The sequence below is a fragment of the Rhizobium sp. LCM 4573 genome (assembly GCF_001854865.1).
Lineage (GTDB): Bacteria > Pseudomonadota > Alphaproteobacteria > Rhizobiales > Rhizobiaceae > Neorhizobium.
The window spans coordinates 1-57,671 of the sequence record NZ_MDDW01000024.1; the positions used below are offsets into that span (position 1 = coordinate 1).

General features: G+C 62.8%; 54 protein-coding genes, 1 tRNA gene and 1 other RNA gene. 35 read left to right on the forward strand and 21 right to left on the reverse strand.

The window, feature by feature from the left end:
- Nucleotides 1–218: 218 nt before the first annotated feature.
- The 3 genes from LCM4573_RS18450 to LCM4573_RS18460 all read left to right on the forward strand — a co-directional run bounded on the left by LCM4573_RS18450 (nt 219) and on the right by LCM4573_RS18460 (nt 2,905).
- A complete protein-coding gene (locus LCM4573_RS18450; RefSeq protein ID WP_071007630.1) occupies nt 219–605 on the forward strand; it encodes a hypothetical protein in 387 nt (128 codons plus the stop codon).
- A gap of 367 nt (nt 606–972) precedes the next feature.
- Nucleotides 973–2,097, forward strand: a complete 1,125-nt coding sequence (recF, locus tag LCM4573_RS18455) for a DNA replication/repair protein RecF (RefSeq protein ID WP_071007852.1) — start codon at nt 973–975, stop codon at nt 2,095–2,097.
- 37 nt (nt 2,098–2,134) lie between these two features.
- Nucleotides 2,135–2,905, forward strand: coding sequence for a molybdopterin-synthase adenylyltransferase MoeB (locus LCM4573_RS18460; protein ID WP_071007966.1), 771 nt, complete (start codon nt 2,135–2,137; stop codon nt 2,903–2,905).
- Nucleotides 2,906–2,907: 2 nt separating this feature from the next.
- On the opposite strand, the gene LCM4573_RS18465 is transcribed toward LCM4573_RS18460, so the two are convergent.
- The gene (locus LCM4573_RS18465; protein WP_071007967.1) at nt 2,908–3,912 is read right to left on the reverse strand and encodes a D-glycerate dehydrogenase; all 1,005 of its coding nucleotides are present in this window, start codon (nt 3,910–3,912) and stop codon (nt 2,908–2,910) included.
- A 201-nt stretch (nt 3,913–4,113) separates the two neighbouring features.
- On the opposite strand from LCM4573_RS18465, the gene LCM4573_RS18470 reads away from it, so the two are divergent.
- Nucleotides 4,114–4,668, forward strand: coding sequence for an SH3 domain-containing protein (locus tag LCM4573_RS18470; RefSeq protein WP_071007853.1), 555 nt, complete (start codon nt 4,114–4,116; stop codon nt 4,666–4,668).
- Here the strand turns inward: LCM4573_RS18470 and LCM4573_RS18475 are convergent.
- Nucleotides 4,661–5,653: an adenosine kinase gene (locus LCM4573_RS18475; RefSeq protein WP_071007854.1), complete on the reverse strand. Its 993-nt coding sequence runs from the start codon at nt 5,651–5,653 to the stop codon at nt 4,661–4,663. The genes LCM4573_RS18470 and LCM4573_RS18475 overlap by 8 nt on opposite strands.
- A gap of 360 nt (nt 5,654–6,013) precedes the next feature.
- Here LCM4573_RS18475 and LCM4573_RS18480 point away from each other — a divergent pair, with 360 nt between their 5' ends.
- Nucleotides 6,014–6,958, forward strand: a complete 945-nt coding sequence (locus tag LCM4573_RS18480) for an AEC family transporter (RefSeq protein WP_071007855.1) — start codon at nt 6,014–6,016, stop codon at nt 6,956–6,958.
- A gap of 66 nt (nt 6,959–7,024) precedes the next feature.
- Here the strand turns inward: LCM4573_RS18480 and LCM4573_RS18485 are convergent, their stop codons facing one another.
- Nucleotides 7,025–7,615, reverse strand: coding sequence for a cytochrome c family protein (locus tag LCM4573_RS18485; RefSeq protein ID WP_071007856.1), 591 nt, complete (start codon nt 7,613–7,615; stop codon nt 7,025–7,027).
- Between the two features lie 151 nt (nt 7,616–7,766).
- Between LCM4573_RS18485 and LCM4573_RS18490 the strand changes: the two genes are divergently transcribed.
- Together LCM4573_RS18490 and LCM4573_RS18495 are read left to right on the forward strand one after the other, a co-directional pair.
- Nucleotides 7,767–8,522 carry a 3-deoxy-manno-octulosonate cytidylyltransferase gene (locus tag LCM4573_RS18490; RefSeq protein ID WP_071007857.1) on the forward strand — a complete coding sequence of 252 codons (756 nt, stop codon included), beginning with the start codon at nt 7,767–7,769 and terminating at the stop codon, nt 8,520–8,522.
- 11 nt (nt 8,523–8,533) lie between these two features.
- The gene (locus LCM4573_RS18495; RefSeq protein ID WP_071007858.1) at nt 8,534–9,397 is read left to right on the forward strand and encodes a prephenate dehydratase; all 864 of its coding nucleotides are present in this window, start codon (nt 8,534–8,536) and stop codon (nt 9,395–9,397) included.
- Nucleotides 9,398–9,493: 96 nt separating this feature from the next.
- Here LCM4573_RS18495 and nudC read toward each other — a convergent pair whose 3' ends face one another.
- Complete coding sequence (gene nudC / locus LCM4573_RS18500; protein WP_071007859.1) at nt 9,494–10,471, reverse strand: NAD(+) diphosphatase; 978 nt, start codon at nt 10,469–10,471, stop codon at nt 9,494–9,496.
- A gap of 2 nt (nt 10,472–10,473) precedes the next feature.
- On the reverse strand, nt 10,474–10,935 hold the full coding sequence (locus LCM4573_RS18505; protein WP_071007860.1) for an HIT family protein: 462 nt from the start codon (nt 10,933–10,935) through the stop codon (nt 10,474–10,476).
- Nucleotides 10,936–10,965: 30 nt separating this feature from the next.
- Here LCM4573_RS18505 and ffs point away from each other — a divergent pair.
- The 6 genes from ffs (at nt 10,966) to LCM4573_RS18535 (ending at nt 16,010) form a co-directional block, all read left to right on the forward strand.
- Nucleotides 10,966–11,062, forward strand: an RNA gene (ffs, locus tag LCM4573_RS18510) — signal recognition particle sRNA small type.
- Between the two features lie 90 nt (nt 11,063–11,152).
- A complete protein-coding gene (locus tag LCM4573_RS18515) occupies nt 11,153–13,027 on the forward strand; it encodes a DNA polymerase III subunit gamma/tau (protein ID WP_071007968.1) in 1,875 nt (624 codons plus the stop codon).
- Between the two features lie 15 nt (nt 13,028–13,042).
- Nucleotides 13,043–13,366 (forward strand): YbaB/EbfC family nucleoid-associated protein, encoded by a 324-nt coding sequence (locus LCM4573_RS18520; protein ID WP_071007861.1) that lies wholly within the window; start codon nt 13,043–13,045, stop codon nt 13,364–13,366.
- Between the two features lie 57 nt (nt 13,367–13,423).
- A complete protein-coding gene (locus LCM4573_RS18525) occupies nt 13,424–14,035 on the forward strand; it encodes a LysE family translocator (protein WP_071007969.1) in 612 nt (203 codons plus the stop codon).
- A gap of 87 nt (nt 14,036–14,122) precedes the next feature.
- Nucleotides 14,123–14,728 (forward strand): recombination mediator RecR, encoded by a 606-nt coding sequence (gene recR, locus LCM4573_RS18530; protein WP_071007862.1) that lies wholly within the window; start codon nt 14,123–14,125, stop codon nt 14,726–14,728.
- Between the two features lie 16 nt (nt 14,729–14,744).
- On the forward strand, nt 14,745–16,010 hold the full coding sequence (locus LCM4573_RS18535) for a lytic murein transglycosylase (RefSeq protein WP_083347529.1): 1,266 nt from the start codon (nt 14,745–14,747) through the stop codon (nt 16,008–16,010).
- On the opposite strand, the gene LCM4573_RS18540 is transcribed toward LCM4573_RS18535, so the two are convergent.
- Together LCM4573_RS18540 and LCM4573_RS18545 are read right to left on the reverse strand one after the other, a co-directional pair.
- The gene (locus LCM4573_RS18540; protein ID WP_071007863.1) at nt 16,002–16,460 is read right to left on the reverse strand and encodes a GNAT family N-acetyltransferase; all 459 of its coding nucleotides are present in this window, start codon (nt 16,458–16,460) and stop codon (nt 16,002–16,004) included. The two genes, LCM4573_RS18535 and LCM4573_RS18540, sit on opposite strands and share 9 nt — an antisense overlap.
- Nucleotides 16,461–16,467: 7 nt before the next feature.
- Nucleotides 16,468–18,099 carry an MFS transporter gene (locus LCM4573_RS18545; RefSeq protein ID WP_071007864.1) on the reverse strand — a complete coding sequence of 544 codons (1,632 nt, stop codon included), beginning with the start codon at nt 18,097–18,099 and terminating at the stop codon, nt 16,468–16,470.
- A 255-nt stretch (nt 18,100–18,354) separates the two neighbouring features.
- Between LCM4573_RS18545 and rimP the strand changes: the two genes are divergently transcribed.
- The 11 genes from rimP to LCM4573_RS18600 all read left to right on the forward strand — a co-directional run bounded on the left by rimP (nt 18,355) and on the right by LCM4573_RS18600 (nt 31,681).
- Nucleotides 18,355–18,942 (forward strand): ribosome maturation factor RimP, encoded by a 588-nt coding sequence (rimP, locus tag LCM4573_RS18550; protein ID WP_071007865.1) that lies wholly within the window; start codon nt 18,355–18,357, stop codon nt 18,940–18,942.
- A gap of 63 nt (nt 18,943–19,005) precedes the next feature.
- Nucleotides 19,006–20,628 (forward strand): transcription termination factor NusA, encoded by a 1,623-nt coding sequence (gene nusA / locus LCM4573_RS18555; protein ID WP_071007866.1) that lies wholly within the window; start codon nt 19,006–19,008, stop codon nt 20,626–20,628.
- Nucleotides 20,628–21,314 carry an RNA-binding protein gene (locus LCM4573_RS18560; protein WP_071007971.1) on the forward strand — a complete coding sequence of 229 codons (687 nt, stop codon included), beginning with the start codon at nt 20,628–20,630 and terminating at the stop codon, nt 21,312–21,314. Before nusA ends, LCM4573_RS18560 begins: the two co-directional genes overlap by 1 nt.
- Nucleotides 21,315–21,415: 101 nt before the next feature.
- Nucleotides 21,416–24,112: a translation initiation factor IF-2 gene (gene infB / locus LCM4573_RS18565; protein WP_071007867.1), complete on the forward strand. Its 2,697-nt coding sequence runs from the start codon at nt 21,416–21,418 to the stop codon at nt 24,110–24,112.
- An 83-nt stretch (nt 24,113–24,195) separates the two neighbouring features.
- Nucleotides 24,196–24,957 carry a 2-dehydro-3-deoxy-D-gluconate 5-dehydrogenase KduD gene (gene kduD, locus LCM4573_RS18570; RefSeq protein WP_071007868.1) on the forward strand — a complete coding sequence of 254 codons (762 nt, stop codon included), beginning with the start codon at nt 24,196–24,198 and terminating at the stop codon, nt 24,955–24,957.
- 254 nt (nt 24,958–25,211) lie between these two features.
- Nucleotides 25,212–26,414: a tonB-system energizer ExbB gene (gene exbB / locus LCM4573_RS18575; protein ID WP_407071755.1), complete on the forward strand. Its 1,203-nt coding sequence runs from the start codon at nt 25,212–25,214 to the stop codon at nt 26,412–26,414.
- A gap of 4 nt (nt 26,415–26,418) precedes the next feature.
- Nucleotides 26,419–26,916, forward strand: coding sequence for a TonB system transport protein ExbD (gene exbD, locus LCM4573_RS18580; protein WP_071007870.1), 498 nt, complete (start codon nt 26,419–26,421; stop codon nt 26,914–26,916).
- 161 nt (nt 26,917–27,077) lie between these two features.
- Complete coding sequence (locus LCM4573_RS18585; protein ID WP_244505364.1) at nt 27,078–27,845, forward strand: TonB family protein; 768 nt, start codon at nt 27,078–27,080, stop codon at nt 27,843–27,845.
- A gap of 492 nt (nt 27,846–28,337) precedes the next feature.
- Nucleotides 28,338–28,961, forward strand: coding sequence for a ribonuclease D (locus LCM4573_RS18590; protein WP_071007872.1), 624 nt, complete (start codon nt 28,338–28,340; stop codon nt 28,959–28,961).
- Nucleotides 28,961–29,827: a DUF817 domain-containing protein gene (locus tag LCM4573_RS18595; RefSeq protein ID WP_071007873.1), complete on the forward strand. Its 867-nt coding sequence runs from the start codon at nt 28,961–28,963 to the stop codon at nt 29,825–29,827. Before LCM4573_RS18590 ends, LCM4573_RS18595 begins: the two co-directional genes overlap by 1 nt.
- Before the next feature lie 321 nt (nt 29,828–30,148).
- Nucleotides 30,149–31,681: a hypothetical protein gene (locus tag LCM4573_RS18600; protein WP_071007874.1), complete on the forward strand. Its 1,533-nt coding sequence runs from the start codon at nt 30,149–30,151 to the stop codon at nt 31,679–31,681.
- 114 nt (nt 31,682–31,795) lie between these two features.
- Here LCM4573_RS18600 and rpsA read toward each other — a convergent pair whose 3' ends face one another.
- From rpsA to LCM4573_RS18615, 3 genes are all read right to left on the reverse strand, one after another.
- On the reverse strand, nt 31,796–33,502 hold the full coding sequence (gene rpsA / locus LCM4573_RS18605; protein ID WP_071007875.1) for a 30S ribosomal protein S1: 1,707 nt from the start codon (nt 33,500–33,502) through the stop codon (nt 31,796–31,798).
- A 151-nt stretch (nt 33,503–33,653) separates the two neighbouring features.
- A complete protein-coding gene (gene cmk / locus LCM4573_RS18610; RefSeq protein WP_071007876.1) occupies nt 33,654–34,283 on the reverse strand; it encodes a (d)CMP kinase in 630 nt (209 codons plus the stop codon).
- Nucleotides 34,284–34,305: 22 nt separating this feature from the next.
- Complete coding sequence (locus tag LCM4573_RS18615) at nt 34,306–34,947, reverse strand: FMN-binding negative transcriptional regulator (RefSeq protein WP_071007877.1); 642 nt, start codon at nt 34,945–34,947, stop codon at nt 34,306–34,308.
- 204 nt (nt 34,948–35,151) lie between these two features.
- Between LCM4573_RS18615 and LCM4573_RS18620 the strand changes: the two genes are divergently transcribed.
- A complete protein-coding gene (locus LCM4573_RS18620; RefSeq protein WP_071007878.1) occupies nt 35,152–35,541 on the forward strand; it encodes a TIGR02300 family protein in 390 nt (129 codons plus the stop codon).
- Between the two features lie 153 nt (nt 35,542–35,694).
- Nucleotides 35,695–35,770, forward strand: a tRNA-Ala gene (locus tag LCM4573_RS18625).
- Nucleotides 35,771–35,919: 149 nt separating this feature from the next.
- Here the strand turns inward: LCM4573_RS18625 and LCM4573_RS18630 are convergent.
- From LCM4573_RS18630 to LCM4573_RS18655, 6 genes are all read right to left on the reverse strand, one after another.
- A complete protein-coding gene (locus LCM4573_RS18630) occupies nt 35,920–36,921 on the reverse strand; it encodes an ABC transporter ATP-binding protein (protein ID WP_071007879.1) in 1,002 nt (333 codons plus the stop codon).
- A 12-nt stretch (nt 36,922–36,933) separates the two neighbouring features.
- Entirely contained in the window at nt 36,934–37,998 is a 1,065-nt protein-coding gene (locus LCM4573_RS18635; RefSeq protein WP_071007880.1) for a Gfo/Idh/MocA family protein, read from the reverse strand.
- Nucleotides 37,995–38,834, reverse strand: coding sequence for a carbohydrate ABC transporter permease (locus tag LCM4573_RS18640; RefSeq protein WP_071007881.1), 840 nt, complete (start codon nt 38,832–38,834; stop codon nt 37,995–37,997). The genes LCM4573_RS18635 and LCM4573_RS18640 overlap by 4 nt, the downstream gene beginning before the upstream one ends.
- Nucleotides 38,835–38,844: 10 nt before the next feature.
- A complete protein-coding gene (locus LCM4573_RS18645) occupies nt 38,845–39,795 on the reverse strand; it encodes a carbohydrate ABC transporter permease (protein ID WP_071007882.1) in 951 nt (316 codons plus the stop codon).
- Between the two features lie 174 nt (nt 39,796–39,969).
- Nucleotides 39,970–41,226, reverse strand: a complete 1,257-nt coding sequence (locus LCM4573_RS18650; protein ID WP_071007883.1) for an ABC transporter substrate-binding protein — start codon at nt 41,224–41,226, stop codon at nt 39,970–39,972.
- A 23-nt stretch (nt 41,227–41,249) separates the two neighbouring features.
- Complete coding sequence (locus LCM4573_RS18655; RefSeq protein ID WP_071007884.1) at nt 41,250–42,164, reverse strand: N-acetylmuramic acid 6-phosphate etherase; 915 nt, start codon at nt 42,162–42,164, stop codon at nt 41,250–41,252.
- Nucleotides 42,165–42,372: 208 nt separating this feature from the next.
- Here LCM4573_RS18655 and LCM4573_RS18660 point away from each other — a divergent pair, with 208 nt between their 5' ends.
- Genes LCM4573_RS18660 through nagA form a run of 4 tightly spaced genes read left to right on the forward strand, consistent with a single transcriptional unit; the run spans nt 42,373 to nt 46,216 of the window.
- The gene (locus LCM4573_RS18660) at nt 42,373–43,263 is read left to right on the forward strand and encodes an N-acetylglucosamine kinase (protein WP_071007885.1); all 891 of its coding nucleotides are present in this window, start codon (nt 42,373–42,375) and stop codon (nt 43,261–43,263) included.
- On the forward strand, nt 43,260–44,024 hold the full coding sequence (locus LCM4573_RS18665) for a GntR family transcriptional regulator (RefSeq protein ID WP_071007886.1): 765 nt from the start codon (nt 43,260–43,262) through the stop codon (nt 44,022–44,024). The genes LCM4573_RS18660 and LCM4573_RS18665 overlap by 4 nt, the downstream gene beginning before the upstream one ends.
- A 12-nt stretch (nt 44,025–44,036) precedes the next feature.
- A complete protein-coding gene (locus tag LCM4573_RS18670; protein ID WP_071007887.1) occupies nt 44,037–45,059 on the forward strand; it encodes an SIS domain-containing protein in 1,023 nt (340 codons plus the stop codon).
- Complete coding sequence (gene nagA / locus LCM4573_RS18675; protein WP_071007888.1) at nt 45,056–46,216, forward strand: N-acetylglucosamine-6-phosphate deacetylase; 1,161 nt, start codon at nt 45,056–45,058, stop codon at nt 46,214–46,216. The genes LCM4573_RS18670 and nagA overlap by 4 nt, the downstream gene beginning before the upstream one ends.
- Here nagA and LCM4573_RS18680 read toward each other — a convergent pair whose 3' ends face one another.
- The 3 genes from LCM4573_RS18680 to LCM4573_RS18690 form a co-directional block, all read right to left on the reverse strand.
- Nucleotides 46,217–47,596, reverse strand: coding sequence for a sensor histidine kinase (locus LCM4573_RS18680; protein ID WP_071007889.1), 1,380 nt, complete (start codon nt 47,594–47,596; stop codon nt 46,217–46,219).
- Nucleotides 47,593–48,270: a response regulator transcription factor gene (locus LCM4573_RS18685; protein WP_071007890.1), complete on the reverse strand. Its 678-nt coding sequence runs from the start codon at nt 48,268–48,270 to the stop codon at nt 47,593–47,595. Before LCM4573_RS18685 ends, LCM4573_RS18680 begins: the two co-directional genes overlap by 4 nt.
- Nucleotides 48,271–48,335: 65 nt before the next feature.
- Nucleotides 48,336–48,842 (reverse strand): DUF1993 family protein, encoded by a 507-nt coding sequence (locus tag LCM4573_RS18690; protein WP_071007972.1) that lies wholly within the window; start codon nt 48,840–48,842, stop codon nt 48,336–48,338.
- Between the two features lie 177 nt (nt 48,843–49,019).
- Between LCM4573_RS18690 and LCM4573_RS18695 the strand changes: the two genes are divergently transcribed.
- The 5 genes from LCM4573_RS18695 (at nt 49,020) to LCM4573_RS18715 (ending at nt 56,113) form a co-directional block, all read left to right on the forward strand.
- Nucleotides 49,020–50,090, forward strand: a complete 1,071-nt coding sequence (locus LCM4573_RS18695) for an ABC transporter substrate-binding protein (RefSeq protein WP_071007891.1) — start codon at nt 49,020–49,022, stop codon at nt 50,088–50,090.
- A 236-nt stretch (nt 50,091–50,326) separates the two neighbouring features.
- On the forward strand, nt 50,327–51,271 hold the full coding sequence (locus tag LCM4573_RS18700; RefSeq protein WP_071007892.1) for a tripartite tricarboxylate transporter substrate binding protein: 945 nt from the start codon (nt 50,327–50,329) through the stop codon (nt 51,269–51,271).
- Nucleotides 51,268–51,762, forward strand: a complete 495-nt coding sequence (locus LCM4573_RS18705) for a tripartite tricarboxylate transporter TctB family protein (protein ID WP_071007893.1) — start codon at nt 51,268–51,270, stop codon at nt 51,760–51,762. Before LCM4573_RS18700 ends, LCM4573_RS18705 begins: the two co-directional genes overlap by 4 nt.
- A 21-nt stretch (nt 51,763–51,783) precedes the next feature.
- The gene (locus LCM4573_RS18710) at nt 51,784–53,301 is read left to right on the forward strand and encodes a tripartite tricarboxylate transporter permease (RefSeq protein WP_071007894.1); all 1,518 of its coding nucleotides are present in this window, start codon (nt 51,784–51,786) and stop codon (nt 53,299–53,301) included.
- Between the two features lie 310 nt (nt 53,302–53,611).
- Nucleotides 53,612–56,113, forward strand: coding sequence for a membrane-bound PQQ-dependent dehydrogenase, glucose/quinate/shikimate family (locus LCM4573_RS18715; RefSeq protein WP_083347530.1), 2,502 nt, complete (start codon nt 53,612–53,614; stop codon nt 56,111–56,113).
- Between the two features lie 66 nt (nt 56,114–56,179).
- Here the strand turns inward: LCM4573_RS18715 and LCM4573_RS18720 are convergent, their stop codons facing one another.
- Together LCM4573_RS18720 and LCM4573_RS18725 are read right to left on the reverse strand one after the other, a co-directional pair.
- Entirely contained in the window at nt 56,180–57,109 is a 930-nt protein-coding gene (locus LCM4573_RS18720) for a glutaminase (RefSeq protein ID WP_071007895.1), read from the reverse strand.
- A gap of 30 nt (nt 57,110–57,139) precedes the next feature.
- Nucleotides 57,140–57,619: a MarR family winged helix-turn-helix transcriptional regulator gene (locus LCM4573_RS18725; protein ID WP_071007974.1), complete on the reverse strand. Its 480-nt coding sequence runs from the start codon at nt 57,617–57,619 to the stop codon at nt 57,140–57,142.
- Between the last annotated feature and the right edge of the window lie 52 nt (nt 57,620–57,671).

The following is a 57,671-nucleotide window of genomic DNA, read 5'->3' on the forward strand; positions in this document are numbered from 1 at the left end:
GGGCCGGAAGCCCCGAGAGAACGCCGAAGGCCACGCGAATGCGGAGCCACTCAACTAAACAATAGCGAGGTTCCGCATTCGTGTGGGCTCTCCGACGAAAAAGGCAGGCCGGTTCGCCGGGAAGGAAATCAGGACGAACACGGGAGCCGGAACCGGCCGCGTGAACGAAACCGCGCGTCATCGAACCGTGCCGCAAAGAAGATCAGGGAGAAGGAACGATGCCGAGAAGCGAAGAGGAATGCCGCCGCATCATAGAGGAAGAAAACAGGCAGCCCTTTCTGCCCTGGATGACTGTGGGCGAATTCAGCGCGCTATCCGAACGTCAGAAATCCCGTGAACTCCAGAAGTACACTCAATACTTCACCACCTATCTCGGCTTCTGGAAGACCTGCGATCTGTCATCCTGCCGTCGGGCCAAAGCCTGCAAGGGCTTTCTCACTGAGGCGCAATATCGCGCCGAGCCGGGTTATCACGATAGCTTTCCGCCCTGTGTCGGCCCTGGCGGCGCACGCCAGCCGGAGGTTCTGGCGTGCATCGGGCAACTCGGTGGCGAGGAGGAGGACGAGCCCAAATACGATGGCAGGCGGGGGATGGATGTGGAGTGATGATAGGCCGTGGGGGATGGGAGCGCGGTTACGCCATTCTGCATGGAGTGTGAAGCGGCGCGTGGAGCCCCCCCCTTGTGGGGAGGGGTTGGGGAGGGGATCTTTTTGCTGGGCTCAAAGACCCCTCCCGCCTGCCGGCCACCCTCCCCACAAGGGGAGGGTTAGACCATGCCGCGCCGCCTCACACTCCATGCGAAATGGCGCAGCCAGCCTTGCCTTCCCGCTCAGTAACCCTTAGCTCCTAATGCATGTCGCGCAAAAGTGTGCAGCGGTTTTGCGATAACGACATGCATAGAAACAAGAGCTTAAAGCGAGAAGCGAATCTGAAGATCGCGACGCGCTTTAAGCCACGACGAACGCGATTCCCATGGCGCAGAAGGTTTCCCTTTCCCGGCTCAAGCTCACCGACTTCCGTAACTACGCGGAAGCCGCGCTTGCGCTCGACGGACGGCATGTGGTGCTGACCGGCGAGAACGGCGCCGGAAAGACCAACCTGCTGGAAGCCGTTTCCTTTCTGTCGCCCGGCCGGGGCTTGCGCCGCGCCGTTCTTGCCGATGTCACGCGTGTCGGCGTTGCCGGCGGCTTTTCGATCTTCGCCGATGTCGACGGCATGGAAGGCGAGGTATCGATCGGCACCGGCATCGAAGCCGGCGAAGGCGAGGCCGTCACCCGCAAGCTCCGTGTAAACGGCACCCCGGCGAAATCCACCGAGGAGCTTTCCGACCATCTGAGCGTGCTCTGGCTGACGCCGGCCATGGATGGCTTGTTCACCGGCCCCTCTTCCGACCGCCGGCGTTTTCTCGACAGGCTGGTGCTCTCGCTCGATCCCGCTCATGGGCGGCGCGCCGCCGATTTCGAGCGCACCATGCGCAGCCGCAACCGGCTGCTTTCGGAAGGCCGGTTCGATCCTGCCTGGCTTTCGGCCATCGAGGCGCAAATGGCGGGGCTCGGCATCGCGATGGCCGCTGCCCGCAACGAGATGCTGGGGCTGCTCAGGACCCTCTCCGCAGCCTCCGGCGAGACAGCTTTCCCCTCCCCGGTCCTTTCCCTTCAGGGCTTCATGGATGGGGCCGGCGACAAGCCCGCCGCCGAACTCGAGGACGACTACCTTTCCATGTTGCGCGACAGCCGCGGCCGGGATGCCGCCGCGGGCCGCACGCTCGAAGGACCGCACCGGTCGGACCTCCTGGTGCGCCACCGAGAAAAGGACATGGAGGCCGAGCGCTGCTCGACGGGCGAGCAGAAGGCCCTGCTGATCGGTCTCGTTCTTGCCCATGCCCGGCTCACCGCGAACATGACCGGCTTTGCACCGGTCCTGCTGCTCGACGAGATCGCCGCGCATCTCGACGAAGGGCGGCGGGCGGCACTTTTCGATCTGGTTCATGACCTCGGGGGGCAGTCCTTCATGACCGGCACTGACAAGGCCATGTTCTCCGCACTTGCGGATCGTGCGCAGTTCTTCACCGTCTCGCACGGCTCCGTCACTTCCTGAGTTACGCGCCCCGCCTGGCGATGATATGATGGCAGACATGGAACACTTGACCCCCGAAGAGATCGAGCGCTACCGCCGCCACATCCTCCTTCCCGAAGTCGGCGGAACCGGACAGCAGAAGCTCAAGAACGCCCGCGTGCTGGTGATCGGCGCCGGCGGGCTCGGCGCTCCAGTGCTCTATTATCTCGCCGCGGCCGGCGTCGGCACCCTCGGCATCATCGACGACGACCGGGTTTCCCTCTCCAACCTGCAGCGGCAGGTGATCCATGATTCGGGCACGATCGGCGAGATGAAGACCGAAAGCGCGCGGCAGTCGATCGCCAAGCTCAATCCGCTCGTCCGGACCTTGAACTTCGAAGAGCGCTTCTCTCTCGAATGGGCGGAGCGGCATCTTTCGCTTTTCGATCTCGTGGTCGACGGCTCGGACAATTTCGACACGCGCTATGCAGCGGCGGACGCGGCGGAGATCGCAAAGGTCCCGCTGGTCACCGGCGCCGTCGGGCGTTTCGACGGATCGGTTACGGTGCTGAAGCCCTATGAGGCCGGTCCGGGGGGGAATCCCCATCCTTCCTACCGCGATCTCTTTCCCGAGCGGCCGCCGGAGGGCCTCATCCCCTCCTGCGCCGAAGCCGGCATTCTCGGCGCGCTCACCGGCGTCATCGGCACACTGATGGCGATGGAGGCGCTGAAGCTCATCACCGGCATCGGCGAGCCCCTGATCGGCCGGCTGATGCTTTATGATGGGCTCTCCGCCCGCTTCGACACTATCCGGTACAAGCGCCGCGCTGGACCGGCAGCAGCCGAATGACTTCAGTTGCGGCCGGGCAGAACCCGGTTCGGCGGACGATGGCCGTCGAAGAAGGTGCGGATGTTGATGATGACCTTGTCGCCCATGTCGATGCGGCCTTCGATCGTCGCCGAACCCATGTGCGGCAGGAGAACGACCCGTCCTTCATTGGCGAGCTTCACCAGCTTCGGGTTCACGGCCGGYTCGTTCTGGTAGACGTCGAGCCCGGCGCCGGCAATCTTGCCGTCACGCAAGAGCTGGATCATCGCCGCTTCGTCGATGATGTCGCCGCGCGCGGTATTGACGATGATCGAGGTCGGCTGCATCAGCGCCAGACGGCGCGCCGAAAGCAGATGGAAGGTTGCGGGCGTCGACGGGCAGTTCACCGAGACGACGTCGACACGGGCGAGCATCTGGTCGAGGCTGTCCCAATAGGTCGCCTCCAGCTCCTCCTCCGTCGCCGGATTGACGCGCTTGCGGTTGTGATAGTGGATCGAAAGGCCGAAGGCCTTGGYGCGGCGGGCGACGGCGGTGCCTATCCGACCCATGCCGACGATGCCGATACGTTTGCCCCAGATGCGGCGTCCCAGCATCCAGGTGGGGCTCCATCCGGCCCATTCGCCCGGATGATCCGTCAATATGCGGGCACCTTCGGTGAGGCGGCGCGAGACCGCGAGGATGAGTGCCATGGTCATGTCGGCCGTGTCTTCGGTCAGCACGTTCGGCGTGTTGGTAACCGTGATGCCCTTCCTGGCGGCGGCATCCACGTCGATATGGTCGATACCGTTGGAGAAGCTCGCGATCAGCTTGAGCTGCGGGCCGGCCGTCTCGATCAGCCCCTCGTCAATGCGATCCGTCACGGTCGGCACCAGGACGTCGGCAGTCCCCATCGCCGCGGCCAGTTCGTCGCGCGTGCGCGGCCGGTCGTCGATATTGAGCTCGGCGTCGAAAAGCYCCCGCATGCGGGTTTCCACCGYGTCCGGCAGCTTGCGGGTGATATAGACCTTGGGCTTCTTCTTCGCTGTCACGGGCTCGCTACCATGAGACATCTTTTTAGGAGGTCCTTAACCAAGTCGCGCGATATTCGGTGCATTCAGGGGCGTTTCTACCAGACCCGTCGGCGAAGACAAACAAAACCTCGCAAGGGGGATGGCCGTCATGATTCCGCCCCGGCAGGAATCGAGCGCGGCCCTGTTCACAAAAAGGCCGCCCAATACGGATCGGAACCCATGCGTCGCGCCATTCTTTCGTCGTGCATCGCCCTCTCCCTCGGCCTCGCGGCGCTTCTGCCGGCGACGCTCGTCGCCACAGCACCGGCTTACGCCCAAGGCGCGGCCAAGGGCGCAAGCGGCCTTCCGCTGCCGCGATTCGTCAGCCTGAAATCCAGGAAGGTCAACATCCGCATCGGCCCGAGCACCGATTATGCGGTTGCCTGGATGTACATGAAATCCGGCACGCCCATGGAGGTCATCCAGGAATACGAGAACTGGCGGCGGGTGCGCGATGCGGACGGCACGGAGGGGTGGGTCAACCAGGCGCTGCTTTCCGGCGAACGCACCGCCGTCGCCGCGCCGTGGATGCGCGGCAAGGGAAAGGACATTTACGTCAACATGCGCCGCGATCCGCAGAATTCGGGCCCGATCGTGGCCAAGCTGCAGCCGGGCGTCGTGCTGCGCATCAGCGAATGCAATGGCGACTGGTGCCGCGGCGAGGCCAACGGCACCGAAGGCTGGGTCAACCAGGGAGAGGTCTGGGGCGCCTATCCGGGCGAGGCCTTCAAATAAGACCTTTCCGCTCGGCAGCCTCCTTCAGGGATTCCATCGGGCGCGGGCCGATCTGCTGAATGCAGATGTGCGCCGCCAGGCAGCCAAGCTTTCCGCAGTCCTCGAGAGAGCGCCCTTGCGTATAGCCGAAAAGGAATCCCGCCGCGAACAGATCTCCCGCTCCCGTGGTGTCGACGAGCTCCTTGACCGCATAGGCGTCGACCTTCACCCGTTCGTCTTTGCGGACGATGATCGCGCCCTCTTCGCTCAGCGTCACCGCCGCGAGCTTGCAATCCTGAGAAATTTTATCAAGCGCCAGATCGAAATCGTCGGTTTCGTAGAGCGATAGAGCTTCCTGCTTGTTGGCGAAAACAATATCCACCGTGCCGGAACGCATGAGATGAAGGAATTCCGCGCGGTAACGATCGACGCAGAAGGGATCGGAAAGCGTCATGGAGACTTCGCGGCCGTTCTCGTGCGCGATGCGGGCGCTTTCCAGGATCGCCTCCTTGGCGCGCGGCGGGTCCCAGAGATAGCCCTCGAAATAGGTGACGCGGGATGCGGCCACCACCGCAGGCTCGACATCCTCCGGGCCGAGATCGACGCAGGCRCCGAGWTAGGTGTTCATCGAGCGCTCGCCATCAGGCGTCACGAAGATCATAGAGCGGGCGGTCGGGGGATGAGTCCCCTCAGGCCTCGTCTCGTAGTAAACACCCTGAGCGCGGATATCGTGCTGGAAGATCTCCCCGAGCTGGTCCTTCGCGACCTTGCCGAAATAGGCTGCCTTGCCGCCAAACCCCGCGACGCCTGCCGCCGTATTGCCCGCGCTGCCGCCAGAAGCTTCGACAGCCGGCCCCATCCGCGAATAGAGAAGTTCCGCACGCTCCGCATCGATCAGGTTCATCGCTCCCTTGATGATGCCGTTGTCGTCGAGAAACTGATCGTCGCAACGGGCAAGAATATCCACGATGGCATTGCCGATGGCGAGCACGTCGAATTCTGGCATACGGTGTCGGTCCCTTGATGGCTGGTGGTGGAGAACGGGTATTCGGCTTTCTCGGAGAATGGAAGAGGAAAGAACCGGATACCGCAGAAGTCCCGGATGTCATACCCCTGTCATCACGCATTGCTAGAAGAATTCAAGCCTGATCGGCGGCCGACCATGGATGTAATGGCGGCGGCGATCGGCGGCCGGCAAAGCCGGTACGGAAAGCGGGGAGAAGTGCCCCGCTTTTTGTTTGACCGCTTAACCGCCTCGCGAACACAAGAATCGGAAGAAGAACGGCACTTCTGCGCCAAACGCATTTGTCGCGGTTGGCGACATGCGTTAGACGCATAAGGGTCAACTCTCCCGAAAGCCTCCCCCGTGTCCTCCGTTCTCGTCAATGTCGCTCCCGTCTTCCTCCTCATCCTGATCGGCTGGCTCGTGGCAAGGGCCGGAATCCTGAAGGAGGAAACCGGTGACGCGCTGGGCGAATTCGTGTTCAAGATCGCGGTGCCGATGCTGATCTTCCGCACTTTGGCGGAGGCGCATTTCGAAGGCACGTCTCCCTTCCGGCTCTGGACCGCCTATTTTTCCGGCRTCGCCGTCACCTGGGCCGTTTCGCATCTCCTTGCGACGCGGCTCTTCGGACGGGATGCCAAAATCGGTGTCGTCGCCGGCCTTTCGAGCGCCTTCGCCAACAACGTTTTCATCGGTCTGCCGCTCGTGGGACGCAGCGTCGGAGAGGATGGGCTGGTGGCGATCTCTATCCTGCTCGCCATTCACCTGCCGCTGATGATGATCGCCGGAACGATCCTGATGGAGCACGCCGTCGCCAAGGTGGATGGCGGGGGCAGACGCAGCCTGTCCACGGTGCTGAAACAAGTGGCGACCAATCTCGTTCGCAACCCGCTGGTGATCGCGCTGGCCGTGGGACTGGCCTTCAATCTCTCCGGCCTGACCTTCAGCGCTCCCTTGAAGACGGTGGTCGACCAGCTCGCGGGTGCAGCCGCCCCGGCCGCGCTGATTTCCATCGGCATGGCGCTTACCAAATATCCGGTTCGCGGCCATCTCGACCTCACCGGCGCTACATCCGCGCTCAAACTCCTGCTGATGCCGGCCGTCGTCTTCGCGATGAGCCGGATGCTCGGCCTTTCGCCGGCATGGACTTCGGCGCTTGTGCTGACCTCTTCGGTACCGACCGGCATCAATGCCTGGCTGATCGCCCAACGCTTCCACGCCGGCCAAAGCCTCGCTGCCTCGACGATCAGCATCACGACGGCGCTCGGCGTCGTTTCGGTCAGCTTCTGGGCCTGGCTGCTCGGCTGACCCGGAAGCCAGCACAACGAAAAAACCCGGCGCGAGGCCGGGCTTTCCGATAGGATTTTCGAAGGATCAGTTCGTGGCCGGGGGTGCCGCCTCGGCGGGCGCGGCGTTCGGGTCCGGCAGCGGCGCGGGAGAATCGGCCTGCTCGCGGATATAGGCGATCAGGTTGGCGCGCTCGTCGTCCTTCTTCAGGCCAGCAAAGCCCATTGCGGTGCCCTTGATGTAGGCCTTCGGTGCAGCGAGGAAGTGGTTCAGGTGCTCGAAATCCCAGACCACGCTGCCGCCCTGAGAGAAATCCTTCATGGCAGCCGAGTAGCTGAAGCCTTCATGCGAAGCGATCGGGCGGTTGACGACACCCCAGAGATCCGGGCCGACCTTGTTCGGTCCGCCCTTCTCGATGGAGTGACAGCTCTGACACTTCTTGAAGACGGTTGCGCCGGCAGCGGCATCCGCGGAGGTCAGAAGCTGAGCGATCGGCACCGCAGCGGGCGCTTCGGCACCACCACCCTGGCCTTCCGTGGGCTCAGCGGCGACGATGGCAAAACCTTCCTTCTCCGGAGCTTCGGAATGGAAAAGGCCTTCCGACGCAATGGACACCGACATCATGACGAAAACCGAGGCAAGCAGGGCGCCAGTCGCCATGTTCACATAGGGGCTCATCAGCAAATGCTCCTTCCCAACCGCCGGCACAGGGCGGGCCATCTTGAAATTGCGCGGAACCTATGTCTTTTGCATTGCCGTTGCAACACGAATTGTAATCCCCGCGTGAGACCTTTTGACACTATTGCACGGGGATTTGAAGGGCCATCCGATGAAGAATTCCGCTTTCGAACGGACGCTCGTGCTGATCCCCGCACGAATGGCTTCCATCCGCCTGCCGGGCAAGCCGCTGGCGGACATCAACGGGCTGCCGATGATCGTCCAAGTGGCGCGCCGCGCCCAGGAAGCACAGGTGGGGCGAATCATCGTCGCGGTCGATCATCAGGACGTGTTCGACGCGGTCACCAATGCCGGCTTCGAAGCAACGATGACCCGCGCGGACCATCAGGTGGGCTCCGACCGAATCTTCGAGGCGCTGCAGAAAGCCGATCCGGAAGGGAAAGTCGACATAGTCATCAACGTGCAGGGGGATCTGCCGACCGTCGAGCCCGAAGTGGTGCGGGCTTCGCTTCGGCCCCTGGAGAACCCGACGACCGATATAGCGACGCTGACGACCGAGATCACCGACGAACACGAAAAGACCAATCCCAACATCGTGAAGATCGTCGGTTCGCCGATTTCGGACACCCGCCTGCGGGCACTCTATTTCACCCGCGCGACAGCCCCTTACGGACCGGGCCCGCTCTATCACCATATCGGCCTCTATACATTCCGCCGCGCGGCACTGGAAAGATACGTGTCGCTCGAGCGCTCGACGCTTGAAAAGCGCGAATCGCTCGAGCAGCTCCGCGCGCTCGAGGCGGGAATGCGGATCGATGCCGAAATCGTTGACTCGGTCCCGCTCGGGGTCGATACTCCCGCCGACCTCGAAAAAGCCCGAGCGATCCTCGCCGGCCGCATCTCCTGACGGATTTTCCCATGAGCCAGACCACAAATCGGATCGCCTTTCAGGGCGAATTCGGCGCGAACTCCGACATGGCCTGCCGCGACATGTTCCCGTCGATGGAGCCCCTGCCCTGCCCGACCTTCGAGGATGCCTTCCAGGCGCTCGAAAACGGCGACGCCGATCTCGCGATGATCCCGATCGAAAACACCATTGCCGGACGCGTGGCGGATATCCACCACCTGCTGCCGGAATCGCGTCTGCATATCATCGGTGAATATTTCATGCCGATCCACTTCCAGCTCATGACCCTGCCGGGCGTGATGCGGGAGGAAATCCGCACCGTCCACAGCCATATCCATGCGCTCGGACAATGCCGGAAGGTCATCCGCTCGAACGGCTGGAAAGCAGTCGTCGCGGGCGACACTGCCGGGTCGGCGAAGCTGGTGGCGGAATCCGGAGACCGGTCGATGGCCGCACTTGCCCCGCGCCTTGCCGCCGATCTCTATGGTCTCGAAATCCTGGCCGAAAACGTCGAGGACCGGGAGGACAACGTCACCCGTTTCGTCATCCTGTCACGCGACGAGAGCTGGGCCGGCCACGAAGAGGCCGACGAGATCATCGTCACCACCTTCGTTTTCAACGTGCGCAACATACCGGCGGCGCTCTACAAGGCACTCGGCGGCTTCGCCACAAACGGCATCAACATGACCAAGCTCGAGAGCTACCAGCTCGGCGGCAAGTTCGTGGCGACCCAGTTCTATGCGGATATCGAAGGCCATCCGGAGGATGCGCCGGTACGCCGTGCGCTGGAAGAACTGCGCTTCTTCTCCGAAAAGGTGCGCATTCTCGGCGTCTACAAAGGCCATCCGATGCGAGGGGCCCTGAACAGGGAGTAAGCTCCTCGGGCTTGCTCAGCCTACGCTGGCTGCTCCGCTCTTCGCGAGGCTCGGGGGCGTTCGTCGCTGCAATCGATGATTCACTGGATCGATAGCTCAAGCGACGCTTGGCCGCTCCTCATCCCACTCGATCCAATCGCGCAGCAGCCGATAGGCGATCGCCCCCTTGGCGGGCGCGAAATAGGGGCTGTCCGGTCCGGCATCCAGCATGGCGGCGGCTTCGGCCCGCTCGAACCAGCGTACGTCCTGCATTTCCTGCGGGTCGATCCTGATCTCGGTGGATTTCGCTTCCGCATAGCAGCCGATCATCAGCGAATGCGGCATCGGCCAGGGCTGGGAGGCGTGATAGCGCACGCGGCCGGTTTCGATGCCGGCTTCCTCGAAGGTCTCGCGGCGTACCGCATTCTCGATCGTTTCTCCCGGCTCCACGAAGCCGGCCAGGCAGGAATACATACCTTCCTGGAAATGATGGCTGCGCCCGAGCAGGCAGCGGTCGCGCTCGATGTCAACGGTCAGCATGATGACGACCGGATCAGTGCGCGGGAACATCAGGTGCTGGCATTTGGTGCAGGTGCGCTTGTAGCCACCCATCCCCATTTCGGTCCGTGACCCGCACTTTCCGCAGAAGAGGTTGGCYGCATTCCAGTTGAGCAGCGACACAGCCTGGGCTACCTCGCCCTGGAGCTCGCCCTCAATGAGGCTGTCGCGGAAGAGAGCGCGGGCCTCGGTCGGCTTGAAATGGCTTGCCAGTTCCTCGGGCGGGACCGTGACCGGCACCGCGATGCGCGGCTCGCCGGTTTCCCTGTAGCCGAGCAGAACGGCATTTTCGAAATCCGGCTTCAGGTCCGGCAGTTCGTAAGGAGAGAAGAGCGGATCGAGGATCTGTCCGTCATGCTTGAGGATGAGCCGGCTGCCGGTGAAGGCGAGAATACGGGCGCCCTCGACTGCAAGGGCCCTTTCCACGCAGTCATCCTGCCGGTACTCGGCCTGGCGGTCCAGCCTGTTACCGGAAAAGGCGGTCAGGCTGCTCGGTTCGGGATGCGGGGCGTTGGTATCGAAAATGCTCGCTGTCATGATCAGAGGTTTTCAACCAGGGCTTTGATGAAATCTTCTTTTTGCGAAGAGGCATAGGAGACCGCCTGACCAAAGCCCCAGATCGGGCCGGGCCAGTTCGGATCGCCCTCGAAACGCGCGATGACATGCACGTGCAATTGGCTGACGACATTGCCGAGCGCGCCGATATTGATCTTCTTCGCGCCAGTGGCCTTCTTGAGCGCCGTCGCGACCGTATTGGTCTCGAAGGTGAGGAGGGCCTGGTCGAGCGGCGTCAGTTCGAAGATCTCGCTGATGCCGGCGCGCTGCGGCACCAGCACCACCCAGGGCCAGCGGCTGTCATTCAACAGCCGAAGCTGGCACAGGCCCAGCTTGGTTATGAGCTCGGAATCCCGGGCGAGCCGCGCATCCAGTTCAAATTCGCCCAAGCTTTCCTCCTGTCGTTTTCTTATTGAATAGCAGTTTTTTACAGGGTTGGCTTGCATTTGCCAGCATTATTGCCGATATGTGCGGCGGGAGGTTGGTGGTGGACGAGCCACTCGCCAACCGGGTCAGGTCCGGAAGGAAGCAGCCCTAACGAGCCAGGCACGGGTCGCCGTGCCAGCCTCCCACCTTCTCATCTTGGTCAAGATCCGGTCCGGTCAAGATCGCCTGGCAGCCGGAATGGCCCGTACAGGCCTCAAGGCCTATAGTCAGGACCTTATGAGCGATACCGGGCCGACATTCCCTACCCCTTCTTCCCCGGCCGGCAGCGGCTATCGGGTGCTCGCYCGCAAATACCGCCCCAAGGATTTCTCGGACCTGATGGTCGGCCAGGAGCCGATGGTCCGCACGCTCACCAATGCTTTCGAGACGGGCCGCATCGCGCAGGCCTACATGCTGACCGGCGTGCGAGGAGTGGGCAAGACGACGACCGCCCGCATCCTTGCCCGCGCGCTCAACTACAAGACGCCCGAAATCGACAAGCCGACGATCGACCTGCGCATTCCCGGCGAACATTGCCAAGCGATCATGGAAGGCCGGCATGTCGACGTGATCGAGATGGATGCCGCCTCCCATACCGGCATCGACGATATCCGCGAGATCATCGAGCAGGTGCGCTACCGGCCCGTTTCGGCACGTTACAAGGTCTATATCATCGACGAAGTGCACATGCTCTCGACACAGGCATTCAACGGCCTGCTGAAGACGCTCGAGGAGCCGCCCGAGCATGTGAAGTTCATCTTCGCGACGACCGAAATCCGCAAGGTTCCGATCACGGTGCTCTCCCGCTGCCAGCGGTTCGACCTGCGCCGCATCAGCGCCGCAGATCTCGTCGGCCTCTTCTCGACCATCGCGGAGAAGGAAGACATCGCCGCCGAGCCGGAAGCGCTCGCCATGATAGCGCGCGCCGCCGAAGGTTCGGCACGCGACGGCCTGTCACTGCTCGATCAGGCGATCGCCCATGGCGGAGGCCGGGTCGAGGCGGAGGCGGTGCGCGGCATGCTGGGGCTTGCCGACCGCGCGCGTATCGTCGATCTCTTCGAGCATATCGTGCGCGGCGACGTGACAGCAGCGCTTTTTGAATTCGGCGCGCAATACGAAGCGGGCGCAAACCCGGTGGTCGTGCTGACCGACCTTGCCGATTTCACCCATCTCGTCACCCGTTTCAAATATATTCCAGATGCGGCGGACGATCCTTCGCTCAGCGAGGTGGAGCGTCTTCGCGGCCGGGAATTCTCCGAAAACGTGGCCGTCAGTGCGCTTTCCCGCATGTGGCAGATGCTCTTGAAGGGTATTCCGGAGGCGGAAAACTCCTCGCGGCCCGCGGGCGCGGCCGAGATGGTGCTGATCCGGCTCGCCCATGCGGCCAACCTTCCCTCGCCGGAAGAGGCTGCGCGGCGGCTTTCCGATTTTTCGGGCGGCGACGGGCAACGTCCGGCCCCGTCCTCGAACGGCAATGGCAGCCGACCGGTTTCGCGCGAAGCACCCATGGAAGCCCGCGGGATGGAAATGCCCGCTACACGCAGCCCGGGCGGCGGGCCGACCGCGATGCTGCGCGCCGTCCCCACGCCTGAAAACGCGAGGGATGCGCTCGAGCGTCCGGTAGTGCAGGCAACGACAGAAACCCAGCCGGAACCGAAAGTCCACATCCGGTCGCTGGAGGACATCGGCGATCTCTGCGCCAAAAACCGCGAGCCGGTCTTGCGCGCCCGCATCCGTCAGTCGGTCCATCTGGTGAGGCTCGAACCCGGCCGGCTTGAAATCAGCCTCGAGCCCGACGCGCCGAAATCCATCGTCAACGACCTGACCTCTAAGCTTCGGGAATGGACCGGGATCACATGGTGGGTAACGCTCTCCAACGAGCCTGGGGCCCCGACACTGGCTCAGGCTGAGGAGCAGGCCAAGGAGCAGCGCAAGACCGATGCGCGCGCCGATCCGGACGTGGCGGCGATCCTTGCCCAGTTCCCCGGCGCGCGAATCACCGATGTGCGCATCCGCGCTGAGGAAGAGAACGAGGACGAAGAGGCRCCGGCGCCGGCAACCGCGGAATCCGCCGAAGGCGACATCCTGCCCGGCGACGATATCGAACTATAAGAGAAGGAAAAGACGATGCGCGACATCATGGGCATGATGAGCAAGGTCAAGGAAATGCAGGCCAAGATGGAGAAGATGCAGGCGGATATCGCCGCGCTCGACATCGAAGGCTCGTCCGGCGGCGGCCTCGTGACCGTGCGGCTCAACGGCAAGGGTGAGATGCTGGGGCTGAAGATCGACCCTTCGCTTTTCAAGGAAGAGGAAGTTGAAATCCTCGAAGACCTGATCGTCGCCGCTCACAAGGACGCCAAGAGCCGTGCCGAATCGATTGCCGCCGAAAAGACCAAGGAACTCACCGCCGGCCTGCCGATCCCGCCCGGCATGAAGTTGCCGTTCTGACGCCTGCTTGACAGTTTCCCGCCTGCGGCAATGGCTGCGGGAGGAGGAGGACRCATGATAACGCTCGCATCCCTGCTTGTCTTTGCCGCCGCACTGTTCGTGGCAGCCGGCTCGCCCGGCCCCAGCATCGCGRCTCTCGTCGCACGCGTCCTCGCCAAGGGCTATCGCGACGTCCTGCCCTTCATCGCAGCGATGTGGATCGGAGAGGCCATGTGGCTTTCGCTGGCGGTTGCCGGCCTCGCGGCCATCGCCGAAAGCTTCCATATGGCTTTCGTGACAATCAAATGGATCGGGATTGGCTATCTCCTCTATCTCGCCTGGAAGATGTGGTTTGCCACACCCGCCGGTGAGGGCGAAGAACTGCCGGAGATGCGATCGGCGCTGAAGATGTTCTTCGCCGGGATGACCGTGACGCTCGGCAACCCGAAGATCATGATGTTCTATATGGCGCTCCTGCCGTCGATCATCGACCTCGGTCGGGTGACGCTGACCGGCTGGCTCGAACTCGTCGCGACGATGGTCGTGGTGCTCGCGGCCGTCGATCTCCTGTGGGTATCGCTCGCCGCAAAGGCCCGCCAGTTCCTGAGGAGCCCACGGGCGGTCAGGATCGCCAACCGGCTTTCCGCTGGCACCATGGCAGGCGCGGCCGCGGCAATCGCCGCACGCTGAAAGCACCCTCCCCGAACGGCCAAAAGTTTCGCTGAGGCCAAGCCTTCGGCGATTCCGTTTTGCCGGCATATGAGCTAAACAGCGAGCATGGCAAAGCGAGTCACCGGCCCCGAAATCGAAAAACTCATCCAGCTTCTGGCGAAGGTGCCGGGCCTCGGGCCGCGCTCGGCGCGCCGCGCGGCGCTGCACCTCATCAAGAAGAAAGACCAGCTTCTCGGCCCGCTTTCGATGGCAATGGGCGAGGCCTATGACAAGGTGAAGGTCTGCTCCCGCTGCGGGAATGTGGATACCGTCGATCCCTGCACGGTCTGCACCGATATCCGCCGCGACCAGTCCGTCATCATCGTGGTGGAAGACGTCTCGGACCTGTGGGCGCTGGRGCGCGCCGGCGCGATGAACGCCGCCTATCACGTTCTCGGCGGCACGCTGTCGCCGCTCGACGGCGTCGGTCCCGAAGATCTCAACATCCGCGGCCTCATCGACCGGGTGAGCGAAGGGAACGTGCGCGAGCTGATCATCGCGGTTAATGCCACGGTCGAGGGACAGACGACGGCACATTACATCACGGACCAGCTTTCCGGCATCGACGTGAAGATCACCCGGCTGGCACATGGCGTGCCGGTCGGCGGCGAACTCGACTATCTCGACGAGGGAACGCTGACGGCAGCGCTTCGGGCGCGCACGACGATATAGATTGACGAGGATATCGATGAGGAAACTCCCCGGCTCTGTCTTTCGGCAGTTCATTGCGCTGCCTTTGCTGGTCATAACCACGCTCCTCCCCCTTCCCTCGCTTGCCCAATCGCGCGCGGATGTGGAGCGGCAATTCCAGCGATGGATCGCTGGTGATCTTGGCTCGGAGGCGAAGAAGGCGGGGATTTCGGAGCGCACGCTGAAGGCTGCGTTTCAGGGTGTCTCTCTCAACTGGGATCTCCCCGACCTGGTACCGCCGGGAACCAGGCCGCCGAAGAAGCAGGACCAAAGCCAGGCGGAATTCTCCTCTCCGGGCGCCTATTTTTCCGAAAAGCGGCTGCAGGGGCTTGCCGCCACTGGCCGAAGCCTGGCCGCCACCCATGCGGCGACCTTGAACAACATCGAAGCCGCCTATGGTGTGCCGGGCGAAATCGTCGTGGCGATCTGGGGCCGTGAATCCGGCTTCGGCCGTGCGAAGCTTCCCTATTCCGCCTTCGAGGTGCTGGCGACGAAAGCCTTCATGTCGACCCGCAAGGAGATGTTCCGCGCCGAGCTCATCGCGGCTCTCACCATGGTCGAACGCGGCTATATCGCACCGTCAAAAATGATGGGCTCCTGGGCCGGCGCGCTCGGCCAGCCGCAGTTCATGCCCTCCAGCTACCTGAAATATGCCGTGGATTTCGACGGAGACGGCCATCCGGACATCTGGAATTCCGTGCCCGACGCGCTCGCTTCAATCGCCCATTACCTTCAGAAGGAGGGCTGGAGCCGAGGCCGCGACTGGGGTTTCGAGGTGACCATTCCCGCCAATGTGAGCTGCGCGCAGGAAGGTCCCGATCTCGCCAAGCCGATCTCCGCCTGGGCTTCAACGGGGATCGAACGGATTTCCGGCAAGGCCTTTCCGTCCGCGGAAATGAAAGCGCCCGGCATGATGCTGGTGCCGGCAGGCCGGCATGGCCCGGAATTCATTGTCACGCCCAATTTCTACGTGCTCAAGCAGTACAATAATTCCGATCTCTATGCGCTCTTCATCGGCAACCTCGCGGACCGGATCGCCCACGGTGCGGGACCTTTCAGGGGCGATTGGGGCGATGTCGGCAAGATGCTGCGCTCGGACGTGCTCGCCATGCAGAAGGCGCTGGTCGCCAAGGGCTATGACGTCGGCAATGTCGACGGCCTGCCCGGTTTCAAGACGCGCCGATCGCTCGGCGATTGGCAGGCGAAGAACGGCATCATGCCCACCTGCTACCCCGATGCATCGCTGAAAACCAGATTACGGTAGGTTGCGCTTCAAACCCTCATGGCTCGCGACGAAGCCGAGCTTCTCATAAAAGCGGATCGCATCCGGCCGCGCCTTGTCGGAGGTGAGCTGAACCAGTCCGCAGCCCCGCTCGGCCGCCCTTTCCACCGCCCATTCGATCAATGCTGAACCCAGCCCGCCTCCGCGCTGRCTTGAAGCGATGCGCACACTCTCGATCTGCCCGCGCCACATGCCGGTGCGCGAAAGGCCAGGGATGAAGGAAAGCTGCAGGCAGCCGACCACGCCATCGTTCCCATCCACCGCCACAACGAGAAGCTGGTTGGCATCCGCCTCGATGGCGGCGAACGCCTGCTCGTAGCGGGCATCGACAGGATCGGAAACCACCTCCCGCGACTGGCCAAGCGCATCATCGGCAAGCAGGCCGATGATGGCGGGAAGATCGTCATGGCGGGCTTTTCTGAATGAAAACATGAATTGCCTAGTGATGCAGATCGGGTGGCGACTTGTAGATGATGTCGCTTTTTGGCGGAATGGTCTGGCGCTCGATCATCCGGTGGACGCGAGGGCCGTCGTCGCCGCGATGCAGACGACGGATACCGTCCCATATCTCCTGGTCGGCCTTCGTGCGACGCTGATTATGGCGTACATAATCCGCCCAGGTGGCGGTATGAYAGGTCTCGGTCCAGATTTCCGGGTGTTCCAGATCGCGCATCAAAGCCCATTGGCGAGCACCGTCGCGGATGCGGACCCGCCGGCGGCTGGACATCAGAGCCAGGAACTCCGGGACGTCTTCGGCCGCGATCGTATAATCGATCAGCGAGACGATCGGACCGCTGCGCGGCTGCAGGTCGAACTTCAGGAGCGGCTCGTTGAAACGGTTCAGCGGATCGAGATCGACGGCGCCGAACTGCGGCACCGGTAACCGCAAGCCAACCGCCGCGCCGACCAGCATGACAAGGCTCGATATCGCGAGGGCCATCGATACGCCGGAGGCTTCCGCAACGAGACCCCAGACCCAGCTGCCGAGCRCAATACCGCCGAAGGTGGCCGTCTGATAGAAGGAAAGCGCCCGGCCGACCACCCAGCGGGGTGTTGAGAGCTGCACCGTCGTGTTGAAGAGGGAAAGTGCCAGAACCCAGCAGGCGCCAGGGACGAGCAGTACAAGACAGGTGAGCCAGGTGCTGGTACTGAGCCCCGCAATGGCGGCGCTCGCGGCAAAGCCGAGGAAGGAGAGCCGAACGATCGCTTCGCTCGACAGGACCTCCCGGATACGGGTGTTCATCAGTGCGCCGCCGATTGCTCCCACGCCGAAGGCGCCGAGCATGACGCCATAGGTCAAGGGACCGCCCGAGACGAGATCACGCGCAACGATCGGCATCAAGGCGAGAATGGCGCTGGCCGAGAGACCGAACAGCAGGCCGCGAAACAGCACGTTGAGGATATTGGGCGACATCGCCACATAGCCGAAGCCGGCGGAGATGGCGCGGCCGAGCGTTTCGCGCGGCAGGGTGGTATTGGGTATCTCCGGCTTCCAGCGCAGAAGTGCGGTGATCGGCGCGAAATAGGAAACGGTGTTGATCGCGAAAGCGGCAGCGGCCCCCGCAGCGGCGACGATCGCGCCGCCGAGCGCCGGCCCGAGGCTGCGGGTGATGTTGAAACCCATGCTGTTCAGCGACACCGCCGCCGGAAGCACGTCACGGGGGACCATGTCTCCCACCGAAGCCTGCCAGGAGGGATTGTTGAGCGCTGTCCCGCAGCCGATCAGGAAGGTGAAGGTGAGCAGGAGCCAGGGCGTGAGCAGTTCGAAATGGGCAAAGAGTGTCAGCAATGCCGAAACGGCAAGCATGAAACACTGTGCGGTGATCATCAGCCGGCGGCGATTGAAACTATCCGCCAGTGCGCCCGAGACCAGCGAGAACAGCATGATCGGCAGGGCCGTGGAAGCCTGCACCAGCGCAACCATGTTCTTCGAGTCGGAGATGGACGTCATCATCCACGCCGCGCCGACCGCCTGGATGAGACCACCGAAATTCGAAGCCAGACTCGCAACCCAGATGTTGCGGAAAGTCTCATGCCCGAAAGGAGCCAGGGGCGATACCCGATCCGGCACGTTTCCTCCCTCGTCTTGTCCGGCTGCTGTTCACTCCCTAACTAGAGAATGTTCCCGGCCTGACAAGCGGATTCTTTCGCTWCAGCCTCTTTCCCAGGCAAGTATTGCATTCAGCGGCCGGAAGGCTTATATGCAGCCTATATTCTTGATCGTCCGATGAAGAGTGGGCCCGACCGGACCCGCTCTTTTTTGTTAGGCGGTCGGAGGAAATAGCCCCAGGTCTATCCCGAGGGGCCAATCATTGCCGGAGAGCTTATGCCGCCAACCGAAAACGAGCCGCGGCTCATCGTCGAGACCGGACTCGACCTCAGGGTCGCCGAAATCATCGAACCCGTACTTGTTGCGATGGACTATCGCCTCGTGCGGGTCCGGCTGATGAACCAGAACGGCACGACGCTTCAGATCATGGCCGAACGCAACGACGGTACCATGACCGTCGAGGATTGCGAAAAGGTCTCCATGGCCATTTCGCCGGTTCTCGATGTGGAAGATCCGATCGATAAAGCGTATCATCTCGAGGTATCCTCGCCGGGCATCGACCGGCCGATGGTCCGCAAATCTGATTTCGGGCGCTGGAGCGGCCACCTGGTGAAATGCGAGACGTCGATCCTCATCGACAACCGCAAGCGGTTCCGGGGCAAGATTTCGGATGCGGACGAGGAAGGTTTCACGATCGAGCGCGATCAGGTTGCCTATGGCGAAGAGCCGCGCGTCAGGATTCCGTTCACGGCACTGTCAGACGCCAAGCTTATCCTGACCGACGATCTGATCCGCGACGCGCTGAAGGCCGAAAAGCTCGCGAAGGCCGAAGCCGCGAACCAGAACGAAGCAGACGAAGAATAACGAACAGAGACATCGGGCCTCCAGAAGAGCCCCATACAATTCGACCTACGGAGACCAACGACAATGGCAGTGAGTGCGAACCGGCTTGAACTTCTGCAGATCGCGGATGCAGTGGCGCGCGAAAAGGTCATCGACCGCGAGATCGTGCTGGCTGCGATGGCCGACGCCATCCAGAAGGCTGCCCGCTCCCGCTACGGCTCGGAAACCAATATCCGCGCCGACATCAACTCCAAGACCGRCGAAATCCGCCTCCAGCGCCTGCTGGAAGTGGTGGAACAGGCCGAGGACTATACGACCCAAATTCCGCTCGAGCTTGCTCGCRACCGCAATCCGGACGCCAAGATCGGTGATTTCATCGCCGATCCGCTGCCGCCGATGGACTTCGGCCGCATCGCCGCGCAATCGGCCAAGCAGGTGATCGTGCAGAAGGTGCGCGAAGCCGAGCGCGACCGTCAGTATGACGAGTTCAAGGACCGTGTCGGCGAGATCGTCAACGGTACCGTCAAGCGCGTCGAATACGGCAACGTCATCGTCGACCTCGGCCGTGGCGAAGGCATCATTCGCCGCGACGAGATGATCCCGCGCGAAACGTTGCGCTACGGCGACCGCGTCCGTGCCTATGTCTACGAAGTGCGCCGCGAGCAGCGCGGTCCGCAGATCTTCCTGTCGCGCACCCATCCGCAGTTCATGGTCAAGCTCTTCACCATGGAAGTGCCGGAAATCTATGACGGCATCATCCAGATCAAGTCCGTCGCCCGCGATCCGGGCTCGCGCGCCAAGATCGCCGTGATATCGAACGACAGCTCGATCGACCCGGTCGGCGCCTGCGTCGGTATGCGCGGTTCGCGCGTTCAGGCGGTGGTCGGCGAGCTGCAGGGCGAGAAGATCGACATCATTCCGTGGAGCCAGGACCCGGCCTCGTTCATCGTCAACGCGCTTCAGCCGGCGGAAGTCGCCAAGGTGGTTCTCGACGAGGACGCCGAACGCATCGAAGTCGTGGTACCGGACGAGCAGCTTTCGCTCGCCATCGGCCGCCGCGGCCAGAACGTTCGTCTCGCTTCGCAGCTCACCGGCTGGGATATCGACATCATGACGGAGCAGGAAGAGTCCGAGCGCCGCCAGAAGGAATTCAACGAGCGCACCAACCTGTTCATGGAAGCGCTCGACGTCGACGAGATGATCGGCCAGGTGCTCGCCTCCGAAGGTTTCGCGCAGGTCGAGGAACTCGCCTATGTCGAACTCGACGAAATCTCCTCGATCGAGGGCTTCGACGAAGACACGGCGAACGAAATCCAGATGCGTGCCCGCGAATATCTCGAGCGCCTGGAAGCCGAGATGGACGCCAAGCGCAAGGAACTTGGCGTTTCCGACGAGCTGCGCCAGATCCAAGGCCTGAACGGCCCGATGCTGGTGGCGCTCGGCGAGGACGGCATCAAGACGGTCGAGGATTTCGCCGGCTGCGCCGCCGACGACCTCGTGGGCTGGAGCGAGCGCAAGGATGGCGAGACCAAGAAATACGAGGGCCTGTTCTCCAAGCTGGACGTGTCGCGCGTCGAGGCCGAGAACATGATCGTCCAGGCTCGCCTGCTCGCCGGCTGGATCACGGAAGAGGATCTCGCTCGTGAGGCTGCGGAAACCGAAGAAGTGGAAGAAGCCGAAGAGGCGGACGCCGCCGAACAGGAATGATGCCGCTCGTGAGCGAACCGCATGAAGACGATGACGGGCGGAGCGACGCTATCGTGAACGACCGTACCTGCATCGTCACCCGCGAGACCGGATCGCCGGAAACGCTGATCCGCTTCGTGGCGGCACCCGATGGACGGGTGGTGCCGGATTTGAAGCGGCAGCTCCCCGGCAGGGGATGCTGGGTAAAGGCGGAACGGGCGCTGGTGGACCGGGCGGCGCAGAAAAAACTCTTTGCCCGGGCGCTCCGCACCGAGGCAAAGGCCGATGCCGATCTCGGCGCACTGGTCGATCGGCTGATCGCCGCCGACCTGGCCGGCATGATGAACATGGCGCGCAAGGCGGGCCAGTTCATCACGGGCGCAATGAAGGTGGATGCCGCCGTTCGCTCCGGCGCGGCGGTCGCGGTCTTTCACGCGGCGGATGCCGCAGCAGACGGGGTGAGAAAGATAGACCAGGCCCGCAAGGCCCGGTCGTTCGGCGAAGAAGCCGGACAAACCATACCGTCCTTTTCGCTCTTCACGAGCGCGGAAATGGACGAACTGATGGGCCAGAATGCTTTTATCCATGCTTGCGCGCTTGCAGGGCAGGCGGGTGAGGGTGTAGTGAAGCGCGCAACCATGCTCGAAAAGTACCGAGGGTTCGGTCAATCCGGGGCAGAGGGCGGCGCTGGCCAGCCAAAACAATGACGCGGTCACCGRCAGGGGCCGGCCGCCGCACTGGAATGCACGCATCGAAAAACGAGGTCTGATGTCGCCATCCGATCCTCGTTTGAAGGAACAGGAACGGAATGACCGACAACAAAGACGACAAGACACTCAGCGTTACGGGCAAGAAGACGCTTACCCTGAAGCCCTCGGGGATGAGCCAGGGCACCGTGCGCCAGGATATCGGTCGCGGTCGCAGCAAGGCGGTCGTGGTCGAAACGCGCAAGCGCCGTCCTCTTCGCCCCGAAGACGAAAAGCCGACTTTCACGCCCGCACCGCAGGCGCCGCGGCCGGTAGAAGCCGCCCAGCCGGTGCAGCAGCAGCGTCCGCAGCCGCGCGTTCACCAGCCCGCGCCTCAGGGACAGCGTCCTCAGGCCCCGCAGGGCCAGCGGCCGCAATCCTCCGGGACGCAGCGCCCGAACGTGCTCCACGATCTCTCCGCCGGAGAGATGGAGGCACGCCGCCGCGCGCTGGTCGAGGCTCAGGCCCGCGAAGTCGAAGAAGCCAAGCAGCGCGCCGAGGAAGAAGCGCGCCGCAGGGCCGAAGAGGAACGCCGCAAGGCCGAGGAAGCCGCCGAGGCTGCACGCCGCGCGGCCGAGCCGGCTCCGGAGCCGGTCGAGGAACCCGCACAGCCGGCCACCCAAGCTCCGGCTCCGGCCGCAGCAAGGGCCGCCGATCGCGTTGCGCCGGCTCGGCCGGCGGAAGAGCGTCCGCAGCCGGCCAGGACCGCAGCCGCTCCGCAACCGGCGCCCGCCGGTCGCGGCCGCCGTCCGGGAGACGAGGAAGATGACGATCGCGGTCCGGCACGCAGCATACCCGGCCGCGGCCGGGTTGCCGCTCCGGCGCCCGCCAAGGTTCCTGCCCGCCCCAAGGGCGACGAAGGCCGCCGCCAGGGCAAGCTTACCGTGACCACGGCCGCCGTGGACGAGGAAGGCGCATCCCGCGGCCGTTCGCTCGCTTCGATCCGCCGCCGGCAGGAAAAGTTCCGCCGCAGCCAGATGCAGGAGCCGCGCGAGAAGGTGGTGCGTGAAGTCATTCTTCCCGAGACCATTACCATCCAGGAACTGTCGCAGCGCATGTCCGAGCGCTCCGTGGACGTCATCAAGTACCTGATGAAGGAAGGTCAGATGATGAAGCCGGGCGACGTCATCGACGCCGACCTTGCGGAACTGATCGCCACCGAATTCGGCCATACGGTCAAGCGCGTCTCCGAGTCCGACATCGAGGAAGGCATCTTCGACGTTGCCGACAACGAAGGCGAGATGCTGTCGCGTCCGCCGGTCGTGACTATCATGGGCCATGTCGACCACGGCAAGACTTCGCTGCTCGATGCAATCCGGCACGCCAATGTCGTCGCTGGTGAAGCCGGCGGCATCACCCAGCATATCGGCGCCTATCAGGTGGAGCAGAACGGCCAGAAGATCACCTTCATCGATACTCCCGGCCACGCCGCCTTCACCGCCATGCGCGCCCGCGGCGCCCAGGCAACCGACATCGCGATCCTAGTGGTCGCGGCCGACGACAGCGTGATGCCGCAGACGGTGGAATCCATCAATCACGCCAAGGCGGCCGGCGTTCCGATCATCGTGGCGATCAACAAGGTCGACAAGCCGACGGCCAACCCGCAGAAGGTGCGGACCGAACTGCTGCAGCACGAAGTCTTCGTGGAAAGCATGGGTGGTGAAGTGCTCGACGTCGAAGTATCGGCGAAGAACCAGACCAACCTCGACAAGCTGCTCGAAGCGATCCTGCTGCAGGCGGAAATCCTGGACCTCAAGGCCAATCCGAACCGGACGGCCGAGGGCACGGTCATCGAAGCCCAGCTCGACCGCGGCCGCGGCTCCGTCGCGACCGTTCTGGTACAGAAGGGTACGCTGAGACCCGGCCAGATCATCGTCGCCGGCGATCAGTGGGGCCGCGTTCGCGCGCTCGTCAACGACAAGGGCGAGCATGTGAAGGAAGCTGGGCCTGCCATGCCGGTTGAAGTGCTCGGGCTTTCCGGCACGCCTGCGGCCGGCGACAAGTTCGCCGTCGTCGAAAGCGAAAGCCGCGCCCGCGAGATTTCCGAGTACCGCCAGCGGCTTGCCCGCGACAAGGCGGCTGCCCGCCAGTCCGGCTCGCGCGGCTCGCTCGAGCAGATGATGAGCCAGCTCCAGGCTTCCGGCCTCAAGGAGTTCCCGCTGGTCATCAAGGGCGACGTGCAGGGTTCGATCGAAGCCATCATTGGCGCACTCGACAAGCTCGGCACGGACGAAGTCCGCGCCCGCGTCGTACACTCGGGCGCAGGCGGTATCACCGAATCGGATATCTCGCTTGCCGAGGCATCGGATGCGGCGATCATCGGCTTCAACGTTCGCGCCAATGCCCAGGCTCGTGCCTTCGCCGAGCGTTCCGGCATCGAGATCCGCTATTACAACATCATCTACGACTTGGTGGATGATGTGAAGGCGGCGATGTCGGGCCTGCTTTCGCCCGAGCGCCGCGAGACCTTCCTCGGCAATGCCGAAATCCTGGAAGTGTTCAACATCACCAAGATCGGCAAGGTCGCGGGTTGCCGCGTCACGGAAGGCAAGGTCGAGCGTGGTGCCGGCGTACGCCTCATCCGCGACAACGTCGTCATCCACGAAGGCAAGCTCAAGACGCTCAAGCGCTTCAAGGACGAAGTCTCCGAAGTGCCGGTTGGCCAGGAATGCGGCATGGCCTTCGAGAATTACGAGGATATCCGCGCCGGCGACGTCATCGAGTGCTTCCGCGTGGAGCATGTCACGCGCACGCTCTGAGCGCCGGGCCAAGCAAACAGAAACCGCCGGAGATTTCCGGCGGTTTTTTCTTGTCAGATCAAGAGGGATGAGGAGGAGAGTTCATGGCAGTTTCRTTCGATCTCAGCGGCAAGACGGYGATCGTCACCGGTGCTAATACAGGACTAGGCCAGGCGATCGCRGTCGCGCTTGCGGGTGCGGGCGCCGACGTCGCCCTGGTGGGGCGTTCATCCATGGCCGAGACGGAAGCGGCCATTGCCGCCCAAGGCCGCGGAAGAAGCCACATGATCAAGGCGGATCTGTCTACCATAGAGCCGGCCGGCGAGGTGATCGATGCCGCTCTCGCCTGGACCGGCCGCGCGGACATCCTCGTTAACAATGCCGGCATCATCCGCCGCGCCGACGCGATCGACTTCACCGAAGCCGACTGGGACGCAGTGATGGACGTGAACCTGAAGACGGTATTCTTCCTTTCCCAGGCCTTCGCGCGTCATCTGATAGGCCAGGGCAAGACCGGCAAGATCATCAACATCGCCTCGCTGCTTTCCTTCCAGGGCGGCATACGCATTCCTTCCTACACCGCCTCCAAGAGCGGGCTTGCAGGGCTGACGCGGCTTCTCGCCTGCGAGTGGGCCGGCAGGGGCATCAACGTGAACGCAATCGCGCCCGGCTACTTCTCGACCAACAATACCGAAGCCCTCCGGAACGATCCCGACCGCAACGCGGCGATCCTGGGACGCATTCCGGCCGGACACTGGGGCGCGCCCGAAGAACTCGGGGGGGCAGCAGTCTTCCTTGCCTCACCCGCCTCGGACTATGTGCACGGTATCGTACTGCCGGTCGACGGCGGCTGGCTGGCGCGCTGACCGGACTCACGCGCCGGCACTTTTCATGGGGCGGCGCCCGTCGCCCATGGTGTTTTGCCAATCGCGCCGGTTACCCGGCGCCGCCGCGCTCCATAATGTGAGCGCCGCTCTCAACTTATTAGTTGCCAAAGCAAGTCAACTTTAATATCGGGATAGCAACACCTCACGGGCCGCCCGGAACAACCGGGCGATGACCGGATGGTTTTGTTTGCCGGAGCAGGCACGCGTAAGAGCAGCGCAGCCTGCTTGTTTTCATATCCGGAGAGTTGTCTGCCATGTCTTTTGCCAAAAAGCCCGTTTCTTCCACCCATCGGCCGCGTCTGGTTCTTCTGGCGGCCCTGATGCTGACGGCGCCTGCGGCGATCGCGCAGACGCAGGAAACGAGTCCCCCGCAGGTTACGGCGCCCGAAGCGCCTGCCAGCCAAGGACAGGCACCGGCGTCCATTCCTGCCCCTGGCCCCGCCCTGGCCGCCCCCTCCGATACAGCGCCTTCGGAAACCGCACCTAGCGCCTCCTCCCCGGCGGAAGCTCCCGCTGCTCAGCCGGGCTCGCCGGCAGCGCCGGATGCCGGTACACAGCAGGCGCAAACTCCTTCGGCCCCCGTCCCCGCTGCGCCTTCCGCACCTACCGATGCAGCTCAGGCGGCTCCGGCCCAGACGCCGGCGGCCGATGCCGCCCCGACGGAAGAGCCTGCGGATATGTTCACGCAGTTCCTGGAGCCCGAGCAGCGCTCCGACCTGCCCCACAATCTTTCGCCCTGGGGCATGTTCATGGCTGCCGACTGGGTGGTGAAGGGTGTGATGATCGGGCTTGCCTTCGCTTCGCTCGTGACCTGGACGGTCGGGCTTGCCAAGGCGCTGGAGATCGCCGGCGCGAAGACCCGCGCCAACCGCACGATCAAGGTGATCCGCACCTCGCGGACGCTTTCGGACGCCGTGGAGGCGGTCGAGCGCCGCGGAGGCCCTGCCGCTCTGATGCTGCGAGCGGCTGCCGAGGAAGTGGAGCTTTCGGAAGCCGCGATCGATCACACCCATGGGGAAGGCGTGAAGGAGCGCGTATCCTCGGCGCTTTCGCGCATCGAAGCCTATGCGGGCCGGCGCATGTCGCGCGGCACGGGCGTGCTGGCGACGATCGGCTCCACCGCTCCGTTCGTCGGCCTCTTCGGCACAGTATGGGGCATCATGAACTCCTTCATCGGCATTTCCGAATCGCAGACCACGAACCTTGCGGTGGTGGCGCCCGGTATCGCCGAAGCCCTGCTGGCCACCGCGATCGGCCTTGTCGCCGCCATTCCGGCGGTGGTCATCTACAACGTCTTCRCCCGCTCGATCACCGGTTATCGCCAGCTCCTGGCGGATGCCGCAGCCGGCGTGGAGCGCCTCGTCAGCCGGGATCTGGATTTCCGCAAGATCCCGCCTGGCCGGAAAGCATCGGTATCGCTGGTAGCAGGGGAGTAAGGCCATGGCCGGCGGCATCCGCGAAAACCACGGCGACGAGCTTTCGGAAAACCATGAAATAAACGTGACGCCGTTCATCGACGTCATGCTGGTTCTCCTGATCATCTTCATGGTGGCGGCCCCGCTCGCCACGGTCGATGTCAATGTCGACCTGCCCGCGTCCTCCGCCAAGCCGGCGGAACGGCCGGACGAGCCTCTCTACCTCACGGTCAAGGAAGACCTGACCCTCAATCTCGGCAATGATGCGGTCACACGGGAAGCCCTTGCGGCCGCACTCGAGCAGACCACGCAGGGCAACAAGGATACGCGCATCTTCCTGCGCGCCGACAAGGCGGTCGACTATGGCCAGTTCATGGAAGTCATGAACCTGCTGCGTGACGCCGGCTATCTGAAAATCGCACTGGTGGGCCTGGAAAGCGTTTCCAGCGCCGCTGCCGCACCGGCTTCCGACGCTGCTCAGCCGGCCGCCACGCAGCCCTCCGCCGGGGGAGGCGCTCCATGAGCACGCTTGCCTTCCGCAGCAGCCCCACGGGGCGTCTCGGAGAGCTCGCGCTCTGGAGYGGCGCGGCCGTGCTGATGCTTTCGGTGCATGTCGCGGGCGCAGTCTATCTCATGCGCCAGGAGCCGGTAGCGGCTGCCGACAACCAGCCCCCTGCGGCAATCATGATCGAGCTTGCTCCCGAGCCCGAGGCGGCAAATGTGGAAGAAGATCAGGTCGCCACGGAAACGGTGGATTCTCAGGAAGTGCAAAGCGCTTCCAACGAACCGGAGCCGGAACCCCTGCCGGAGCCCGTTCCCGAACCCGTTGTGGAGCCTGAACCAATCGAACCGCCGCCGCCTCAAGACGTGGCGGAACCCGTGGAGCCGGAGCCCGCTCCAGAACCCGAACCGGTCGAGGAAATCGACCCGATCGAACAGCAGGTGCTGGCGGCGCTGGAAAATGTCGAGGTACCGCTTCCTGTCACGCGCCCTCAGCCGGTGAAGGAAAAGCCGAAGCCCGAGCCCAAGAAGGTTGAGAAGCCCAAGCCAGAGAAGAAGGTCGCCGAGAGACCGAAGCAGCGGCAGCCGCAGGCTCAGAAGGAAGCGARCCAGGCGAAGCTGCAGACTCGTGAATCGAACCGCACGGCTGCCAGCAAAACTTCGGAAGGCTCTTCAAGTTCGGGTAAAAGCAAGGCCGATTGGACAACGAAAGTCAGAACAAAAGTCTCCCRCATAGCGAATCGGCGCAATTGCCCAGGCGATGGTACGGTGACCGTCAGCATCCGTGTTGATGGCTCCGGAAACATCGCATCGTACTCGGTCAGCCGGTCTTCTGGTGATTCCCGGATCGACAATTATGTGGTTTCCGCAGTCCAGAAGGCATCTCCCGTGCCGGCTCCGCCACCGGGAGAAAGCGGGGCCCTWCAACTTCCGTTCCATTGTCAGTCATAACCGGTGCGAAATGAGAACAACCACAGGAAGCCTCCTGTGGTTGCTTTTAGTGATCTTGCCCTGRGGCGATCACAGATCGTGCGCCACATTCTGTGGCCGCGATCGATGTTCTACGGTTATCTCGTGAGATGATGTCGGGGAAATTGAACCAGAAAAGCAAAAAAGCCTGGCGCGGGAGGAGGAGGCGCCAGGCTTTTTAAACTTGATCGGCAATTGGGAGGAGGAGGATATTGCCGATCTCTATCCAACTTCGCTGGGAGGAGGAGTGCGTCGTTGGATGACCTCCATATAGGCTAATCGATTAAGCACGCCAAGCCCCGCTGCTGCAACGCAGCAATGCGCTGGACGCAATGCTTGAGCATCCGCCCAGATCTGCATCACCTGCCCGCGATCCACCGAAAGGCGAGGCGCGGCGGCGGGCCACAAGCCCGTATCCTTCCCTGGAAACGTGGTTTATAGCGGACGCAAGAACACGTGCGGACGGAGACGGGCATGCAGGCAATACGGTACCATGAAGGAGATATTTCGGCGGAAGACGCGGCGCGCTATACGGGCGCGATCGCAATCGACACCGAGACGCTCGGCCTCGTGCCGCGGCGCGACCGCCTCTGCGTCGTGCAGCTTTCGCCGGGAGACGGCTCGGCGGACATCATCCGCATCGCCGCCGGCCAGCGCGAGGCTCCGAACCTGGTCGCCATGCTTGCCGATCCCAATCGTCAAAAGATCTTCCATTACGGACGTTTCGACATTGCCGTGCTCTTCCATACGTTCGGCGTGACGACGACACCCGTCTTCTGCACCAAGATAGCCTCCCGGCTGACCCGCACCTATACCGACCGACACGGCCTCAAAGACAACCTCAAGGAGATGCTGGACATCGACGTCTCCAAGGCGCAGCAGCAATCGGATTGGGCGGCCGAGATGCTTTCCCCGGCGCAGCTCGAATATGCCGCCTCCGACGTGCTCCACCTGCATGCCCTTGCCCAGAAACTCACCGAGCGCCTGATCCGCGACGGGCGCATGGAACTGGCGCAGGCCTGCTTCACCTTCCTGCCCACGCGCGCCAAGCTGGACCTGCTCGGCTGGGAAGAAACCGACATCTTCGCCCATAGCTGATGGAACAGCGGGTTTCGAAAGCCCGGCCCGTCCATGAGACGGGTCCCTATCTCGAGCCGGTGCGTCTTGTCGTCCGGCGGGCACTGACCGCGCTTCCCTGGTGRCTTTCCGAGTTCATCCTCTTCGGGCTGAAACAGGCCTGGGCCTGCCTGTTCGCGGCGATCATGCTCGGGCTCATCATCGCCACCAAACTCGTCTGGCAGCCGGATTGGCCGCTTTACCGCTACGACGCGCTGTTCCTTGCCGCCCTGACCATCCAGGCTCTTTTCCTGCGCTTCAAGATGGAGAGCTGGGAGGAGGCCAGGGTCATCCTGATCTATCACGTTACCGGCACGATCATGGAGATCTTCAAGGTTCACATGGGCTCGTGGGCTTATCCAGAACCGGCAATCTTTCAGATTGCGGGCGTGCCGCTGTTTTCCGGCTTCATGTATGCYGCAATCGGTTCTTTCATGGCCCGCACGATCCGCATCTTCGACATGCGGTTCACGCATTATCCGCCGAAGTGGCAGACCCTGCTGCTTGCGGCCGCGATCTACGTGAACTTTTTCACCCACCACTATCTGCCGGACGCGCGCTATGTGCTGTTTGCCGCAACCGTGATCGTCTTCCGGCGCGTCCACATTCTCTTCACCACCGACCGGACGACCTTGYATATGCCGCTGGTCGTCGCCGCCTTCCTCTCGTCGTTCTTTCTCTGGATTGCGGAGAATATCGGAACGATTACCGGCACCTGGCTTTACCCAACCCAGCGTGCCTGGCACGTGGTCTCGCTCGGCAAGCTCGGATCGTGGTATCTGCTTCTCTATGTGAGCTTCGTGCTGGTGACGCTGGTTCTGAAGCCGCGAGCACCGGATTCTCGCTAACGGACGTGGCAGCCGACCCGCACAAGCCCGTCTAACAGATCGAGACCCAATACATTTGCGGAATGTTAACCATTTTCGCACACTAAAAGGGTGTATTCGGCGTTGGCGATGCCATGAGGCATCCCGGCCGCAGCGCCGCTCCGCTGTGAAAACACTTCACCACTAGCCGAGCTGTCTCCCGACACCATGGAGCGAGCCATGCTGCCTCCGGTTAGTGCCACGTTCAGGCCGCGCGCCGATCACCCGAGCCCTGCGCCGCCGGCTGCTGTGCAGCCACCGCCCAACACCGGCAATTCCAATAGCGCCCCTCTAGAGGCCGAGATGAGCGCCAGCACGCTTGCCAGCGGACGGCTCGACATCCTCTCGCTCGCCGGCCAGCTATCCCTGGCGCGGGGACTATCGGTCCTTGCCGAAACGATCGGCAAGCTCCTGAAGATCGACCGGCAGGATGGCGAACCGCTCGCCGATTATGCTCAACGGCTGGCGGAAGCGATCCGGGCATTAAGCCCGGCCGATCGGGCGGCGCTGGAGCGCAGCCTCAACCAAATCGTCAGAGGCGTTTCGCTGCGCCTGCTTGCCGAAATACTCAAGAACCCGGCAGGCCCCAAGGCGGCACAACTCAGCCTTCGCATGGAAATGGCTCAATTCCTTGGGCGCGATCTCGCCGCAAGAGCCGTCGCCAGCTCCTATCGCCAGAATGCGGGAGCCACGCTTCTGCTCGGTTCCCCTGCCCGGCCGTCATCCCCGATCCAGCCTCCGCCTCCGGCCACGACCGCACCCGGCCCTGCGGCCAATGTAACGGGAGAGCCACGACCGCCGGGCGCGAGCGCGACCACTCCCGTAGAAGCTGGAGCCGCTCGCGGAGAAAGGCGCCCGCCTCAACCTCAAGGGATTTTCATCGGTGCTTCCGGCAGCGGAGACGTCGGAGTTCCTGGGCAAAGGGCGATGGAGACATCCTTGCCGACGAGACCGGTGCCCCGCGTCGACCAGACTGCACCGGCAAGAGCCGGAGGCGCGAAGCCCGGAATGGCCGAAGCTCCGATCCATGCGAACGAGGGCAATCCCCCCGGCCGGGCAAGCGGCAATATCGCCGCTGGAATGGCAGGCGAACGGCGTGTTACTGAAAGGCCATCTGCAGGCGCTCGTCCATCGCCTTCATCCTCGCCGCTGCTCTATGACGCGCCCGCGCTCATCCGCATGTCGCAACGCTCCGCCGAGCCGGAGCAGACACGCCACCCGCAACGGGTGCCCTACGATCCGGAACGGCTGGCGCTCGCAGCCCTAACAGAATGGCTGACGGAGGCGTTTTCCGGAGAGGGCGAAGCAAGGCCGCTTCGCTCTGGCGCATTTCTTTCCCAAGGCAGTTCCACGGATACTCCCGAAGCACAGRCCCAGACCGCGGCCCTTCCCGACGAGGAGCCCACCGGACGCGCGAACGRCAATCCTCCGGTCAGTGAAAGTGCATCCGATGCGATGAGAGTGCCGGCCAGGCTTGCCGAGGGGGCGCAGGCTGCCAAGGCCGGGCCGCCGCTTCCGCCGGAACTCATGGCCCAGCAGATGGCGACAATGCCGCAACAGGCGGCTGCGGCCGTTCGCGAAGGACTGGTACTCCCCTATGTCACCTATCCGCCGGCCGCCGAGGAACCGGAAGCCGAGAAGCCGAAGGCGCGGCAAGTGGACCGGACCGACGAGGACGGCGAACAGCAATCCTCTGGGCAAGGCAGCTTCAATGGCCGGGACGAAGAAGCCGGACAGGAGAAAGCCGGCGAAGAAGAGGGTGATCCATCCGCCCAGGATGCGGATGCGGCAGCGCAGGCGCAAGATTACTATTTGCGGATGGCCGGCTGGTCCTGATCCTCGGTTAAACCGAGGATGACGAGGGTTTTAACCGACGTTAACGAAAGATATCAGCCATGAAAAAAGCCGCCGGAGCTATCCGGCGGCTTTCGTATTTCTATGAAGCGCTGATTACTCGGCGCTGTTGCGGTTCTTCAGAGCCGCACCGAGAATGTCGCCAAGTGAAGCGCCCGAATCGGACGAACCGAACTGGGCAACGGCTTCCTTCTCTTCCGCGATCTCGAGAGCCTTGATCGACAGCATGACCTTGCGGTCCTTCTTGGAGAAGTTGACGACGCGGGCGTCGAAAATCTGGCCAACAGAGAAACGCTCCGGACGCTGCTCGTCGCGGTCACGCGAGAGATCGGCACGACGGATGAACGACGTGATGTCCTCGTGGTTGACGAGACGAACCTCTACGCCGCCATCGTTGACGCCGATGACTTCGCAGGAAACGACCGCGTTCTTGCGCAGTTCGCCTGAAGCGGCAGCTTCACCGACCGAGTCACGGCCGAGCTGCTTGATGCCGAGCGAGATGCGCTCCTTCTCGACGTCCACATCGAGAACGACAGCCTTGACGACGTCGCCCTTGTTGAACTCCTCGATGACCTGCTCGCCCGGACGGTTCCAATCGAGGTCGGAGAGGTGAACCATGCCGTCGACATCGCCTTCGAGGCCAATGAACAGGCCGAATTCRGTCTTGTTCTTGACTTCGCCTTCAACCTCGGTGCCGGCCGGATGCGAGTAGGCGAATGCCTGCCACGGATTTTCCAGCGTCTGCTTGAGGCCGAGCGAAATGCGGCGCTTGGTCGGATCGACTTCGAGAACAACGACATCGACTTCCTGGCTCGTGGACAGGATCTTGCCGGGGTGTACGTTCTTCTTGGTCCAGGACATTTCGGAAATGTGGATCAGGCCTTCGATGCCCGGCTCCAGCTCGACGAACGCACCGTAGTCGGTGATGTTCGTGACGGTACCGGAAATCTTCTTGCCGACCGGATACTTGGCCGAGATGCCATCCCACGGATCGGACTCGAGCTGCTTCATGCCGAGCGAGATGCGGTGGGTTTCCTGGTTGATGCGGATGATCTGAACCTTGACCTGCTGGCCGATGTTCAGGATTTCCGACGGATGGTTGACGCGGCGCCATGCCATGTCGGTGACGTGCAGCAGGCCGTCAATGCCGCCGAGATCGACGAACGCACCGTAATCGGTGATGTTCTTGACGACACCCTCGACAACCTGGCCTTCCTCGAGGTTCTGAACGATTTCAGAACGCTGCTCGGCGCGGGACTCTTCGAGAACCGTACGGCGCGAAACGACGATATTGCCGCGGCGCTTGTCCATCTTGAGAATTTCGAAGGGCTGCGGGTTGTGCATGAGCGGGGTGACGTCGCGGATCGGACGGATGTCGACCTGCGAACGCGGCAGGAAGGCGACGGCGCCGTCGAGATCGACGGTGAAACCACCCTTGACCTGATTGAAGATGACGCCTTCGACGCGCTCGCCGGCCTCGAACTTGGCTTCGAGCTTAATCCAGCTTTCTTCGCGGCGGGCCTTCTCACGCGACAGAACGGCTTCGCCAAGCGCGTTCTCGATGCGCTCGACATAGACCTCTACCTCGTCGCCGACCTTCAGCGAACCGTCCTTGCCCTTGGCGCCGAATTCCTTCAGCGCGATACGGCCTTCAACCTTGAGGCCGACGTCGACGACGGCTACGTCCTTCTCGATCGCGGTCACGATGCCCTTGGCAACATAGCCTTCGGCGAGATCGGTCTTGGAAAAGGACTCTTCGAGGAGGGCTGCGAAGTCCTCCCGCGTGGGGTTAGATACTGACATGAAATCTCCTGATCGTGTCCGTCTCGGACACAGATGCGCCGGTGGTTCGTGTTGAACACGCCCGAAGTCCAAGTCCGCCTCTTCTTTCAGAGGCAATCCGGCGCGAGGACTGAACTGCGGGTTTTCGACGTGCAGGCAAGCCGGCAGGTCTTCATTTCGTCTTCAAGGCAGCGTCTATGATCGCTTTCGCGGCCTGAAACGCCGCCTCTATACTCATTTCCGACGTATCAAGCAAGTGCGCGTCGCCTGCCGGCTTCAGCGGGCTGTCGGTTCGGCCCATGTCGCGTTCGTCCCGCTTCTTCACGTCAGCGAAGATCGCCTCGTAATCGGCCACGCCACCCTTGGCGATGATCTCGTCATAACGGCGCCGGGCCCTTACCTCGGGCGACGCCGTCACATAGAGCTTCACCGGCGCCTCAGGGCAAACCACCGTGCCGATATCGCGGCCGTCGAGCACCGTGCCCGGCTCGCGTCTCGAAAAGCTACGCTGCGCCTCGACCAGCGCCCGGCGGACCGAAGGCATGACGGCAATCCTGGATGCGGCCTCTCCGACTTCGTGGCTGGACAACATATCGCGATCAAGGCTCGAAAGCTCGACTTTTCCGGCCATTGCGGCAGCCACAGGTTCGTCGTCCAGCGGCAATCCCGCGTCAAGCAGCGCCTTGGCAGTCGCCCGATAGGTGAGCCCGGTATCCAAATGATGGAAGCCGTAGGTCTCTGCGATCCTCCGCGACAGCGTGCCCTTGCCGGCCGCGGCCGGTCCATCGATGGCGATGATCATGTTCCCGACGTTCTCCCAGGGCCTATGTTTCGCGCGCGGCACCATAAAGCCGCACGAGCTCCGCCATATCGCTTTGGCCGGGCGCTTGTGCAAGCCCTTCCGCCACGCCCCGGCGGTCCGCCGCCGGCCTGTTCTGGCTGACCTTCCACTTGCCTTCGATTTCCGTGATCTCGATTTCGATGCCGACGATGCCCTTCAACTGAGCGCGGATGAAATCCTCCGGAGCATCGCCGACCGCCCAAGTCGTCGCACGCGGAGCCTCATGCTCCGCCGTGATGGCATTGATCTGATCGAGCAGCCAATCGGCATCCTCGACCACCCGCGCGGGCCCGCGCGCCTGCACGATCGCGTAGTTCCAGGTCGGCACCACCTTCCCGGTTTCACGCTTCGTCTGATACCAGGAAGGCGTGACATAGGAATCGGCACCCTGGAAAACCGCGAGAACCGGCGCGCCGTCGCGAACGTCCTTCCATTGCGCATTGGCGCGGGCGAGGTGCAGTTTCAGCGTGCCCTTTTCGGAGGCAGAGGAATCCAGATGAAAGGGTACCGGATTGGCGAGCAGACCGGAGGCGCCGGCAGTGACCAGAAGCCCGAGAGGATGAGCACGGATCAGCGCGTGCTGCGTGCCGAGATTTTCTTCCCTGAAATGCGGCGGCTGATACATTCGCCTCGTCCTTCGCTCATGATGGGCGGTACCTATCACAAAGCGCTCAGGAGATCATCCACACCGCCCTTATGGAACCCATGAAAGTTTGTCTTTGACATCAAACGGCGCAAGCCTTATGGGGACCGGCTTAGATTTTTCACCCTACAATTGCCGCTCAAGCGGCGTGCCGATCCATTCGGCCATCCTGATGAGGCTCTGACTGTGGCAAAAGCGGAACTCGGAACCAAACGTACCGACCCGGATACCGGCAAGAAGTTCTACGACCTGAACCGTGATCCGGTGGTCTCCCCCTATACCGGCAAGTCTTGGCCGCTTTCCTTCTTCGAAGAGAACAGCGCCGCCGTGAAGATGGAACAGGCCGAGGAAGAGGACGTCCAGGAAGTCGATACCGAAAACCAGGAAGTGGAGCTCGTATCGCTGGAAGAAGGCGACGAGGCCTCCGGCGGCGACGATCTTCCGGACATGGGCGATGACGACGATGTCGATCTCGGCGATGACGACGACGATACCTTCCTCGAGACCGACGAGGACGAAGACGACGACGATATGTCCGGCATCATCGGCGTGACCGGCGACGACGACGAAGTCTGATCGACACATTCGGCCCGGCGCTTTCAACAAAAATCGCCGGGCCGAAAATTTCGGCTTGCACTTGGCGAAAACCGGAAGTAATAAGCCGCCACTCCCAAGGGCACACCGCCCCGACGAGTTTCCCAGGACCGGAAAATACCGGACCACCCTGATGGGGCTAYAGCTCAGCTGGGAGAGCGCTTGCATGGCATGCAAGAGGTCAGCGGTTCGATCCCGCTTAGCTCCACCAAATTTCCCTATGGAATACTGATATGTGCGCCGGCCTATTTGAGGCAGGTTAGCTTCCGTTTCGCGCGCCTGAAGACGCAAGGGAGCTTGCCGCTTCACGCGGCAAGCGTCAGACATGATGAAAGCGGATGAAGCGCCCGTAGCGCGGGATCAGGCGATCGCCTTCCCGTCCGCGTCGAAGCGATGGATGCTGGCGTTATCCGGCGTAGCGAAAACCACGTCATCGGGTGCGTGGGCGTGTTCGCCGAAGAGCCGGACAGTCAGAAGACCGGCCTTTTCCGTTTCCAGATAGACGATCGTGTCTGCGCCGAGATGCTCCACGTGAATCACTTTGCCCTTCCACTCGCCGCTTTCGCGCGAGAGCGAAATATGCTCCGGCCGGATGCCGATGGTTTTTGCATCCGAACGCTGAAGTCTTTCGGCCGGGACGAAATTCATCTGAGGCGAGCCRATGAAACCAGCAACGAAAAGATTGGCCGGCCTGTTATACAGCTCCATGGGAGAGCCCACCTGCTCGATCGTGCCGCCGTTCAGCACCACGATCTTGTCGGCGAGCGTCATCGCCTCCACCTGGTCATGGGTGACGTAAATCATCGTCGCCTTCAGCCGCCGGTGCAGCGCGGCGATCTCCAGCCGTGTCTGGACGCGCAGTGCCGCATCCAGGTTGGAGAGCGGCTCRTCGAACAGGAAAAGCTTCGGCTCTCGCACGATGGCGCGGCCGATAGCGACACGCTGGCGCTGACCGCCGGAAAGCTCCGCCGGGCGCCGGGCCAGATAGGGATCGAGCGAGAGCATGGAGGACGCCTTGGCAACAYGCGCGTCGATCTCGGCCTTCTCCGTGCCGGCCTGCTTCAGTCCCAAGCCCATATTGTCCTTCACCGACAGGTGCGGATAAAGCGCATAGGACTGGAAGACCATGGCGATGCCCCGTTTCGCCGGCGGAGTGGCGGAAACTTCCCGGCCATCGATCCGCACGCTGCCGGAGGTCGCGTCCTCAAGGCCTGCAATAACGCGCAGGAGCGTGGACTTGCCGCAACCGGAGGGGCCGACGAAGATCACGAATTCGCCATCCTCGACTTCGAGGTCGATTCCCTTCAGCACCTCGTGGCTGCCGAAGGCCTTGCGGATGGATTTAAGTTGCAGCGAACCCAAAAGCGTTTTCCTTTAAAGAAAGATCGGCGCGCCGGTGCGAACGCTCTCATCCGCCGCGAGGCAGATGCGGAGCGACTGCACGGCATCATTCATGTGCCGGGTAAGGTCGATGTCTTTGCGGATGGCCTTCAACACGTAGGCCTGTTCGAGATCGCAGAGATCCTGATGGCCCGGTTCTCCCGCCATGGCGAGATGCTCATCGGCCTTTAAGAAGCGGCCATCAGGGCCCGTTTCGGCGTTATGGACGCGGATCACCGAGGTCTTGGTATGCGCATCGATGTCATCCGACCTGACGTTCGGGTCCATGACTATGGAGACAGAGCCCCTGGGCGACATGACATCCTTCACGAAGAAGGCCGTTTCCGAGATCATCGGGCCCCAGCCCGCCTCATACCAGCCGACCGAACCGTCTTCGAACATCACCTGCAGATGGCCGTAATTGTACATATCGGGCGCGATATCGTCCGAGAGCCTCAGCCCCATGCCGCGCACCTGCACGGGCCTCGCATCGGTGATCTGGCACATGACATCCACATAATGAACGCCGCAATCGACGATAGGGCTTGTCGTGTGCATCAGCGCCTTGTGCGTTTCCCAGGTCGGGCCGCTGGACTGCTGGTTGAGGTTCATGCGGAAGACATAAGGCGGCCCTAGCTTGCGGGCCTCGGCGATCAGGCGCATCCAGGAAGGATGATGGCGCAGAATATAGCCGATCACCAGCTTGCGGCCATGTTTGCCCGCCGCCGCGACGACGCGCTCGGCATCCGCGACCGTCGTGGCGAGCGGCTTTTCCACGAAGACGTGGCAGCCCGCCTCGAAAGCCATCACTGCATAATCCGCATGGGTATCGGAATAGGTATTGATGGAGCAGAGATCCGGTTTCAGCTCGGCCAGCGCATCCTCGAAGCGGGGATGGATCTCATAGCCCCGCAACTCCTCCGGCAGGGCGACGGCCGAGCGGTTCACCAGGCCGACGATCTCGAAGCCCGGATTGCGATGATAGGCGAGCGCATGGCTTCGGCCCATATTGCCGAGGCCCGCCACCAGGACGCGGATCGGTTTTTCGGATGACGTCACTTCACGGCTCCGGAGGTGATGCCGCGGATCAATTGCCGCGAGAAGATGACATAGAGGATGAGGACCGGCAGGATGGCAAGTGAGAGCGCCGACAGCACCGCATTCCAGTTGATGACGAACTGGCCGATGAACATCTGGGCGCCGAGGGTAACCGTCTTGGTGCTTTCACCGGGCGCCAGGATCAGCGGGAACCAGAGATCGTTCCAGATCGGGATCATGGTGAAAACGGCGACGGTGGCCATGGCCGGGCGCACCAGCRGCAGAACGAGCCGGAAGAAGATCGCGTATTCTGAGAGCCCGTCGATGCGACCGGCATTCTTCAGATCGTCCGAGACCGTGCGCATGAATTCCGACAGGATGAATACCGCAAGCGGCAATCCTTGCGCGGTATAGACCAGGATCAGCCCCGTCAGCGTGTTGACGAGGCCGCTCGCCACCATGCCCTGGAGGATCGCCACCGTGCCAAGGCGGATCGGGATCATGATGCCGAGCGCGAGATAAAGGCCCATCAGCGTGTTGCCACGGAAGCGGTATTCGGAAAGCGCGAAAGCGGCCATGGYGCCGAACAGCAGCACCAGCGCGATCGAGGCGACGGTGACGATCAGACTGTTCTGGAAGTAACCGAGGAAATCCCCTTGGGCGAACACCGTCTCATAGCCCACCAGACTGAAGGTCGACGGGGTGGGAAGCGACATCGGCTCACGGAAGATCGCATTGCGGTTCTTGAACGAGTTCACGATCGTCAGGAAGACTGGGAAGAGCGCGACAAGGGTATAAGCGATCAACGCCAGGTGGACRAAGGCGGAGCGGGTCGGGGAAAAGCGGGCTTTCGACATTTTCCGACCCTCAGAACTGATAGCGACGCATGCGCCGCTGGATGACGAAAAGATAGAGCGAAACGCCGGCCAGGATGATCAGGAACATAACGGTAGCAATCGTCGCGCCCATGGAGCGGTCGCCGAGCTGGAGCTGGAAGCCGAAGAAGGTGCGGTAAAGCAGCGTTCCCAGGATATCGGTGGACTTGTCAGGACCAGCGAGCGCACCCTGAACCGTATAGATCAKGTCGAAGGCGTTGAAGTTGCCGACGAAGGTGAGGATCGAGATGATGCCGATCGCCGGCAGGATGAGCGGCAGCTTGATCTTCCAGAACTGGCTCCAACCGGTGATACCGTCGCATTCGGCGGCCTCCAGCACCTCGTCCGGTATATTGAGGAGTGCCGCATAGATCAACATCATCGGAATGCCGACATATTGCCAGAYGGAGATCAGCGAGACGGCGATAAGCGCCGTATTCGGCTTGCCGAGCCACGGCACGAAGGCCCATTTGAGGCCGACCCAGTCCAGCATCCAAGGCGTAATGCCCCAGATGGGCGAGAGGATAAGCTTCCAGATGAAGCCGACGATCACAAAGGAGAGCAGCGTCGGCACGAAGATGGCGCTGCGATAGAAGGCGGCGAAGCGCAGGTTGGGCACAGAAAGCATGGCGGCAAGCGCAATGCCGATCGGGTTCTGCACCAGCATGTGGATTACGAAGAAGATGACATTGTTCTTGAGTGCGTTCCAGAACTCCGCCGCCCAGCGCGGATCGCCGAACAGAACCTTGAAGTTTGCAAGCCCGACGAACCGCACCTGCCCTTCGACGAGGTTGAAGAAGGAAAGCCTCAGCGTCTCGATCAGCGGCAGGATCATGATTGCCGTGTAGACGATGACGGCAGGCGCCAGAAAGACGGCGATATGCCAGCGCACCGGACGCTTGGCCGGGCCAGTCTCGATATCTGTCACTTCGGCGTCGGTCATTATGTTCGGGTCCGTGTTTAGGGTAAGCCCTGGCTTTAGAGATTGCCCCTCACCCTAGCCCTCTCCCCGCGAGCGGGGAGAGGGAATGATCGAGCTTGCGGCAAGTCTCTTCTCCCCGAAAAAACGGGGAGAAGGTGCCCGGCAGGGTGGATGAGGGGCTTTCAGCGATAAGCTTCACTTCGCCGGCTTGTACCAGCTATCGAGACCCTTCTGCAGCTTCTCGGCCGCCTGCTCAGGCGTATCGGTGCCGTTGATGACGTTGGCCGATTCCACCCAGGTCTCGTTTTCCAGGTTCGGCGTGCCGCGCGAAAGAACCTGATAGGTGGAGCGGATCGTCGGCTGGCACTTTTCGCGCCAGGAGACGAATTCCTGCGCCAGCGGGTCCTGCATCTTCACCGCCGTCGAATTCAGGCTGAAGAAGCCGGGCAGTGCATTGGCGTAGAGGTCGGCGAATTCCGCCGAAGCGACGAAGGAAAGGAATTTCTTGGCCGCTTCCGCATTGCCGCTCTTGGCATTGAGGCCGATGCCGATATCGTTGTGGTCGGAGATGTAGCAGGTATCGCCCGCGTTCTTCACCGGCGGTGGGAAGGCGCCCATCTTGAACTGCGCCTGCGTGTTGAACGGTCCGATTTCCCAGGAGCCGGCCGGATAGATGGCGGCGCGACCGAGGGTGAAGAGGTTCTGGCTGTCCGGATAGGTCTGCGCCTCGAACCCGTCGCCCAGATAATCCTTCCACTTGGCGAGCACCTTATAGGGCTCTACCCAGGGCTCGTCCGTCAGCTTCTGCTCGCCCTTGATGAGAGCCTTGCGACCTTCCTCACCCTTCCAGTAGGTCGGACCGATGTTCTGATAGCCCATGGTCGCGGCTTCCCAGAGATCCTTGGTGCCCATGGCCATCGGGATATAGTTGCCGTTTTCCTTGATCTTGTCGAGGAGAGCGAAGAACTCGGCTTCCGTCGCCGGCGGCGTCAGACCCAGTTCGTTGAAGGCGTCGGCATTGTAGATGAAGCCGTGAATGACCGAGGCCATCGGAACGCAGAAGGTGGTGGCGCCGTCGTCCGTCGTCCATGCTGACTTGGCGACATCGGAGAAATTCTCCATGCCCGGCAGATCATTCAGGCTGGCGAGCTGCCCCTTGTTGAAGAGCTCGAGCGACGCATCGAACGGACGGCAGGTGATGAGGTCGCCGGCGGAACCCGCATCGAGCTTGGCGTTGAGAGCGGCGTTATACTCGGTCGGCGCGGTCGGCGAGAAGGTAACCTTGATGCCCGGGTTCTTCGCCTCGAAGGCCGGAATGATCTTCTCCTGCCAGATCGGCAGGTCGTCGTTGCGCCAGCTCTCGATCGTCAGCGTGACGTCCTGAGCATAGGCCATACTCGCCGGAGCGAGCACGGTCGTGGCAAAAAGCATGCCTTTCAAGATGCGGGTCATGATGTTCTCCCTCTTTTGCGCCTTCAAGCGCGTTTGTGGAACCCGGTTGAATTCTCAAATTCGGCAAGGGCCGGACGCAGGACCCCGCCCGAACGCGCCAGAGCCTCGCGCGCCGCATCGGCATCCGGTGCGCCGGCGGCAAGCAATACTGCAATCTTCACGGAACCGCCTGCCGCCTGCATCTGCCGGAAAGCCTCGTCGATCCCGGCTCCGGAAATTTCCGAGACCATGCGGGCGGCGCGGGCACGGAGCTTTTCATTGTCGGCGCGCAAATTGACCATGTGTCCGTCATATACGTGACCGAGCTGGACGGCCGCCAGTGTAGACAGCATATTGAAGGCGATCTTCTGGGCGGTTCCCGCGCCCATGCGTGTGGAGCCCGCAACCAGTTCYGGCGGCGTGGCAAGCAGGATCGCGGCATCCGCACCGGCGAACAGCTTCGCATCGGCATTATTGGCCATGGCGACGATACGGGCGCCTCGCGCCTTTGCAACACGGGCCACCGCTAGCGCATACGGCGTCGAGCCGCTGGCGGAAACGCAGATCACGCAATCGCCTGCGGCGATTGTCTCCGCATCCCTCTCGGCGAGCGCGACATCGTCTTCCGGCGCGCCCTCCATATCCGTGAGGCTGGAAATGCCGCCGGCCAAGAGAAGCACGATCTGCTCGCGGGGAATTCCATAGGTTCCGGGAAGTTCGAGCGCGTCGGCCATGGCCATCAGGCCGGAGCTTCCGGCACCCGCATAAACGAGCTTGCCGCCGGCGCGCAAAGTCGAGGAAACGAGATCGGCGGCCTTCGCGATCGCACCGATCGCGCCATCGACGGCGCTCGCCGCCTCCTGCTGGCCCATTGCCAGAAGCGTCAGGATCTCCTTCGGAGCGAGCCTATCCAGCCCTTCCGCTTTCCCGTGCCTGGCTTCGGTGGCAATTCCGCTCATCCGCTTCTCCCCTGATGACAAAATGATGCCAAAAAAATACCAATTGTCCAGAAGGAAAATTAACTTTTATGCCTGGCGGCAGGCATCAAACGTCTGGAAGACGAAATTATCAAGCAAAAACAATCATCTAAAAACCATTCATTTTCCAGCGACGGATTGACCCTTGGTTAATGGTAGTTTTTTGGTATTATCCGCCTCGGAGGTATCCATGGCATCCTATCTGATTGGAATCGATGGCGGAGGAACAAGTTGCCGCGCGGCTGTCGCCGATGCCGATGGCCGCATCCTGGGGCGCGGCAAGAGCGGTGCTTCCAATATTCTCACCGATCCGGATACCGCTCTCAAGCACATCACGGAATGCGCACAGCTGGCCTTTCGCGATGCCGGACTTGACCCGGAACTCCATGCATCCGCCTCCGCCCTACTCGGACTTGCCGGAAACAATGTCGGGGATGCGGTAAACTACGTACGTGCGAGGCTGCCCTTCGCGCGTTCGGAAATCGTGTCGGACGGGCTCATCGCCTTGCAAGGCGCTATCGGAGACGAGGATGGAGCGATTGCGATCGTCGGCACCGGCACGATCTTCATCGTCCGGCATCAGGGCGAATTGCACTATCTTGGCGGCTGGGGATTCCAGGCCGGCGATCTCGGCGGCGGCGCGCGCCTCGGCCATGCCGCCCTGCAGGAAAGCCTGCTTGCCTACGACCATATCCGCCCCATGACCGGGCTTTGCAGAGAAATCCTCGACGAGTTCGATAACGACCCGACCAAGGTGGTCGATTTCGCGCGCAATGCGCATCCAGGTCTCTTCGGGCGCTATGCCCCCAAGGTCATAGACTTCGCCTCAAAGGGAGACGGAAGCGCGCTGCGGCTTATGGGGCAAGCGGCGGCTCACGTGGACGAGGCGCTGGATGCGGTAGCCGCCATCACCGGCGGAACGGGAAGGCTCTGCCTGCTCGGCGGGCTTGCCGGCATCTATCCCGCCTATCTTGCGGACCGGCATCGCATCCGCTTTTCCGAACCGCTTGCGGATGCGCTGACCGGCGCGGTGGCACTCGCGGCAAGCACCTTCCAGGCCGGTGCGAGGGCTGCATCATGAACCAGGCGCTTTCCGCGATCCTGCCGCTCGATGCTCTGCAATCGATAGGAAGCGGACCGCTCTACCTCAAGCTCCGCCAGACGCTGGAGGATGCCATCCAATCCGGCCGGCTCGCCCATGGGGATGCCCTACCGGCCGAACGCGACCTGGCCGACTATGCGAATGTCAGCCGCGTGACCGTGCGCAAGGCAGTGGACGACCTCGTGAAGGACGGGTTGCTGGCCAGAAGACAGGGTTCCGGCACTTTCGTCGTCAAGCCGGTCTCGAAAGTGCAACAGCCGCTGTCGCAGCTCACCTCGTTCACCGAGGACATGGCGCGACGTGGACTGGAGACCCGCGCCGAGTGGCTGGAACGGGGGCTCTTCCATCCCTCGCCCGAGGAAATGATGATGCTCGGCCTTGCGCCCGGCACGATGGTCGCCAGGCTCGGGCGGCTTCGCATCGCCAACGACATGCCGCTTGCCATCGAACGCGCAAGTCTTTCCGCGGAATTCCTGCCCGATCCTCGCAAGGTCGATACCTCACTCTATGCGGAGCTCGAAAAGACCCGTTCGCGGCCGGTGCGTGCCATCCAGCGTATTTCGGCCTGCAACGTGAAGAACCCGGATGCCGGGCTTCTGGCGGTGCCGGTGGGTGCCGCGGGGCTCTCGATCGAGCGAATTTCCTATCTCGCTTCGGGACGCGTGGTGGAATTCACCCGCTCGCTCTATCGCGGCGATGCCTATGACTTCGTGGCCGAGCTTACGATCGGCGGAAACTGACAGGACGAAACGATGCAGACCCATATGCGCCAAGAGATCAACGAGGTGCCGGAAGCGACGGCACGGCTTCTGGAAAAGGGCGCTGCGGATTTCGCGGCCGCCGGCCGGGCGCTTCGCGAGAAAGATCCGGCATTCCTGATCACTATCGCCCGCGGCTCCTCCGACCACGCCGCGACCTTCATCAAATATGCCGCGGAACTCACCACCGGCCGGCCGGTGGCTTCGCTGGGGCCGTCGCTCGCGTCGATCTACGGCGCCAAGCTGAAGCTGCAAGGCGGCGCCGCGATCGCGATCTCGCAATCCGGCAAGAGCCCTGACATCGTCTCCATGGCGCAGGCCGCCACCGATTCCGGCGCGGTCACCATCGCGCTCACCAACACGATCCCTTCGCCGCTTGCTTCGGCTTCCCGCCACGCGCTCGACATCCAGGCCGGTCCCGAACTTGCCGTCGCAGCCACTAAATCCTTCGTCAACTCGATCGTCGCCGGCCTTGCCGTGCTTTCGGAATGGACTGAGGACGAGGCGCTGAAGGAAGCAATCCGCAACCTGCCGGAACATTTCGCAAAGGCCGTTGCACTCGAATGGACCGAACTTGCAGAGGCGCTTGGCGAGGCGGAATCGCTTTACATGCTCGGGCGCGGCCCGGCGCTCGCGATCGCCAGCGAGGCCGCACTGAAATTCAAGGAAACCTCCAACATGCATGCGGAGGCCTATTCAGCGGCCGAGGTGCTGCATGGGCCGGTGGCGCTGGTCGGCAAGCAGTTTCCGGTCATAAGCTTCGCCGCACGCGACGCGGCCCAAGCCTCGGCCGTCGAGATAGCCGACGGGTTGGCGGCCAAGGGGGCTTCGGTCTTCGTGACTTCCTCCAACGTGAAACAGGCTCAAACCCTGCCCTTCGTTGCGACCGGCCACCCGATCACCGACGCCTTGGCGCTGATCCTGCCCTTCTACGGCTTCGTAGAGGCCTGGTCGCGTGCCCGGGGCTTCAATCCCGATGCGCCGGCAGCCCTCAAGAAGGTGACCGAAACCCGATGACCATCAGAAAAGCCATCACCGGCGCCCGCATCTTCGACGGCACCACCTGGCACGACGATGCCGCGCTTCTGATTTTCGACGGCAAGATCGAGGCAATCCAGCCGCAGAACAACATCCCCTCCGATGCGGAGAGGATCGATGCCGGTGGCGGCATGATCGTGCCCGGCTTCATYGACCTGCAGGTGAACGGCGGCGGCGGGGTAATGCTGAACGACGAACCCACCGTCGAGGGACTGCGTGCGATCTGCGACGCCCATACGAAATTCGGTACGACCGCGCTCCTRCCGACGCTGATTACCGATACGCGCGAGATCACGGCGGCCGTCGTTGCCGCCGGCAAGCGGGCGACCGAAGAAGGCGTTCCCGGCTTCCTCGGCCTGCATCTCGAAGGTCCGCATCTTTCGCTCGCCCGCAAGGGCGCGCATGACCCGAAGCTGATCCGGCCGATGGAAGAGGCCGATCTCGACCTCATCCTTTCCTGCCAAGGCAGGCTGCCTGCGCTGATGACCACCATCGCGCCGGAAAACGTCACCGCCGAACAGGTGGCGCGGCTCGCGGCGGCCGGCTTCGTCGTCAGTCTCGGCCATACGGAAACGGATTACGATACCGCAAGACGCTATGCCGAGGCAGGGGCCCGGACCGTCACACACCTTTTCAACGCCATGAGCCCGCTCGGCCACCGCCAGCCCGGCCTTGTCGGTGCTGCGCTCGATATCGGATCGCTCCATGCGGGGCTGATCGCCGACGGCATCCATGTGCACCCGGCTTCCATGGCGGCCGCGCTGCGCGCCAAGAACGGACCGGGCAAGATCTTCATCGTCACCGATGCCATGTCGACCATCGGCACAGATCTGAAGAGCTTCACGCTGAACGGGCGCGAAATCCTGCGCCAGGGCGGCCGGTTGACACTTGCCGACGGGACGCTCGCCGGCGCCGATATCGACATGCTCTCATCCGTCCGTTTCGTACACGAGGCGCTTGGACTGCCGCTCGAAGAGGCGGTCCGGATGGCTTCCACCTATCCGGCCGAGACCATGGGACTCAGCGATCGCATGGGCACGCTGAAACCGGGATATGACGCGGATTTCGTGCTGCTGAGCGATAGCCTCGATATGAAGAGTACTTGGATCGGCGGCGACTGCGTGCACCGGCAATAATCAGGCAGCGGGAAAGCGGACCTCGACCTTCAGCCCGCGGCCCTTGGCGCCGTCGAGCAGGCTCACCTCTGCGCCGTGAAGGCTGGCGATCTCCTCGACGATAGGCAGGCCGAGCCCGCTTCCCGTCCTATCCTGCCGGCCACCGCGATCGAAGCGCTTCAGCGCTGCGTCCCGGCTTTCCTTCGGAATGCCAGGACCATCATCCTCCACCTCCAGAACCACCGCGTTCTCGCTTCTCGCCACCCTGACCGTCACCTCCGCACCGTGGCCGGCGTAGAGCAGCGCATTGGTCAGCAGGTTCTTCAGAAGCTCTCCTACAAGCAGAGGCTCGGCGGCCACTACCGCTTCGGCCTCGCCCTCAAAGCCGAGATCAATGCCGGCTTCCGCCGCAAGCGGTACATGGTCCGCCGTGATGCCGCGTGCCAGAGCAGCGATATCCGTAGAGACGAGCGAAGCAGACCGCGTTGCGGCATCGATCTTGGCCATTAGCAGCAGTTGCGCGACGATGCGCTCGGCATCGGCCACCGCCTCGTCCGCCTTGCGGGCCGCTTCCTTCGCTTCCTCAAGGCCGGTTGCTCGGGCAGCCAGCGCCAACTGGGTGCGGATGATAGCGAGCGGCGTGCGAAGTTGGTGGCTGGCGTTGCCGGTGAAGTGGCGCAGCGCCTTCAGCGCACTCTCGAGACGCACCATGAAGGAATTCACGGTATCGACCAGCCCCTGCACTTCGTTCGGCACGCGTTCGTTGATCGGATGCAGATCGTCGGGGCTGCGCTCGGCTATCGCCTCGCTGAACCGATAAAGAGGGCGCAGGGACAGCGTGACCGCCACCCAGACGATGGCCGCAGCGCCCGCGATCATGAGCAGAAGGCGCAGCGCCGACCGGATAAGTATCTCCCGCGTCAACTGCTCACGCGCGATGGTCGTTTCGGCAACGGTGACGATGAAGGGTACGGAATTGACGCCCGTTGAGGCCGAGCGGGCGAGCGCCGCGACGCGGATGGGTTCGCCGCGAAAAGTCGTATTCTGGAAAGCGGGCGCCTGGCCCTCGCTCCGGGCGATCGAGGGCAGGTTCTGGTAACCGGTGATGAAGTTTCCCGGCGGTCCATCCACCCGGTAGAAGACGCGGTCCTGGGCGGCGGATGTCAGCATTTCGAGCGCCACATAGGGGATATCGACCTCGAGCGTGCCATCCTCCGCCACGATCACCCGCTCGGCGATCGCCAGCGCCGAGCCCGCCAGCACGCGATCGGAAACTTCATTGGCCGTATCCACCGCCTCGCCCCAGGTGTCGATCAGTGCGATGGAGCCGATCACCGCGGTCGAAAGCAGGAGCCAGGCGAGCAGCCGGCGGCGTAGCGAATAGGCGACAGCCGGGGTCATGAGCCAGGCGCCGCCGCCTCGAGATAATAGCCGATGCCGCGTGCGGTCTTGACCGTCAACCCGTGGGGCGCCAGCCGGCGGCGCAGCCGGCTGACATATTGCTCGATGGCGTTGGCGGACAGGTCGTCCCCAAAGCCGGTCAGCGAGGCCACGATCGCATCTTTCGAAACCACTTTTCCGGCGCGCATGAAAAGGAGTTCCAGCAGCGCGACCTCACGGGCGGGGATATCGAGCGGCACGCCATGACTGGAAAAGGTGCGGGAGGGGAGATCGAGCGTCACGCCGCCATATTGCACGACCGAGCTTCGGAGCCATGCCTGACGCCGCAGCAGGACGCGGATACGCGCCTCGAACTCGGAAATGTCGAAAGGCTTGATCATGTAATCGTCGGCGCCGAGATCGAGGCCTTTCACCCGCTCTTCCGGCGTGCCCCTGGCGGTCAGGATCATCACCGCCGCCTTGTTCTGCCGCGCCCGCATGGACCGCAGGACATCAAGCCCGTCCATTTCGGGGAGGTTGAGATCGAGGATGACCAGATCGTAGGCTTCGGCCGCGGCAACCGCCTCGGCCGAAGCGCCATCAGCCACGGCATCGACCACATAGCCGCTGCCGCGCAGGATCGTCGTCAGGCCCTCGGCCAGCGCCTGATTGTCCTCGACCAGAAGGATGCGCACGAAATCTCCCCGCTTCGGCGCCGATTATAGACGCCGGGACAGGGAGATGTCACGGAGGATGGTTGTTACCGGCGGCCGAGATAATCCATCTTGCCGACCGGCACGCCCTTGTGGCGCAGGATGGCGTATGCCGTCGTCACATGGAAGAAGAAGTTCGGGATCGCGAAATTGAGGATATAGCTCTTGCCCGTGAACTCGACGGGACCATTGTGGGTCTTGAGCACGACCTCCGTTTCCTCCTTGCCGTCCATGGCATTCTGCGGAATGGATTTCAGCAGCGCGACGGTCTTTTCGATGCGGGCATACAGCTCCGAGAAGCTGGTTTCGTCATCGGCCATCGGCACGTTTTCGATTCCCRCCACCCGAACGGCGGCGAATTTGGCGGTATCGCTGGCTCGCTGGATCTGACCCGTCAGCGGATACATGTCCTCGATCAGTCGGGCTTCCAGAAGTTCCTTGTGGGCCATTCCCTTCTCGTCGGCAAAGGCTTCTCCCTTTCTCAGTATTTCCGTGAGATTGCCGAAGGTACGGATGAAGACCGGAATGCTGACATCATAGAGGGAGAGCGACATGGACATGACCTTTTGCGTGGAATGCGCGACGCGCATCTGTGACGGCCAAGAGGTAGTGGCGGCGTGAAATTCCGCAAGTCTTCCGCAGCGTCGTTGGCTCATTTATGCCTGCACGGTGAGGATGCCTGTCGGTTGCCCTTGCTTGTTTCCCGTATTTCCCTCAGGCATTCTTGCCGGATGACACGCATTTTCCAGCTCCTGCTCGGCCTGGCGCTGCTGCCGGATATCGCGGCGGCGGATACGACCTTCTATCCAGCCCCTTCGGCAAAGGCCGATGCGCCTGTGCTGGTGGTCTATTCATCGCTCGACGAGCCTCTTGCCAAACCGATGATCGCCGGCTTCCAGGCCGTCAATCCGGATGTCGCCGTCCGCTATGAGGATATGCTGACCGGCGAAGTCTACGACCGCATCGTCAGGGAAACCGATGCCGGGCAGAAGACCGCCGACTTCGCCTTCTCCTCCGCCATGGATCTGCAGGTGAAGCTTGCCAACGACGGCTATGCGCAGCCGAGCGACCTGCCGATGAGCGAACAATGGCCGAGCTGGGCGAACTGGCGCAACACGGCCTATGCACTGACCTTCGAGCCGGCGGTCTTCGTCTACCATAAGCCGAGTTTCCGGGATGAGCCGCCGCCGGCGACACGCGCCGAGTTCGTGAACTATCTCAAGAAGAAGGGCGACGCCGTTTACGGCCGGATCGGCACCTATGACATCGAACGTTCGGGCGTCGGCTTTCTCTTCATGGCGCGCGACCAGGAGCAGTTCGGCGATATCTGGTCGGTGATCCAGGCCATGGGGGCTGCCGGCGTCAAGCTCTATTCCACCAGCCAGGCGATCGTGGAGCGCGTCGCCGACGGTCGGTTCGTGCTCGGCTACAATATTCTCGGCTCCTATGCGGCCGACTGGGCCTCCCGGCATCCGGATGTCGGCATCGTGCTGCCGAAGGACTATACGGTGGTTATGTCCCGGATCGGGCTGGTGCCGCATGCAGCCGCTTCCCCGGAGCTTGGCAAGCGCTATCTCGAATTCTTCATGTCGAAGGGCGGGCAGACGATCATGGCGCGCGAGTTGCAGATTCCGGCCGTCAGCCCGGAGGTAGCCGGCAACAATACCGCCACCACGCTGCGGGAAATGCTGGGCGGCCAATTGAAGCCTGTTCCGGTCAGCCTTGGACTGATGGTCTATCTCGACCAGGTGAAGCGGGCGCGGCTGATCGATCGCTGGAACGAGGTGCTGCGGCTGCAATAGCCGGAAATTTGGCGCTTTGCGGCCGCCAGCCCTTGTCAAAATCGCCCGCCGCGAAAAATGTCAGGTAGATGTCAGCTTCATATGCTGGCTTAGGCAGATCGGCGCCCCTGTGGAGGCGGGCGATCGATTTGTGCTGGGAGGAAGAAAACAAGCGGCAAGCACCCGCCCTAAACTCTTCCCCATCATAAAAAACAGACATTGCGTCAGATTTTGGACGCCTATTGGAGGATCGACCCTTGAAACACGTATTTCTTGCTTCCCTTCTTGCCGGCGCGCTCGCCCTTCCGGCCTATGCCGCCGACTATAYGATCATGGCGCCTGCCGCCCCCGGCGGTGGCTGGGATCAGACGGCCCGCTCGTTGCAGACCGCTCTCCAGGAGGAAGGCATCTCCGGCAATGTGCAGGTGATCAACGTACCCGGCGCCGGCGGCACTATCGGCCTTGCCCAGTTCGCTAGCCAGCAGAAGGGCAACCCGAACGCCCTTATCGTTGGCGGTTATGTGATGGTCGGCGCCATCCTGACCAACAATTCGCCAGTAACTCTGAAGGACGTGACGCCGATCGCGCGCCTCACCGGGGAATACGAAGCAATCGTCGTTCCGGCGTCGTCGGATATCGAGAACATCGGTCAGCTCATCGACAAGCTGAAAGCAGATCCGGGCTCGGTTTCCTGGGGCGGCGGCTCGGCCGGCGGCACGGACCATATCGCAGTCGGCCTGCTCGCGAAGGCTGCCGGGGTCGATCCGACCAAGATCAATTACATTGCTTATTCCGGCGGCGGCGAAGCCCTTGCGGCCATTCTCGGTTCCCAGGTAACCGCCGGCATATCGAGCTATGGCGAGTTCGAATCCCAGGTGAAGGCCGGCACGCTGCGTCTGCTCGCCCTTTCCAGCGAGGAGCGCGTGGAAGGTATCGACGCCCCAACGCTGAAGGAATCGGGTTATGACGTCGTGCTGCAGAACTGGCGCATGGTAGCGGCCGCTCCGGGTCTTTCCGACGAGCAAAAAGCTGCCGTCCTCGCCGATGTCGACAAGCTCGCAAAGTCGAACACCTGGCAGGAAACCCTGAAGACCAAGGGCTGGGCAGACACCTATCTCGCCGGTCCGGCCTTTGAAGAGCAACTCGCCAAGGATGTTTCCGCCACGGAAACCGTGCTCAAGGACATCGGACTGGTCAAATGAGTCTCGACCGTCAGAACTCCGTCAAGGAACAGCGCCGCCCCGATAGGGCGGCGCTTGCCATTGCCGCCGTGCTCGTCGTCATCGCGGGCACTATCTTCTTCGACGTCGCCCGGCTGAAGGGCATGGCGGGCTATTCGCAGATCGGCCCGGCCACCATTCCGGACTGGATCGCCTTCGCGCTCATCGGCCTTGCGATATGGACCGTGATCGCCGCCTTCCGGCGCGACTTCCCTGAGCGCGAGCATCAGGAAATCGGTCCCGTTGTGTGGATAGTCGCCGGCCTGATTGCACAGATGCTGCTGCTTCGTACGGTCGGTTTCTCGATCGCAACCGGTGTTCTCTTCGCCATGACGGCGGCCGGATTCGGCAAGAGGAAGCTCTGGATCACACTGCCCGTGGGCATCGTCCTCTGTCTCATCATCTGGCTGATCTTCGCCGGCCTGCTGCAGCTTTCGCTGCCCGCAGGACCGCTGGAACACCTGTTTCTCTGACGACATTCCGAAAGTAAGCCCATGAGCACGTTCGAATTCCTTCTGCAGGGGCTGATGTCGGCAGCAGAGCCGATGAACCTCCTCTATGCGCTGATCGGGGTGACGCTCGGCACTGCCGTCGGCGTACTCCCCGGCATCGGGCCGGCGCTGACCGTCGCCCTTCTCCTGCCCGTCACCTACCGACTCGATCCCACCGGTTCGCTCATCATGTTCGCCGGCATCTACTACGGCGGCATGTATGGCGGATCGACCACCTCGATCCTTCTCAATACGCCCGGTGAAAGCGCCTCGATCGTCACCGCGCTGGAAGGCAACAAGATGGCCCGCAACGGGCGTGGCGGGCCGGCGCTTGCGACAGCCGCGATCGGCTCCTTCGTGGCCGGCCTCATCGCCACGCTGCTGCTTGCCTTCATCGCCCCCTATATCGTCAAGCTGGCGCTCATCTTCGGCCCGCGCGAATATTTCGCACTGATGGTGCTCGCCTTCGTGACCGTCTCCTCCGCCTTCGGAGACTCGACGCTGCGCGGACTGACATCCCTCTTCATCGGGCTTGCCTTCTCAGTCGTCGGCATCGATCAGTTGACCGGCCAGAACCGTCTTTCCTTCGGCGTTCCGGACCTGCTCGACGGCATTGAGGTCACCACCATGGCCGTTGCCATGTTCGCGATCGGCGAGACGCTCTACATTGCCGCGCAGGGCAATCGTGGACCCGAAACGGTGGAAGYGGTCAAGGGTTCGGTCTGGATGAACGCCGCAGACTGGGCGCGCTCCTGGAAGGCCTGGCTGCGGGGCACCGTGATCGGCTTCCCGATCGGCGCCATGCCGGCGGGCGGCGCCGAGATCGGTACCTTCCTCTCCTATGCGACGGAAAAACGGCTGACCAAGCATCCGGAAGAGTTCGGCAACGGCGCGATCGAGGGCGTGGCTGGTCCCGAGGCGGCAAACAACGCATCGGCCGCCGGCACGCTCGTGCCGCTCCTGACCCTCGGCCTGCCGACCACCGCGACGGCGGCGATCATGCTCGCTGGCTTCCAGCAATACGGCCTGCAGCCGGGGCCGCTTTTGTTTGCGACCAATCCGCAGCTCGTCTGGGGTCTCATCGCTTCGCTGCTCATCGCCAATCTCATGCTGCTGGTGCTGAACCTGCCGCTGATCGGCCTCTGGGTGAAGCTGCTGACGATTCCGAAGCCCTGGCTCTATGCCGGCATTCTTGTGTTCGCCACACTCGGCACGATCGGCGCCAACCCCTCGGTCTTCGAGCTCGGCATGCTGCTGACCTTCGGCCTGCTTGGCTATGTCATGCGCGTCTTCGGCTATCCGATCGCGCCAGTCGTGGTCGGCCTCATCCTCGGGCCGCTCGCCGAGCAGCAGCTACGCCGGGCGCTCGCGATCAGCCAGGGCGACGTGACGGTCCTCTTCACCTCGCCGATCGCCGCGGTGCTTTTGGCGGTCGCGGCAATCGCGCTGATCCTGCCGCTCATCCTGCGCGCGCGCGGCAAGGGCGAAGTGCTGTCGCAGATGGCGGCAAGCGAAGACTGAGTTTTCGGTTCAGTCCTCCCAGGACGGAAGGGAGCGCTGCTTCGGCTGCGCTCCCTTTTTTGACTCCAGTGCCGGTGAAATGTGCTTTGTGGCGAAAAAATGGCCGTCTTTTTCTTGCCATAAATACAAACGGCATTATGTCCGGATAATCGACCTTCCGAAACAGTCGCTATCTGCCGGTTTTTTGAGCTTTCCGGGACATGACGGCCGCTTCCGCCAAGGTCGAATATTCGGCCGTTCGGCCATTCTTTTTGAGTCCTTTCCGGTCCGCTTCGCCTTCCCGGGCCAACACCTGCAAACAGGAATCGCTATGTCCTTAAATTCCTTGTCTACAGACAGCGCCCGATCCGGCGGCTGGCTGCTCAAGATCGTCGGTGTACTTGTCGTTCTCGGCGGCCTGCCTCTGCTGGCGGGCGGTATTCAACTCATTACCCTTGATGGCTCCTGGTACTACGCGCTTGCCGGCGCCGCGCTCCTTCTCGTCGGCATTCTCTTCTTTCTGCGACGCAAGGCCGGCGTCTGGCTCTTCGCCCTCCTCTATATCGCCACTATCGCCTGGGCCTTCTGGGAAGTCGGCGGCCTGGATTTCTGGCCACTCGTGCCCCGCATTGTCGCGCCCACGGTCCTTGCGATCATCGTCGCTCTGGTTGCGCCCCTCTTCCCGACCGGCCAGGCCTCATCGAAAGCAGCGGCCTTCGGCATTGCCGCATTCCTGGCGCTCGGTCTCGCCTGCGTTGGCTATCTGGCCTTCCAACCACAGCATCTGATCCGCAACGAAGTCGCGGAGGCTCCCGCGCCGCAAGGCGAGGCGGCCACGGATGCCGCTTCCGATTGGCGCCATTACGGCCGCACCCCTCACGGCACGCGTTACGCACCTATCGACCAGATCAACCGCGACAATGTGCAGAATCTGGAGGTCGCCTGGACCTTCCGGACGGGAGATCCCGCAGAAAAAGGCGCCGAGGACCAGAACACGCCCCTGCAGGTGGGCGACACCATCTACCACTGCACGACACACAACATCGTCCACGCCCTCAACGCGGAAACCGGCGAGGTCCGCTGGAAGTTCGATCCGCAGGCGAAGTCTCCGGTATGGCAGCGTTGCCGCGGCGTGAGCTACTACGAGCCGCCTGTCGTTGCAGCCGCACAGCCGGCGGAACCCGCACCGGTAGCGCCGCCGGCTGAACCGATCGATCCGACGGCTCCCGCGCTTGCGGCGCCCACGATCGAGGAGCCGGAAGAACAGGCGGCTCCCGTCGCACCCGCAGCACCGCTCGCGCCCGCCCAGTGCGCCGCGCGCATCGTGATGACGACCATCGACGCCCGGCTGATCGAGCTCGACGCCAAGACCGGCGAGCTCTGCGCCGAGTTCGGCAATGGCGGCACGGTCAACCTTCGCGACGGAATGGGCGAGGTGAAGGACGGCTTCTACTTCCAGACCTCCGCTCCGACAGTGATGCGCGATCTCGTGCTTGTCGGCGGCTGGGTCTGGGACAACCGCGAGGTTAACGAGCCTTCCGGCGCCGTGCGCGCGTTCGATGCCCGGACCGGCGAACTCGTCTGGGCCTGGGACCTGGGCAACCCGAACATCACCCGGCTTCCGCCCGAGGGCGAAAGCTATACCCGCGGCACTCCGAACGTCTGGTCGACGCCAGCCTTCGACGACGAACTCGGCCTCGTCTACCTGCCGACCGGCAACGCAACGCCGGACTTTTTCGGCGCGCATCGCTCGGAAGCGGCCGAGCAATATTCAGCATCCGTCGTCGCGCTCGATATCGCAACCGGTCGCGAGCGCTGGAAATTCCAGACCGTCCACCACGACATCTGGGATTACGACGTTCCCTCGCAGCCGGCCCTCTATGACGTTCCGGACGGGAAGGGCCGCACGCAGCCGGCGCTGATCCAGATCACCAAGCGCGGCCAGATCTTCATGCTGAACCGGCAGACCGGCGAGCCGATCGCGACGGTGGAGGAAAAGCCGGTACCGCAGACGGGCGGCGTTCCGGAGGACTGGGTCTCGAAGACGCAGCCCTATTCGACCGGCATGCCGTCGATCGGCACCGAGYCGTTCACCGAAGCCCGGATGTGGGGAGCGACCCCGTGGGACCAGCTCTATTGCCGCATCGAGTTCAAGAAGATGCGCTACGAGGGCGAATTCACGCCGCCGGGAACCGACGTCTCGCTCATCATGCCGGGCTATTACGGCGGCATGAACTGGGGATCGGCGTCGATCGACGAGGCGAATGCCATGCTGATCGTCAACGATATCCGCATGCCGCAATTCGTGCAGCTGATCCCGCAGAGCGAGGTCGAAGGCCGCGGCGGCGCTGCCGCCCATGATGGCCTGTCGAGCCAGACGGGCACGCCCTACGCAGCCTGGAAGAACGGCTTCATGTCGCCGCTCGGCGTGCCCTGCCACCAGCCGCCCTACGGCACCATTTCCGGCATCGACCTAAAGACGCGCCGGCTCGTCTGGCAGGTCCCGTCCGGCACGCTGCAGGATACGGGACCCCTAGGAATAAAGACCGGCCTGCAGATCCCGGTCGGCATGCCTTCGCTCGGCGGGCCAACCACCACCGCAGGCGGCATCGTCTTCTATGCCGGCACGCAGGACTATTACCTGCGGGCGCTCGACGTGCGCACCGGCGAGGAGCTCTGGAAAGGGCGTCTTCCGGTCGGCGTCCAGGCAACCCCGATGACCTATGTCTCGCCGGAAAGCGGGCGCCAGTTCGTCGTGGTTTCTGCAGGCGGCGCGCGCCAGTCACCCGATCGCGGCGACTACATCATCGCCTTCAGCCTTCCGAAACAGTAAGGCGAAGACGAAATAAAAGGGGCGGCCCACGGAGCCGCCCCTTTCAATTTTCCGGTTCGAGAAGCTTCAATGCCCGAAGACCGACCAGCCCGTTCTTGACGCCAGCATCTCCAAAGCAAGCGAGCCAAGCAGCGAATTGCCGTTGTGATTGAGCCCCGGCGACCAGACGGCGACGGACGCCTTGCCCGGCGCGACGGCGAGGATGCCGCCGCYGACCCCGCTTTTTCCCGGCAGGCCGACCCGGTAGGCGAAATCCCCCGAACCGTCGTAGTGGCCGCAGGTCAACATCAGCGCGTTGATGCGCCGCGCCCGCTGCCTGGAGACGACCGTATGGCCGCTCAAGGGATTGGAGCCCGCAGCCGCTAGAAACAGGCCCGAGCGGGCAAGCTGGGTGCAGGTCATGGCAAGCGCGCAATGGTGGAAATAGACGCCGAGCACATGCTCGACCGGATGATCGAGCTTTCCGAAGGAGCGCATGAAGTTGGCAAGAGCGAAGTTGCGGTAACCCGTCGCCTGTTCCGATTTCGCGACGGCCGGATCGATGGCAATGGTCTCGTCGTCGGCAAGGTATTGCACGAAACGGACGATTTCGCCGATCGCCTCACGCGGCGTGTGGCCCGCCAGAACGAGATCGCTGATGGCGATAGCACCGGCATTGATGAAGGGGTTACGCGGTTTGCCTTCCTCATGCTCCAGCTGGACGATCGAATTGAAGGCCGACCCCGAAGGCTCGCGCCCGACGCGGTTCCAGGTCGTCTCCCCATGCTTGCCGAGCGCCAGCGTCAGCGTGAAGACCTTCGATATGCTCTGGATCGAAAACGGCTCGTCGCAATCGCCGGCTTTGTAAACCTCACCGTCGACGCCGATGACGRCCAGGCCGAACTTCTTCGGATCGATGCGCGCGAGCTGGGGGATATAGTCCGCGACCTTGCCCTCGCCGAGCCGAGGGGTCAGCTTCTCGTGAATCTCGTCGACGATAGCCTGCAGGTCCGCCATATCCGCTCCTGRTTTCGATGGGTCCCCGGCCTACTCGAAGGCAGCGCCGGAAAGATGATTGCTGGCGGAGGTCTTCACCGCGCCGATCTCGGACCACAGTGAGGTGATCGTCGCCGGATCCACATCCGCCATGATGTCGCGCAGCCAGCCCTCATGGGCCGCCGCCATCGTTTCGAAGAATTCGGTGCCCGCCGGAGTGAGCCGCGCGACCGTTACCCGCCGATCGCCATCCGGCGTGACCCGCTGCACGAAGCCATCCGCCTCCAGCCGCTCGACCAGGCCAGTGACATTGCCGTTCGTGACCATGGTGCGCCTGGAAAGCTCGCCGAGCCGCAAGCCATCCGGTTCCCGATAGAGCTGCGCCATCAGGTCGAACTGCGGCAGCGTGGCGCCGAACTCGGCACGCAACCGACGGCGGATTTCGGAGGTGATCAGCTTGGTGGTGGAGAGCATGCGCAGCCATAGCCGGGTCTCGGGCTTGTTGCGCCCACTCGGTCCATGAACGATCATTTCCAGATCGGCGCTTGCCGTTTCCACTTCTGCCGTTTCCACCAATTTTTCC

Coding starts and splice junctions, on each gene's coding strand:
- LCM4573_RS18450 (WP_071007630.1), top strand. CDS start 219: ATGCCGAGAAGCGAAGAGGAATGCCGCCGCATCATAGAGGAAGAAAAC.
- recF (WP_071007852.1), top strand. CDS start 973: ATGGCGCAGAAGGTTTCCCTTTCCCGGCTCAAGCTCACCGACTTCCGT.
- LCM4573_RS18460 (WP_071007966.1), top strand. CDS start 2,135: ATGGAACACTTGACCCCCGAAGAGATCGAGCGCTACCGCCGCCACATC.
- LCM4573_RS18470 (WP_071007853.1), top strand. CDS start 4,114: ATGCGTCGCGCCATTCTTTCGTCGTGCATCGCCCTCTCCCTCGGCCTC.
- LCM4573_RS18485 (WP_071007856.1), bottom strand. CDS start 7,615: ATGAGCCCCTATGTGAACATGGCGACTGGCGCCCTGCTTGCCTCGGTT.
- LCM4573_RS18490 (WP_071007857.1), top strand. CDS start 7,767: ATGAAGAATTCCGCTTTCGAACGGACGCTCGTGCTGATCCCCGCACGA.
- LCM4573_RS18495 (WP_071007858.1), top strand. CDS start 8,534: ATGAGCCAGACCACAAATCGGATCGCCTTTCAGGGCGAATTCGGCGCG.
- LCM4573_RS18505 (WP_071007860.1), bottom strand. CDS start 10,935: ATGCAAGCCAACCCTGTAAAAAACTGCTATTCAATAAGAAAACGACAG.
- LCM4573_RS18520 (WP_071007861.1), top strand. CDS start 13,043: ATGCGCGACATCATGGGCATGATGAGCAAGGTCAAGGAAATGCAGGCC.
- LCM4573_RS18535 (WP_083347529.1), top strand. CDS start 14,745: ATGAGGAAACTCCCCGGCTCTGTCTTTCGGCAGTTCATTGCGCTGCCT.
- rimP (WP_071007865.1), top strand. CDS start 18,355: ATGCCGCCAACCGAAAACGAGCCGCGGCTCATCGTCGAGACCGGACTC.
- LCM4573_RS18560 (WP_071007971.1), top strand. CDS start 20,628: ATGCCGCTCGTGAGCGAACCGCATGAAGACGATGACGGGCGGAGCGAC.
- infB (WP_071007867.1), top strand. CDS start 21,416: ATGACCGACAACAAAGACGACAAGACACTCAGCGTTACGGGCAAGAAG.
- exbD (WP_071007870.1), top strand. CDS start 26,419: ATGGCCGGCGGCATCCGCGAAAACCACGGCGACGAGCTTTCGGAAAAC.
- LCM4573_RS18590 (WP_071007872.1), top strand. CDS start 28,338: ATGCAGGCAATACGGTACCATGAAGGAGATATTTCGGCGGAAGACGCG.
- cmk (WP_071007876.1), bottom strand. CDS start 34,283: ATGATCATCGCCATCGATGGACCGGCCGCGGCCGGCAAGGGCACGCTG.
- LCM4573_RS18615 (WP_071007877.1), bottom strand. CDS start 34,947: ATGTATCAGCCGCCGCATTTCAGGGAAGAAAATCTCGGCACGCAGCAC.
- LCM4573_RS18650 (WP_071007883.1), bottom strand. CDS start 41,226: ATGACCCGCATCTTGAAAGGCATGCTTTTTGCCACGACCGTGCTCGCT.
- LCM4573_RS18660 (WP_071007885.1), top strand. CDS start 42,373: ATGGCATCCTATCTGATTGGAATCGATGGCGGAGGAACAAGTTGCCGC.
- LCM4573_RS18665 (WP_071007886.1), top strand. CDS start 43,260: ATGAACCAGGCGCTTTCCGCGATCCTGCCGCTCGATGCTCTGCAATCG.
- LCM4573_RS18670 (WP_071007887.1), top strand. CDS start 44,037: ATGCAGACCCATATGCGCCAAGAGATCAACGAGGTGCCGGAAGCGACG.
- LCM4573_RS18680 (WP_071007889.1), bottom strand. CDS start 47,596: ATGACCCCGGCTGTCGCCTATTCGCTACGCCGCCGGCTGCTCGCCTGG.
- LCM4573_RS18695 (WP_071007891.1), top strand. CDS start 49,020: ATGACACGCATTTTCCAGCTCCTGCTCGGCCTGGCGCTGCTGCCGGAT.
- LCM4573_RS18705 (WP_071007893.1), top strand. CDS start 51,268: ATGAGTCTCGACCGTCAGAACTCCGTCAAGGAACAGCGCCGCCCCGAT.
- LCM4573_RS18725 (WP_071007974.1), bottom strand. CDS start 57,619: ATGATCGTTCATGGACCGAGTGGGCGCAACAAGCCCGAGACCCGGCTA.